The organism is Arthrobacter sp. Dra40, assembly GCF_059091905.1.
On sequence record NZ_JBNHHB010000014.1, the window covers coordinates 1 to 57,406 of the forward strand.

The following is a 57,406-nucleotide window of genomic DNA, read 5'->3' on the forward strand; positions in this document are numbered from 1 at the left end:
GGAAACGGGACGAGGTGTGTCCGTTTGCCGGCTGCCGCAAACACGGCACGGCCTGCCAGATCGACCACACCCAGGCGTTCCGCGCCGACGGCGCCAAAGGTGAAACGGACGCCGGGAACCTGGGCCCGCCGTGCGAGACCCACCACGGGCTGAAAACCCGGGCCGGCTGGAAGATGACACAGCCCTCACCCGGGGTGTTCGAAGTGACCACCCCGGCCGGCCGGACCTACACCGACCGGCCCGGCGTAGACGTCGACGCGCCCGGCCAACCGGCCTACCCGCCCGCCGTCGCCGCCGCCCTCCCGGAAGAGCACAGGCAACGAATCGAACCGCTGGTCGTACAACCACCGACCCGACCCGGGCCGGGGGACCGATCCACCGATGACAACTGGCTGCCGCCCTGGCACCCAGCCCGCAAGAACCATGCAACGGGTGACCAGCAGAAAGAAGCGCCGTCACCGAGCCAACGGCAGGACCCACCGCCCTTCTAGGAGGCAAGTCCGCGCAGCTGACCGAAGCAGCCGCGCATTGGGCACCTGGGTGTAACCGGTAGGTCGATTGGTGGGCCGCTGCCTGCTCGGCGTACAGCCGTTAGTCGTGCTTGGTGCCGAAGACGATTTCGTCCCAGCTGGGGACGCTGGACCGTTTGGGCTTGATGGTCCGCTTGGGCGGTTCCGGCGCCGAGTCCGCTTCATCGGCGTCGTCCGCAACGGTCGATGATGCGGATTCGGCCGCCTGGGACCCGACCCGTTCCGCCCGGTTCTTGTCCCAAATCGAGGTATTGTCCCGAGCCACTCTTTCTACCGGAGCAGTGGAAGGCCGCAGCTCTTCTGCGGGCCGGGCGGCGGGGGAGTGTGAGGCCTGCCCGACATCGCGCGCTTCGTCGTCGTCCTCTTCTGCACCGTGGCCGTACGATTCCTGACCGTCGCCGTCAGTCTCCTCGGCAGGTTCGTCCCTGAGGAATTCGGGCGCTCCGGAGAGCGTGATCTCATGCGTCAGCGTGCTGATGCCATGTTCCAACTCCAAGGAGGAAATGGAGCCGTCATCGTAGGCAGGGGCCAGCGTCAGCGGGAAACCTGCCCGCGGACGTCCGGCGGGCTCGTCGTCGTCGTGATCATCCGCATCATTAAACGAGTCGCGTTCAAACGAGTCGCGGGGATGAGCAGCAGGCACCGGGCCCTGGGTGAGCATCAGGGCCAGCGCGTCGTCGGCGTCCTCATCGACACCCAGTCGCTGTCCGCGGCGGGAGCGCAGCACTTCCAGCAGCTCTTCCGACTCGGCGGAGTGTTCGTCGTCCTGCGTGTCCTCGGGGGCGATGTCAGCCACGCTGTCGGCCTCAAAGTCGAAGACGTGGTCGGTAACGGCCTTCAGCCGGCGGCCGGGCACAGGACCCTCCACCGTTTCGAGCTCGCTCAACTGTTGCGCCCACCGGTTGGCGTTTTGGATGGTGCGGCGGGCAGCGTGGAAGATCCACCTGGCCGGCGGTTCTTCCCCGATCGACTCCGTGGCCGGTGCCGCCGGGACGGGGAACGAGGCCACGATCTCCCAGGTGCCATCGTTGCGCCGCCAGGAGTCCCAGTTCATTGAGTCCGGTTCGATGCCGAAGGCATGGATTCGGTGGTCCACCATCCCACCCAAGGTGGCCGGCTCATCGCCAAAGGCCGAACGGTATCCGTCGTGGCCGGGCAGCGGGCCGGCGACCTCTACACCGCGGGCCTGCTCAACGATGTAGTGCCGCTCTGCCAGCACAGGGCTTTCGTAACGCCGGATGCGTTCGAGGCTGAGCCCGGATTCGGCCGCAACCTCCTCGGCGGTAGCGCCTGCACGAATGCGCGCCTGGATCTCGCGCGGGGAGAGACCTGCTCCCGCGGGCTCACCGGCACCGGGAGCGCGTGTAGTTGTAGGGCGAAAAACCGCTGTTCGCAGGGCCTCGTCTATCGCCAGACGGTAGTCGTCTCCACCCGCGCTCAACAGCAGATGTTCGCCATCCTCATGGACACCCACCAGCCGTAGATCCTGCATGAAAACCCTCCACCAGACGACACGTTCTGCCTGAAACTCTGCCACCGATACAGTGCTTTTCCTATTGTTTTTGCAGGTGTGGCGTGGAGTTTGTGGCCAAGGTCGCCGTCTTCAGTTGGCGGGGTCCAGGCGGCGAGGAGCGCCCTGGCGGCCCAAGAGTTTGTCACCCGAACGGTATGTAGGCAAGAATCTTCGCGTCACGGGCACAAATCCGGCGGCGGATACGTTGATGTGTGAGCGGCTCGTCAGGCACGGGACACCAGTCCCGGGGCGGGGGGATCCTGCTTGATGAACCTGGACCTGAAGAAAGTGAACGAACAACAATGGCCACTGACTACGATGCCCCTCGGAAGCCGGACGAAGAGACCAGCGAGGAGTCCATTGAGGAGCTGAAGTCGCATCGGCGAACCGATAAGCAGTCTTCCGTCGTCGACGAGGACGAGGCCGAGGCAGCGGAAGGATTTGAACTGCCCGGTGCCGACTTGTCCGGCGAGGAGCTGCTGGTGCGCGTGCTGCCGGCGCAGCAGGACGAATTCACCTGCGCTTCCTGTTTCCTGGTACGCCACCGGTCACAGGTCGCCAAGGAGAAGGACGGACTGCTTTACTGCACGGACTGTGAGGGATAGCTGGGCGCTCTGCAGGCTAGCTGTACAGCGCCCGCTGTCTGCCTTCAGTTGCGCCGCTGCTCCTGGTGCAGCTGACCTGCCGTCAGGCTAGTCCTTGTTCTCCGCGGGACGGTTCAAGGCCGCGGCGAGTTGCTGCGGGCGGCGCGTCGAGGCAATCCAGTACGGTGTCAGGTCGGTTTCGTCGGTGATTTGGATGGTGACCACCGGATCAATCCAACCGCGCATGCACATGTAGGCGGTGCCGTTCAGCTTGGGACCGCGCTGTTCCGTGGCTGCCTCACCGGTGAATGCCTCCACCTGGCCCACATAGCGACGCTCGATCTGGGCGCGGCCTACGTGGAGCATGGTGTCGGTGACCAAGATCCGCGGTGTGGATGCGATCAGCAGGACAGCCAGCAGGATAGCGGCAACGACGGCGCCGATGATGCCGGCGGTCATGCTGATCGGTGCCAGCATCACGACGACGGCGGCGGCGGTACCGGCGGCGATCAGCCAGACCCAGAAGTTGGGCCAGAGCCGTTCATCGTACTGGGTCACGGGGGAAGGACCGCCGGCGGGACCGGAGCTGCCTGCAGGGGTCGCGGGTTGTGTCATGGACTCAGCTTTTCACCTTTTGGCAGCCATTTCACCTTGCCTCCGCAGCCGCTGCGGAACCAGTCCCGCCCGCGGGCGGGAGGGCTGAAAACGCGCTAGAGTGTTGTGCGGAATATCTCAGCGGGCGAGCCGTGGAACGCCGGCAAAAAGCCCGTCCCTTCGCCCCTCTCAAGGACAGACGATCACGAGTGCAGCAGACAATTGAAACACTGACCGTCCAGCTGAAAATGCTCGACGACGGACTTGAAGCGCCCTCCTACGCCCACCCGGGAGACGCCGGCGCCGACCTGCGCACCCGGATTGATTTCCGGATTGCCCCGGGGGAGCGAATCCTGGTGCCGACGGGCGTGGCGTTGGCGCTGCCGCACGGTTATGTGGCCCTGGTGCATCCTCGGTCCGGTCTGGCCACTAAGCATGGACTGACCATCGTCAATGCCCCGGGCACCGTTGACGCCGGTTACCGGGGCGAGATTGCTGTCACCCTGCTTAATACCGACCGCAGCGAGACGCTCACGTTCAAGCGGGGCGACAGGATCGCCCAACTGGTCATCCAGAAGGTGGAAACGGCCGCTTTCGAGCTCGTTGACGAGCTCCCCGACTCCGCCCGGGGCGCCGGCGGATTCGGCTCCACCGGCGGGTTCGGCGCACAGTAGAGACGCGGGCTCGTGCGGCGGCAAAGCCCGCCGGCACGGGCGGCGGCCACGCAGGCGCAGGCGCCGTCGGCACGGGCGGCCACGCAGCCGCAGGCGGCAGCAACGCCGCGCAGACTTCAGAGCAAGCCGGTCCAAACCGGAGGAAGAGGAAACTCAGGCTATGGCATTTGGGCGTTCCAAAAAGAAAAACCAGAACGACGGCGAAGAGCCTGTAACCGAGGCTGCCGTACTTGGTGACGATGCCAGGCGGCAGGCTCCGGAGAGCGGTCCCCGCCGCAATGGTCCCTTCGACGACTCCGAACAGGAGGCCGGGACCGACTATCTGGACCTGGGCGCCCTGAAGATCCGTCCCCGTGAGGGCCTGCAACTGCGGCTTGAGATCGAGGAGAAGTCGCAGCGAGTCGTCGCCGTGACGCTCGACTTTGGCGGATCGAACCTGCAGCTTCAGGCCTTTGCCGCGCCCAAGTCCGAGGGGTTGTGGGAGGAAATCCGTACCCAGATCGCCAGCTCCGTGGGGTCCCAGGGCGGCACCGTCCAGGAGGTGGAGGGCCCGATGGGTACCGAAGTCGTGGCGAAGCTGCCGGCGCAGAGTTCCGACGGCCAGAAGGGCTACCGGGTAGCCCGGTTCCTCGGTGTGGACGGGCCACGTTGGTTCTTGCGCGGCGTCATCGGCGGCCCGGCCGCGCTGGACCGCGCCAAAGCTGCCGACCTCGAGGAACTGTTCAGGGCCACCGTGGTGGTCCGCGGCACACAGCCGCTGCCGCCCAAGGACCTGCTGCAGCTGAAGATGCCCAAGGGTGCCGCCGAGCAACAGCAGGCCGCCGAGGCGCAGCGACCCGGCCTGGCCGCCCCGGAGCGGGGCCCGGAAATCACCGAGATTCGCTGACTTGCCTGAGCTTCCGTCCGGTTCCGCGGGCAGCCCCATGGCGCAACTGCCCGAGCGCGGGCATGTTGCTGGCAGCGGCCTCGTGGAGGCTATAACCATCGAGCCGCCCGGCCGGCCGCCGCGCTTTGCCGCCGTCGTGACCGACGCAGGCCAGCAGCAGCCCGGAAAAGCCCGGGACGGCGGGCACCCGCGGGTCAAGCTGGTCTGGCTGGGACAGCACCGTGTCCCCGGGATCGTGGCCGGTATCCGGTTGTCTTTCGAGGGCATGTTGTTCCGCGTGGACGGGCTGGCCACTATTTACAACCCGCGTTACGAGATCCTCAGTCCGTTGGAGAATTGACCTATGACAGATCAGCAGCCGGACTACGGTCAGCAGCACAGCGGGCGCCCGAACGATGCCGGGCAGCAGCCTGCGGCCAGCCCCGCCCCCGGCGAGGAACCAGCCAAGGAGAGGCCGGACCACGCCGAAGCCCTGGCCAGCAGCTATGCTGCGCGTGCCGGGGTCCAACGGAGCGCCGATGGGCAAATCGACGTTTTGAAGACAGTGGGCGGTGTCCGCGGGCTGGCCGAGAGCATCCTGCCCGGTGTGATCTTCCTGGTGGTCTTCACCATTGGCCAGGAACTCGGCCCCGCGCTGATCGGGGCCCTGGCGGCCGCGGCCATCTTCACCGTTCTGCGCTTGGTGCAACGGGGCACCGTCACGCAGGCATTCTCCGGCCTTGTGGGGGTTGCCATCTGTGCGTTTGTCGCCAACACCACGGGTCGCGCCGAGGACTTCTACGTCTGGGGCTTCTTCACCAATGCGGCCTACATTCTGGCCATGCTGGTGACGATTGCCGTCAAATGGCCGGCGCTGGGACTGATTTTCGGGCTGATCCGCAACGAGGGGACCGCATGGCGCAAGCAGCCGCAACGGCTCAAGGCTTATACCCTCGCCACGTGGATCCTCACGGCGGTGCTGTTCCTGCGGCTCGCGGTGCAGGTGCCGCTCTACCTGATGGGTGATGACGGACTGGTGGCGCTGGGCACCACCCGCCTGCTCATGGGCGTCCCGCTGTATGCACTGGGACTGTGGCTGGCCTGGCTGGTCTCCCGCCCGGCCGCGGTGGAGGCAAGCCGGGCCGACTGACTCAGTCTGCGGCGGTCGGCCGGCCGGTCAGCACCGCCCGCAGGCCGTCCTCCGCGGCGATGGTAGCGATGAAGAAGAGCTCGTCGCTGGCTTCGACCACGTCGTCAGGGCTGGGCGTAATCGGAATGTCGTCGCGCAGGATCGCCACCACCGTGGCGTCCTGCGGCCAGTCGATGGACCCAAGCCTGCGTCCGATCAACGCCGAATCGGTGGGAACAGTGAACTCGACCATCGAAGCGACACCGGTCTGAAGCGTCAGCAGGCGAACCAGATCGCCGATCTCCACCGCTTCCTCCACCAGCGCCGTCATCAGGCGCGGGGTGTTCACGGCTACATCCACGCCCCAGGAATCGTCGAACATCCAGTCGTTTTTCGGATTGTTCACCCGGCCCACCGTGCGGCCCACACCGAACTCGCTCTTGGCCAGCAGGGAGACCACCAGATTCACCTTGTCGTCGCCGGTAGCCGAGACCACCACATCGGCATCCTCGAGCCGGGCTTCGCGCAGCGTGGTGATCTCGCAGGCGTCGCCAATCAGCCAGCGTGCACCCTTCAGGCCGCTGCGGCCGATCACTTCGGGCTTCGGATCGATCAGCAGGATGTCGTGGTTGTTCGAGAGCAACTCGCGCGCAATCGAGGATCCAACGCTGCCCGCACCGGCAATCACGACTCTCATTCGGACTCCTCCACCGGCGGCTTGGACAGAATCCGGTCGATCTCGAACGTTGAATCTACGCTCATCATGGCGTGCACGATGTCGCCCTTCTGATAACGGGTGCCCGGGCCGGGCAGGATTCCTTCACCGAACCGCGTCAGGTAGGACACCCGGGCGCCGGATGCGGCTTCGATCTCGGTCAGTTCCCGGCCCACCCAGCCGTCGTCCAATTGCACTTCGCCCAAGATGAGGCGTCCGGACGCCTCACGGAAGTCGCCCTTGATGCTCTGCTCGGGCAGGATCCGCCGCAGCACCTGGTCCGCGCTCCAGCGCACCGCGGCCACCGTGGGGATGCCAAGCCGCTGGTAGATTTCCGCACGGCCGGGATCGTAGATCCGTGCCACGACGTGCGGCACGTGGAAGGTCTCGCGCGCCACGCGGGTGGCCAGGATGTTGGAGTTGTCGCCGCTGGAGACGGCCGCGAAGGCATAGGCGTTCTCGATGTCGGCCTGCCGCAGGGTGTCCCGGTCGAAGCCGACACCTGTCACTTTGCGTCCAGTGAAACCCGAACGCAGGCGGCGGAAGGCCCTGTCGTCTTGGTCGATGATGGCTACGCTGTGCCCGGAATCAACCAGGGTGTGGGCCAGCGTGACGCCCACGCGTCCGCAACCCATGATCACAAAATGCGCCATCAACGTCCTTCCGGCACCAGCCTGAAACAGCGGGATAGAAATCTACTGCAACCATAACGCCGAACAGGCCGCATCCCCGCCATGACAAGGCCGCAGCACCGATGAACGCACCTCGTCTGGCGGGCTCTGTGTCCGTCCACCGCACCACGTCGTCGCCGAGGAAGCTGCGCGGGCCGGGGCGGGAACTTGGGCGGGGGAGTTGGAGTTCGGCGGGTATGAGCTAGGCGGCGGGATCGTCGTCGTGCGTTGGCGGCCGATGGCCGGCGACGGCGGCTCGGGTGTCGCCCTCGTCATGCTCGCCCTTCTTCTTGCCGAACGGCAGCACTTTGAGCAGCGGGTGCAGGATGGCCATGACGACGAGGCCCCAGGCGAGTCCGAGGACGGCCGAGCACAGGGTGTTCACGAGCCAGGCCAGGAAGCCGCCGATCACCGCGATCCCGGCGAACGGGGCCTCGAGGACGTGAACCAAGTCATAGGGAGCGTGCCAACCGAGGTCGTGTGCCCCCTGGAGCATGATGTGACCACCAACCCAGAGCATCGCGATCGTGCCGACGAGGGTGATGGCGGCCAGCACGGCAGGCATGCCCTTGACGAGCAGTTGGCCGAACCGTTGCGAGCCCGCGGAGTCTTTGGTGGTCAGGTGCAGGCCGATGTCGTCCATCTTGACGATGAGCGCGACGGCGCCGTAGACCAGCACCGTGATTGCGATCGCCACGACGACCAGGATGATCGCGCGGACCCACAGGGATTGGTCGGCCACCTCGTTCATCGAGATGACCATGATCTCGCAGGACAGGATGAAGTCGGTGGTGATGGCGCCCTTGGTGACCTTGGCCTCCGCCTCCGGGCCGCGTTGGACTGCCGGTGCCTTTTCGGCCGTGTGGTGGCCGCGGAGCTTGTGCCAGACCTTCTCGGCACCTTCGTAGCAGAGGTAGGTGCCGCCCAGCATGAGGATGAACGGGATGACCGCCGGGATGAAGGCGCTGATGAGTAACAGCGCCGGCAGGATGATCAGGAGTTTGTTCCGGAGCGAGCCCCAAAAGATCCGCTTGATCATCGGTAGTTCGCGGGACGGGTCTGCCCCGGATACGTACTGCGGGGTGACGGCGGCATCGTCGATCACGACGCCGGCGGCCTTGGTGCCCGCTTTGGCGGCCCCGGCAGCGACGTCGTCCAGCGAGGCGGCCGCTATGCGGGCGAGGGCTGCGACGTCGTCGAGCAGGGCGACGAGACCGCCGCTCACTGATCGCCCCCGAGCTGTTCGACGGCGGGCTGCTGGGCATGAAGGCCACGGGTGAAGCGGGTGATCAGCATGCTTCGAGTATACGGGGCTGGATGTCCGCCGACCGGTGGGCGCCGTCACCCCGATGGCATTCCTTGTCCGGCCGGCCGCCGTGCTCCCCAGGCTCGACGTCGGTCCTGCGGGGTTAGGGGTGCCCTGTCAGTGCCCGTTGAGTCCGCGGCCGCGTTCCGGCACCAGCCGGCGGAGTATGCGGCCGGTAAGTCCAGACCGGTGACGCTCGTTAAAGCGGGGTGCCGGTTTCCTCGGCGAGCGCTTGGAGGAGTTGGTTTTGGAAGGCGTGGTCGTTGACCGCGCTGTGCGGTTGCTGCCGCTGCCGGTGGTACCAGTACCCGCCGCTGCTGAGCGCCTCGGGCTGATCGCTGGTTGCGAGCCACTCCTGGGTCTGATGGCCGAGGTCCAGGTCGTCGGGAGCGCCGGGGCCGCCCATCTTGGTCGGGACCCAGCCGGGGTCCACGGCGTTGCTGAGCAGTTCGGGATGCAGGCGGGCGAGCGCGGCCGCCAGTGTGGTGATGAACAGCTTGCTGTCGGAGTAAGAGCCCGGCGTCCGTCCCAGCCAGTCAACCCCGGCAAGCGACGGGCGCCCTGCGAAGTGCGAACCGCTGCTTACATACACATGTCGCTGTGGTCCATCGAGGAGCGCCGTGAGGAGGTAGGGGGCGATAACGTTCACCGGCATGACCGCCCGTCCCCTCCAGACGCCGGCATTGTGGATCACTGCATTAAGCGGGTCCCGGCCGTTCAGTTCAGTTGCGATGCGGCGCACCGCCTCGCGGTCGCTGAGATCGCCCACAACCAGGTCCGCACCGCGGTCGATGTGTGAGTCGAGGGCGGTTGCGCGGGCCTGGCTTCGGGCATGCACGACGACGTTGTGGCCGGCGGACAGCAAAGCATCCGCTGCGGCCCGTCCGAGGCCGTCCGCGGAACCGGTGACCAGGATTCTCATGCTGTTGCCGGCCCCTTACTCGTCCGCCGGTTCCTGCAAGGCGGCTAGCACGTGCATGTGCTCCCGGTTAGATGGGTACAGGAGCCCGTAGGTGCCGTAGAGCTTTTCGTAGAGTGGGGCGGTGGCAGGATCAGGCTTCACCGTCGCCGCAGTCCGGGCCCAGTCGGTAGCGGCGGGCACGGCACCGGTTCCGATGGCGGCGAGCAGCGCGTCCCCGTAGCTTGCGCCGATGGTCTGTTCCGGTACCAGCTGCTCGCGTCCGGTGATGTTGCTGACGATCTCTGTCCAGAGCCTGGCCTTGGTGCCGCCGCCGACGGCAGCAACGCGCCGGATCGGTTCGCCGGAGTTCTCGAGGTACTCCAGGATCTGCCGGATGCCGAAGCCGATGCCCTCGTACGCCGCACGGAAGAGGTGGCCGCGACCGTGGCGCAGCGACAGGCCGGTGATGAGGCCGCGGGCGTCGGGATCGAAGACGGGCGTCCGTTCACCGGCGAAGTAGGGCAGCAGCAACAGGCCGTCGGAGCCCGGGGGAGCGGCGGCGGCCTCAGCGACAAGCTGCTCGAAGGGGACGTCGCCGAACAGGCGCTGCAGCCAGGTGGTCAGGCTGCCGGATGTGGACATCCCGGCGGCCAGCGTGAGGGATCCCGGGTCCACCCCGGCCGTGGTCCAGAGCTTGGGTTCGGCGCGGAACTCGCCGAGGACCTGGACGAAGAACATGGTGGAGCCGTACATCAGCATGAGGTCGCCCGGCTGCCGGACGCCGGCGCTGAACGCCTCGGCCCAGGCGTCCACGGTGCCCGCGCAGACCGGCACGCCTTCCGGCAGCCCGGTCGCCTCGGCCGCCTGGCGATGAACCTGGCCGCTGATCTCGGCCGGCCACGCCAGCCGGGGCTGTGGCAGATGGCCGGCGACGGCGGCGTACCGTTCCGGATGCCACCGGTTGCCGCGGAGGTCGTAGAGCGGATCGCACTGGCTGGCGGTGTGGTGGTCCACTACCAGCTCGCCGGTCAGCTTGGCCAGGATGAAGGAGTTCAGGCTGTGCCAGTTCCGGGCGCGGGCAAAGATATCCGGTTCCCGGTTGCGCAGCCAGCGGAGCTTCGGTCCCACGGCCTGGGACGAGAGAACTTTCCCCGCATCCCGAAAGATCGCCTGGGCGCCGAACTCCTCGGTGAGTTCGCGGATTTCGACGACGGCGCGCGAGTCGATTCCGTAGAGGATCGCCGGACGCAGCGGGGTCAGGTTTTCGTCCGTGACGACCAGGCAGGGACCCATCGCGCTGACGCACACGCCGGCGAGCGCACCGGCGTCGTTCCTTAAGAAAAGCTCCCGGCAGAGCCGGACCACCTCCGCCCATGCCCCGCCCTCGGCGTCGAACTCCGCCCAGCCGGGACGCGGGTAGGCGACGTCGTGCATGACCGTGGCGCTGTCCAGCACGCCGCCCTCGGCGTCCGTCAGCACCGCCTTGCTGCTGCCGGTGCCGATATCGACGCCCAGGAACATGGTGCCCAAACGGCCGGCCACTAGGCGCGGCCGTGCGAGGTGCGGGACTTGCGCGATACGGCGTCGAGGATCACGGCCAGCAGCAGCACCACGCCGGTGATCATGTAACGGAACGAGGACTCAAGGTTGAGCAGTGTGAGGCCGCTGGAGATGGACTGGATGACCAGGATGCCCAGCAGGGCGGAGAACGCTGAGCCGCGGCCGCCGAACAGGCTGGTTCCGCCGATCACCGCGGCGGCAATGGCGTTCAGGTTCACGTCGCCGGTGCCGCTGCTTTGGGCTGAGGCGGCCAGTCGGCCGGCCGCCAGCATGCCGCCCACCGCCGCGAAGGTTGAGCACAACATGAAGATGGTCACGTAGATCCGGTTGACGCTGATGCCGGCCCGTCGCGCCGCTTCCCGGTTCCCACCGACGGCGTACACCGAGCGGCCCCACCGGGTGCGGGTGAAGGCATAGTGCATCACGAGCACCAGTGCGGCGAAGAAGACGAACATCCAGCCGACGCCGCGGGCCTGGTTCAGGTACCACACCGCGAAGAACAGGATGACCGCCAGTACCACCGTCTGGATCACCACCAGCCGCATCGGCCGCCCGGACAGGCCGTTCTTGACCCGCTGGCGGGAGAGTGTGAGCTGGCTGAGGAAGAATCCTGCCACGCCGAGCGCCGCCAGCACGTAGGACAGCCATGCCGGCACGAAAGCCTGCTGGCCGAACCAGACCAGGAAGGAGTCGAACGGCAGATTGATGGTGCCCTCGACGCCGAGCACCCACAGTTGCACGCCGAGGAAGCCGAGCAAGCCGGCCAGCGTGATCACGAAGGACGGCACGCCGAACTTGGTGTAGACCAGCGAATAGACCAGACCGATGACAGCGCCGGCGGCCAGCGCCGTCAGGACCGCCAGCCAGATCGGCCAGTCCAGCTTGATGAAGGTGACGCCGACGATCGCTGCCGACAGGCCGCTGACCGAGCCGACGGACAGATCGATCTCGCCGACCAGCAGGACGCAGACGATGCCCAGCGCGATGACGCCGACGGCGGCGCTTTCCAGCAACAGGTTGACCAGGTTGGCGCTGGAGAGGAAGAACGGGTTGAGGGCCTGGAAAATGGTCCAGATGATCAGCAGTCCGACGACGATGGGCAGCACGCCCAGATCGCCGCCGCGGACCCGGTTGACTCCGACTTTGACGGCGCCCTTGAAGCCTTCGGTCCGGATCAGCCGTTCGTCCTGCAGGTCGGTGGCCATCGGGACGGCCGGGCTGGCCTCATTCGTTGTCATGGTGCGGTCCCTTCTTCCGATGATGCCCCGGATCCCGGTTGATCCGCGTTTCCCGCCGCCTGACCGGGCGGCAGCGAGCCCCCGCCTGGTCCGCCTAGCCCGCCTGAGCTGTCGGCCCCAGTTGCCGTACCTTCTGCACTCGCCGAGGCCGCGGCATCGGTTTGCGCGGCACGCTGGGTCACCACGTTGTCGGTGGCGCCGGTGATGGCCGCGATCAGGTCGTCGGTAGACACGTCCTTCGTCCGGAACGTGCCGTTGTTCTTCCCCAGCCGCAGCACCGCAACGCGGTCGGCGACGGCTTGGACATCCTGCATGTTGTGGCTGACCATGATCACCGCGAGGCCGTTTTCGCGCACCCGCTCCACCAGATTCAGCACCTCGGCCGTCTGCGCCACGCCGAGGGCGGCCGTGGGTTCGTCGAGGATGATGAGCTTGGGGCTGCCGAGCAGCGACCGTGCGATGGCGACCGTCTGCCGCTGGCCACCGGAGAGGGAAGCGACGGCAATCCGGACCGAGGGGATCTTCGCCGAGAGCTGGCGTAGCAGCTTCCAGGACTGGACCTCCATCTCTACTTCGTTCAGCCGCCATGGCCCCAGCTCCCGGCCCAAAAAGAGGTTGTCCACGACGGTGAGGTTGTCGCAGAGCGCGAGGTCCTGGAACACCGTGGCGATGCCCAGCTGGATGGAATCCACCGGCGTGTGGATGGTCACGTCCTTGCCATCGAAGTTCACGGTGCCGGTGTCCTGCGGGTGCACGCCCGCAAGGATCTTGACCAGGGTCGACTTTCCGGCGCCGTTATCGCCGACGAGGGCAACGACTTCGCCGGCGTGGACGTCCAGGGCGATGTCCGTCAAGGCGGCGACGGCACCGAAGTGCTTGCTCACGCCTCGCATGGACAGCACCGGAGCTGCTGCCTCCGGCCGTTCCGCTGACACAGTGGACACTGTCTTCCCCTTCCCTTACGACGGCGGCACCGCGGTGGGCGCGGCACCGCCGGCCGTTGCGCTACTTGATGTCGAGTTCGTCGCAGCCCTTCTTGTATTCGCCCGTGCAGACCTCTTCCGGCTTGTAAATGCCGCTGTCGAAAATCACTTCCTTGACGTTGTCCTTGGTGACCACCGTCGGCACGAACAGCGCGGACGGGGTGTTGAAGAGCGTCGCGTCGGGCTTGGGGGTCTCGCCATTCAGCAACTGGACAGCCACCTCTGCCGACTTTTCTGCAACGATCTTGATCGGCTTGGAGATGGTGTTGTACTGGTCGCCGCTGATAATCCGCTGGATCGCGGCCACTTCGGCGTCGTTGCCGGTAACCGGCGGGAAGGGCGAGACGTCCGCAGCCTTCAGGGCAGCAATTGAGCCGCCGGCCGTGCCGTCGTTGGCGGCGACGATGCCGGTGATGTCCTTACCGAACTGGGTGATCTGGCCGGCCACCCAGTCCTGGGCCTTCGACGGCTGCCATTCCGGCGTGTCATAGGAGGCCAGCACCTTATGCTGGCTGGCATCCACGGCTTCCTTCGCGCCTTCCTTGATCAGCTGCGCTGCCCGGTCGGTCGGTGAGCCGTTGACCATCAGCACGCCGCCGGTTTCCTTGCCCTCGGAATCGAGTTTTTTGACCAGGTCCGTGGCGATGAGGTTGCCGATCTTCTTGTTGTCGAACGAGACGTAGAAGTCCGCCGGCGTGTCCGGGACCGGCCGGTCGTAGGTGACCACCTTGATGCCCTGGCCCTTCGCGGTGCTGACCAGCGAGGCGGCGGCCGTGCTGTCCACCGCGTCCAAAACCAGGACCTTGACGCCCTGGGTGATCATGGCGTTGGCCTGCTGCTGCTGCTTGTTCGCGTCGCCGTCGGCGTTCTGGTAGAGCACTTCACAGCCGCTGCACAACTCCATGACCTTGGCCTTGAACAGCGGGCTGTCCTGCTGCTCGTAGCGGGTCGAGGCCCGGTCCGGCATCAGGAACGCGATCTTCCCCTCGGCCTGGCCGCCGGTGCTGCCTCCGCTTGCTCCGCCGCCGCCGCCACCTCCTCCGCCGCCGCAAGCAGTCATGCCGGCTGCCAGAAACAGGGCAGTGGTGAGGCCCAGGATTCCCCGTGTGTACTTCTTCATCGGAACTCCTCTGTACTGGTGGTGTGCCGCATCGCCGTTCGTTGCGTTTCCGGCAGCCGCGATCAGAGCCGCTGGGGGTAGATCATCGCCTTGAGCGATTCGGGTTCGGTGGAGGTGTTTTCCAGTGCGGCCGCGGTCTGCGGCAGTGAAAAGCTGTGCGTCACCAGTCCCTCCAGATTGATCCGGCCAGAGGAAACCAAGGCGATGCCCAACGGCCAGGTGTCCTTGTACCGGTTCACCATCGAGATGGTGATCTCTTTCCAATTGAGCGTGGACAGAGGCAGCGGCACTTCTTCGGTTTTCGCCAAGCCGATGACGGCGGCCCGACCAGCCTCGTGCAACCGGCCGAGCCCGGAGGCGAGAACGCCGGTGGCGCCCGAACATTCCAGCAGCACGTCAAAGGTCCGTGAGGTCGGTGCATCGCTTTTCTCCACGGCGAATCCGTGGTCGCGGGCGACGCCGAGCCGGTAGTCGGAAATGTCCGTGAGCGTGACGCTCCCCGCGCCGAGGGCCCGCGCCGCTTCGGCGGCCAACAGGCCAACCGGCCCGGCACCGGTGATCAGCACATCGTCACCGGCCTGCAGGTTCGCCCGCTGGCAACCCCACAGCCCCACGGACAGCGGCTCGAGCAGCGCGCCGTCCTCGTAGCTCATCGAATCCGGTAGGGGGAAGTAGCAGCGGGCGTCCATGGCCAGATACTGCAGCAGTGCGCCGTCATAGGGCGGGGTGGCCAGAAACTCCAGGTTGGGGCAGAGATGGTAGCGGCCCGCCCGGCATTCTTCGCAGCTGCGGTCCGGGGTGCCCGGCTCGACGGCCACCCGATCGCCGACGTGGACATTGTCCACGCCTTCGCCGACGGCGGTGACCTCGCCGGAGACCTCGTGGCCCAGAATGAACGGGCCGTCAACCACGAACGGGCCGATCTTCCCGTAACGGAAATAAGCGACGTCAGAGCCGCAGACGCCCACCGCTTCTACCCGGATCACGGCCTGGCCCGGGCCAGGCTCGGGCATCGGGCGCTCCTGAATCTCGATGCTGTTCAGGCCGGTCATCACGGCGGCGGCGTTGCCCATCAAGACTCCTTTGCAAGCAGTCAAGGGTCAAACGGCCCCGGATGCTGGTGTGAGTCAGTGCACATTGACACGCACATGCTAACCCCGGCGGAGGTGCCGTGGCTATGAAATCGAGGGGCGGAGTTTCAGCACCCTCTTCAGACCAGCGGTCTGTCCTGCGGCGACGGCTGGCGTCCCCTCGCTGGCATAGACTCAGAGCCGTGAAGAATTGGCTCATGTTGTTGCCTGTCGCATCGAGCGAAGCGTGTTGACATTTTTCGACGCCCTCAAGCGGGTGTTGGTGGGCAAGCCATTCCGCACCGAGCGGCTGAAGCAGGACGCGCTGCCGCGCCGGTTCGCGGTGCCGGTCTTCTCCGCGAACGCGCTCTCCTCGGTGGCCTATGCCCCGGACGAAATCCTGCTCACACTGGCCTTGGCCGGAGTGGCCGCCATCACGATCGCGCCCTGGGTAGGACTGGCCGTCATGGTGGTGCTGCTGGTGCTGGTGGCCTCCTACCGCCAGAGCATCCACGCGTACCCGGTGGGCGGCGACTACGAGATAGCCACCAAGAACTTGGGCAAACCGGCGGGCATCACGGTGGGCTCCGCCTTGATGCTGGACTACGTGCTCACCGTGGCCGTGTCCATGTCCTCAGCGGCACACTACTTGGTGTCCGCCATCCCCGCGCTGAACGGCTGGCAGCCCGGGGTGGCCGTGGCCGGGATCGCGGTGCTGGCCCTGCTGCATCTGCGCGGGTTGGCCCGCGGGAGGCGTACCGTGGCGATTGCCACCTACGTTTTTGTGGGCACCGTGCTGCTGATGTGCCTGGTGGGGTTTGTCCGTGACCTCAATGGAAGCCTCGGTGAGGCACCCAGCGCCGCGTTCGACGTCGTTCCGGAACCCGGCATGGAGGCCGGTCTGATGGGTTTGGCCGGCGCACTGCTGGTCCTACGGGCCTTTTCCACCGGTGCCGCCGCGCTGACGGGTGTGGAGACGCCGGCCAGCAACGTGCCCGCCTTCGAGAAACCGCGGGCCAAGAATGCCGGTTTTGCGCTGCTGATGCTGGGCATTTCCGCGACTGTGATCACCATGGCGGTGATGTACCTGGCCCGCGCAACGCAGGTGCGGGTGGTCCAGGTTCCCGCCGAGCAACTGCGCCTAAACGGGGAGGCTCTGCCGGCCGGCTACTTCCAGTCCCCGGTGCTGAGCCAATTGGCGGAAACGGTCTTCGGCGGCGGCGCCCTGCTCTTTTACCTGATGGTGGCGGCCACCGCGGCCATCCTGGTGCTGGCCAGCCATTCGGCGTTCAACGCCTTCCCGCAGTTGGCCTCGATCCTCGCCACCGACGGCTTCCTGCCCCGACAGCTGCGCACCCGCGGAGACCGGCTCAGCTACAGCAACGGCGTGCTGGCGCTCGCCGCCGCGGCCGTGGTGCTGGTGCTGATCTTCAACGCGGACGTCACCCGGCTGATCCCGCTCTACGTGATCGGTGTCATCGTTTCCTTCACCTGCAGCCAGCTGGGCATGATCCGGCACTGGTCGCGCGAAATTCGGGCCACGCCGCACCGGCCGGTGCGCCGCCGGATGGTGCGCTCGCGGCTGATCAACCTGGTGGGCTTCATCCTGACCGTCACGGTGCTGGTGGTGGTGCTGGTCAGCAAGTTCATCTTCGGGGCCTGGCTGGCGGTGCTGGGCATCGTGGTGCTCTGGCTGATCATGCACAGTATTAACCGCCATTACGTCCAGGTGGCCCGCGAGCTCGCGCTCGATCCAGAGCAGCCGTCTACCGCCCTGCCGTCGCGGGTGCACGCAGTGATTCTGGTCTCGCATGTGCGCAAGCCGGTCCTCCGGGCGCTCGCCTTCGCCCGGGCGTCGCGGCCGTCGCGGCTCGATGCGGTGGTAGTGGATCTGGACCCCGAGCAGACCGAGCGAACCCTGAGCGACTGGGAGAAACTCAACATCCCGGTCCCGATCACCGTGCTGGCATCCCCGTACCGCGAGACCACCACGCCGATCATCGACTACATCAAAAGCATCCGGCGGGATTCCCCGCGCGACCTGGTGGTGGTCTACATCCCGGAGTACGTCGTGGGACGCTGGTGGGAACAGCTAGTGCACAACCAGACCGCGCTGAGGATCAAGACCCGCCTGCACTTCGAGCCGGGGGTCATGGTGGCCAGCGTGCCGTGGCAGTTGGCATCCTCCGATTCCGCCCGCCGATACCAGGAGCTTTCATGACCGAACCCGCGCCGCAGATGATCGAACTGAGTATCGGTGCTCCCGCGCACGGCGGGCACTTCGTCGCCCGGCATGAGGGCCGCGTAATTTTCGTCCGGCACGCGCTGCCGGGTGAACGGGTGCTGGCACGGGTGACCGACGGCGCAGTGGACGCAGGCTTCTGGCGCGCGGACACGGTGGAGGTGCTGGAGTCGTCCGCCGACCGGGTGGCGCATCCGTGGGCGCCGGCCGATGCGCTGGCCGCCGCGAAAGCCGGACGGCCGCCGGTGGGCGGCGCCGAATTCGGCCACATTGCGCTGGCCGCCCAGCGCCGGCTGAAAGGCCAGATCTTCGCGGAACAGCTGCAACGGCTGGCCAAGCTAGAACGCGAGGTGACCGTGGAAACTCCGGAGGGGGAGTACGACGACGGACTCGGCTGGCGCACGCGTGCCGCCTTTGGCGTGGGGCCGGATGGACGCCTGGCCATGCATGCGCACCGCTCCGACGAGCTGATTCCAGTCCAGGACATGCCGCTGGCCGTGGATGCCGTCAACGACCTGCGGCTCTGGGACCTGGACCTGACCGGGCTGGAGCGGGTGGAAGTCGCCGCCCCGGCCGACGGCAGCCCGCCGCTGGTGCTGCTGGTGCCCGCCGCCGGGACCACGCCGAAGCGGCTGGCGAAGCTTGCCGAACGGATCGAGCCCGGGGTATCGGTGGCGGCCTGGGAGCCGGAGCCGGGACGGCTCACCCGGTTGCGGGGACGGACCTGGGTGGCCGAAACCAGCGGCGCCCACCAGTACCGGGTGACCGGCGACGGCTTCTGGCAGATCCACCGGCTGGCGCCGGCCACCCTGACCTCAGCCGTGATGGACGGCGTGGCGCCGCGGGCGGGGGAGCGGGTGGCCGACCTGTACGCGGGGGCCGGACTGTTCACCGCGCCGCTGGCCGATGCCGTCGGCGTCACGGGCAACGTGCTCTCCGTGGAGGGGTCGCCAGCGGCCAGCAAGGACGCGCGGAAGAACCTGCACGGCTTCGGCCAGATCGAGATCGTCCAAGGCAAAGTGGAGCGGGTGCTGCACTCGCAGGCCCAGGTGCTGGACGCCGTCGTGCTCGATCCGCCGCGCGCCGGCGCCGGCAAGGCGGTGGTGCAGGCAGTGGCCTCCCGGAAGCCCCGCGTGGTCGGCTACGTTGCCTGTGATCCGGCCTCTTTCGCCCGCGACCTGGGCTACTTCCTGCAATTGGGCTGGAACCTCGATTCGCTGCGCGTCTTCGACCTGTACCCGCACACGCACCACATGGAGTCGTTCGCTGTGCTGACCCCGGGCGACAACTGACCCCGGCAGAGCTGTGCATTGGGGCGGACCGACGATTCCGAGTGTGATCCAGGCCTCAGGTGGCGTTCCGCTGGCTGCCAACCCGCCAGCGGCTAGGATGGAGGCAGCGGTTCCGGGCGAAGCATCCTGTCTCTGTCCTGTCGATTCTGCGGGCTTCGGCGTGCAAACGGCCCAGAGGCCGACCCGCAGCGGTCCCTTCACACTTAGGGACGCCTAACTAGCGGGTGGTTGCCGCCCGGACAAAGATAAAGTGTGGCGAGAGGAGTCCTGTTATGAGTAATGTGGACAGCTTCGGTTCCAAAGGCGTCTTGAACGTCGCCGGTGCCGAATACGAAATTTTCCGGCTGAGTTCAGTAGAAGGTGCCGAGAGCCTTCCGTTCAGCCTCAAGGTCCTGCTGGAGAACCTGCTCCGCACCGAAGATGGTGCGAACATCACCGCGGACCACGTCCGCGCCTTGGCCGGTTGGAATCCCGACGCGGAGCCAGACACCGAAATCCAGTTCACCCCCGCCCGCGTGATCATGCAGGACTTCACCGGTGTTCCCTGCGTCGTGGACCTGGCTACCATGCGCGAGGCCGTCAAGGACCTCGGCGGAGATCCGAAGCGCGTGAACCCGCTGGCTCCCGCCGAGCTGGTCATCGACCACTCGGTCCAGATCGATGTGTTCGGCAACGCCGGCGCGCTGGAACGCAACATGGAGATCGAATACCAGCGCAACGGTGAGCGCTACCAGTTCCTGCGCTGGGGCCAGACCGCGTTTGAGGACTTCAAGGTTGTCCCGCCGGGAACCGGCATCGTGCACCAGGTCAACATCGAGTACCTGGCCCGCACCATCATGACCCGCGAGGTCGACGGCAAGCTCCGCGCCTACCCGGACACCCTGGTGGGCACCGACTCGCACACCACCATGGTCAACGGCCTGGGCGTGCTCGGCTGGGGCGTCGGCGGCATCGAGGCCGAGGCAGCCATGCTGGGCCAGCCGGTCTCCATGCTGATCCCGCGCGTCGTCGGCTTCAAGCTGACCGGCTCCATTCCGGCCGGCGCCACCGCCACGGACGTGGTGCTGACCATCACCGAAATGCTGCGCAAGCACGGCGTGGTGGGCAAGTTCGTCGAATTCTACGGTGAAGGTGTGGCAGCGGTGCCGCTGGCCAACCGTGCCACCATCGGCAACATGAGCCCGGAATTCGGCTCCACCGCCGCCATGTTCCCGATCGACGACGTGACCCTCGATTACCTGCGCCTGACCGGCCGCTCGGAGGAAAACGTCGCCCTGGTCGAGGCCTACACCAAGGAGCAGGGCCTCTGGCACGACCCGTCCCACGAACTGAAGTTCTCCGAGTACCTCGAGCTGGACCTGTCCACCGTGGTGCCGTCCATCGCCGGACCGAAGCGCCCGCAGGACCGGATCGAACTGACCACGGCCAAGCACCAGTTCCGCAAGGACCTGCAGAACTACGTGGTTTCGGACAACGAAGACGCCCTGGACGAGGCGCTCGAGGAGTCCTTCCCGGCGTCGGACGTCCCGGCCATGACGTCCACGGTCCGCCACGCTGCTGCCCTGGCCGCCGCCGGGCAGGCTGGCGACCGTCCCTCCGGCGGTTCGGCTGCCCAGGGACGTCACGTTGCACTGCCCAGCGACGGCCGCCCCTCCAAGCGAGTGCACGTCACCATGGAAGACGGACGTGAGTTCGAGCTGGACCACGGTGCGGTCTCGATCGCATCGATCACTTCCTGCACGAACACCTCCAACCCCTCGGTGATGCTGGCTGCGGCCGTGCTGGCGCGCAACGCGGTGGAAAAGGGCCTGGCGTCCAAGCCGTGGGTCAAGACCTCCATTGCCCCCGGGTCCAAGGTCGTCACCGACTACTACGAACAGTCCGGCCTGATCCCGTACTTGGAGAAGCTCGGCTTCTTCGTGGTCGGCTACGGCTGCGCCACCTGCATCGGCAACTCCGGCCCGCTGGAGCCCGAAATCTCGCAGGCCATTCAGGACAATGACCTCTCCATCACCTCGGTGCTGTCCGGCAACCGCAACTTCGAAGGCCGGATCAACCCGGACGTCAAGATGAACTATTTGGCGTCCCCGCCGCTGGTCGTCGCTTACGCACTGGCCGGCACCATGGACTTCGACTTCGAGAAGCAGCCGCTGGGCCAGGACCCGGAGGGCAACGACGTGTTCCTGAAGGACATCTGGCCGAACCCGGTCGAGGTCCAGCAGGTGATCGACTCCTCGATCAACAAGGAAATGTTCACCAAGGGCTACGAAGGTGTGTTCGAGGGCGACGACCGCTGGAAGGCGCTGCAGACCCCCGAGGGCGACACCTTCGCCTGGGACCCGAACTCCACCTACGTGCGGAAGCCACCGTACTTCGAAGGCATGAGCGCGCAGCCGGAGCCGGTCCAGGACATCAGCGGTGCCCGCGTGCTGGCCAAGCTGGGCGACTCGGTCACCACCGACCACATCTCCCCGGCAGGTTCCTTCAAGTCGGACAGCCCGGCAGGTCGCTACCTGCTGGAGAACGGCGTGGAGCGCAAGGACTTCAACTCCTACGGTTCCCGCCGTGGCAACCACGAAGTGATGATCCGCGGCACCTTCGCCAACATCCGGCTGCGCAACCAGCTGCTGGACAACGTGGAGGGCGGCTTCACCCGCGACTTCAGCCAGACCGGTGGTCCGCAGGCGTACATCTACGACGCGGCGATGAACTACCAGGCCGCCGGCACTCCGCTGGTGGTGCTGGCAGGCAAGGAATACGGCTCCGGTTCGTCCCGCGACTGGGCTGCCAAGGGCACCGCGCTGCTGGGTGTCAAGGCGGTCATCGCCGAAAGCTTCGAGCGCATCCACCGCTCGAACCTGATTGGCATGGGCGTACTCCCGCTGCAGTTCCCGGCGGGCGAGTCCGCCGCATCGCTGGGCCTCACCGGAACGGAGACCTTCTCCATCTCGGGTGTTACCGCCCTGAACGAGGGCACCACGCCGAAGACGCTGAAGGTCACTGCCACCGCGGAGGACGGCTCCACCAAGAGCTTCGACGCCGTGGTGCGCATCGACACGCCAGGCGAAGCCGACTACTACCGCAATGGCGGCATTCTGCAGTACGTGCTGCGCCAGATTTCGGCCAGCTAATCACTGCATAGCGCGTCACAGGGGCGGGCGTCCGGGCAACCGGGTGCCCGCCCTTTGGCATGCACGGAAAGGCCCCTCGACGCCGGCGCCGTGGCAGATCTGCAGACCAGCGGGCAATCCAACCGTGGCGCAGCCCGGCATCCGTGTGTGCACCCTCGCACCGGCGGAACGCGAGGTGACGGATGGATGGCGGTAAGATAAACCGACGCTTTGTGAAGGAAAGGACCTGCTCTGTGGGATTGCTCGAGACCATCCGCGAGCCGCGCGACCTCCGCCGGATCGACTTGGTCCAGTTGCAGGACCTGGCCCAGGAGATCCGCCAGTTCCTGATCACCAACGTCGCACAGACCGGCGGGCATCTGGGCCCGAACCTTGGTGTGGTCGAGCTGACCCTGGGCATCCACCGGGTGTTTAACTCCCCGCACGACAGCATCGTTTTTGACACCGGCCACCAGTCCTACGTGCACAAGTTGGTCACCGGACGGCAGGACTTTGGGACGCTGCGGCAGCAGGACGGCCTCGCAGGCTACCCGGACCGCGCTGAGTCAGCCCATGACATCGTGGAAAGCTCGCACGCGTCGTCGTCGTTGTCTTGGGCAGACGGAATTTCCCGTGCCCGCCAGCTGACCGGCGAAGGTGACCGCTACGTCGTCGCCGTGGTGGGCGACGGCGCCCTGACCGGCGGCATGGCCTGGGAAGCCGTGAACAACATCGCCGCGGACCGGGACCGGCGCGTGGTGATCGTGGTCAATGACAACGGCCGCTCCTACGCGCCGACCATCGGGGGACTGGCCGACCAGCTGGCCGCCCTGCGCCGGACCACCATCGACAGGGTCCGCACCCACCGCGCCTACGAAGGCACGCTCAACTGGTGGAAACAGAAGCTGCAGTCGGGCGGGCCGGTGGGCCAGTTCGCGTACAAGAGCCTGCACGCCACCAAGAAGGGCATCAAGGACTGGTGGGCGCCGCAGGGCCTGTTCGAAGACCTCGGCATGAAGTACATCGGCCCCATCGACGGGCACGACCTGGAGGCCGTCGAGGCGGCACTGTCACAGGCCAAGAACTACAGCGGTCCGGTGATTGTCCACGCGATGACCGAGAAGGGCCGCGGCTATGCGCCAGCCCGCGCCCACGAGGCGGACCAGTTCCACGCCGTGGGCGTGATCGATCCGGAGACCGGCGAGCCGGTTGAATTCGGCGGCCGGAAGTCGTGGACCTCCGTCTTCGCGGACGAGATCGCCGACATTGCCGACGAACGCCGGGACATCGTCGGCATCACCGGAGCCATGCTGATTCCGGTGGGCCTGCAGAAGTTCGCGTCCAAGCATCCGGAGCGCGTCTTCGACGTCGGGATTGCGGAGCAGCATGCGCTGACCAGCGCCGCCGGAATGGCCTACGGCGGGCTGCATCCGGTGGTGGCCCTCTACGCCACCTTCCTGAACCGCGCCTTCGACCAGCTGCTGATGGACGTGGCGCTGCACAAGGCCGGCGTCACCGTGGTGCTGGACCGTGCCGGGGTCACCGGGCCGGACGGGCCCAGCCACCACGGCATGTGGGACATGGCGCTGCTGCAGATTGTGCCCGGCCTGCATCTGGCCGCGCCGCGGGACGCTGCCCGGCTGAAGGAAGAACTGCGCGAGGCGGTGGCCGTCAGCGACGCGCCCACGGTGGTCCGGTTCTCCAAGGGATCCGTGGGCCCGGACGTGGAGGCCATCGAGCGGCTCAAGGACGGCGTGGACGTCCTCGCCCGCCGGCCATCCGACGGCAGCCTGCCGATGGACAACGACGTGCTGATCGTTAGCGTGGGCGCCATGAGCGAACTGGCGCTGGATGTCTCCAATCGCCTGGGCGCTCAGGGCATCAGCTCCACCGTGGTGGACCCCCGCTGGGTGCTGCCGGTAGCGCCGTCTCTGATTGGACTTGCCGCCCGGCACCGGATCGTCGTCGTGATTGAAGACGGCGTGCGCGCCGGCGGGGTAGGTTCCCGGATCCGCCAGGAAATGCGGGCGGCCGGCGTGGACACGGCGCTGAACGAAGTGGGGCTGCCGGTCGAGTTCCTGGCCCACGGCACCCGCGCCGAGGTGCTGGAACGCGTCGGCCTGACCGCGCAGCAGGTTGCCCAGGACACCGTCGCGCAGGTGCTGGGTACCAAGGTGCCGTTCGCCCGCCCGCTGCCCGGTCAGGAATTGCCGACCGGCCAGATTCCCAAGATCCAGTGACCGGGCGCATCCCGGCCCAGGCTCAGCCTGGCGAGATGGTGGTGTTTCGCAACTGGAAGTACGACGGCGGTGCCCACTGGCTGGTGCCCGGCACCTACCTGGGGGCGGACAATTTCGGCGACTGGATCTTCCAGCCCGCCGGCTCCCTGGTGGCCCGGCCCGGAGTCGCCTTTTTCGCCGCCTCCGACGCCGTGCAGTTCCTGCCCCGCGAGGGCGACTACGTGGCAACGTTCTACGACGAGACCTACCCCGGCGACTTCCGCATCTACATTGACCTGGCCACCGGCATCCGGGTGGATCCGCTCCTTCCGGCCGGCTGGGAAGTCCAGCTCACGGACATGGACCTTGACGTGATCCGGACCGCCGGCGGCCGCGTGTACATCGACGACGAGGACGAATTCGCCGAACACCGCGTGACGATGGACTATCCGGAAGCGCTGGCCGCACGGATGCAGGCCAGCTGCCGCGCGCTCTACGAGCAAGTATTGGCACAAGCCGCGCCGTTCGACGGAACGGCCCTGACGTGGTTTAACAAAGGACGGACATGAGTTTCCTTCGGGTCTACAAGAAGAACGACGACGGCGGGCTGGTCTTCCGGGAGGCCTGGTTCGACGAAGACTACGGCCAGTTCGTGGTCAACCACGGGACGGTCGGGCACCAGAGCACCGCACAGGACACCAAGAACGTCACGGCGGAGGCCGCCGAATCACTGATGGACGCCTTTGCCGCCCAATGTGCCGAGGACGGTTACGCAGAGCTTGCGCCGGGGGAGCAGTCTTGGGTGGTGGCTCAGTACGCTCTGAAGACCGCAGCCGGCGGCGACCGCGATCGCTACCTGGAGGACAAGGCCAAGCGCACCATCACGGAGTACTTCGCTTGGCGCGGGCTCGGCACCGTGGAAAAGACCGAGTTCGTCCCGCACAAGCTCAACATCTATGTCATGGCCCCCGACGCGGCCAAGGCCGTGGCGGGCCTCAAAGTCTGCCTCCGTGAAGCCAAGCTGGACTACACCAAGCTCTGCATCGGCGTCGCGCCCCACGACAACCTGGCGGCCGTGAAGCAAAAGCATCCGCTGCCGGCCAAGACAGCCTTCAGCCTGGACTGACGCGGGCTGCTGGCGCCTAGCCGGGCTGACGCGGGCACTGGCCAACTTGCCGGGCGGCGCTATTTCGGATCTGCCGGAACAATGCCGGCGGCCAGCGCCACCTGGCGGTAGGCCGCGGCCAGACTGGCGACGTTATGGTGGGCATTGAGGCCACTGGGGTTCGGCACCGCCCAGAGCTCGGCTCCGCCAATGCTTTCCGGCTGGCGGCCCAGCTGGGCCTTCGGCCGCCCAAAGCCCACCCGGTAGGCACTGATCCCTGCCACCGCCACCACCCGCGGGCCGAGCGCTTCGATCAACTCCTCGAGCCGCAGTGCACCCGCCCGCAGTTCGTCGGGCCCCAATTCGTCCGCCCTAGCCGTGGCCCGCGGGACAATATTGGTGATGCCCACGCCGCGGGCGATCAGATGCTCGCGGTCCTCCTCCGTCATCCCGTCGCCGGCGCGGATCAGGTGGTCGGTGATGCCGGCGGCGGCGAGGGCAGGATAGAACCGGTTGCCGGGCCGGGCGAAGTGCGAGCCGGTGGCGGCCGACCACAGGCCGGGGTTGATGCCCACGAACAGCAGGCGCAGCCCGGGGCCTAGGAGATCGGGGACGAGTGCGTCCTGGAACGTGAGCAGTTCAGTCCTGGTGAAGGCCATCCAATCACTCTTTCACACGGGCGGGCCAAGGCGCCCAGTCCTAGCGGCCGGCTGCGTTGCTGTGGCTGGTGTAAAGCGTCCGGCGACGAAGCCGCCAAGGAAACTCGGGGTCATGTAGGAGGCGAACACGGCGGCTGCGATCAGGGGGCTGCGCGAGCCGAGATTGTCGGCGGCAATGGAGGGGCCGAGAGTCCCTGCAAGTACACCTATGGGCAGGGACTCCCACACTGAAGAAGATGCACGTTAACTGGTGGTATGACCAATTGGACTCCCGAGGAGCTGCGGAGTATCGGCTCCACCGACGAATTTCATCTCCCCGTTCCGCGCGGACGGAACCACGTACGGCACCCCGACCTGGATCTGGTCAGTCGTCGTCGATGGCTCTGTGTACGTCCGCGCCTACAACGGCACCTCATCCCGCTGGTACGGCTCGGCCGCGTCGCTGCGCGCCGGCCGCATCATGGCCGGCGGCATCCGACGTGACGTCGCGTTCATCCCCACCGATGAGGACCAAGCGCTGAACGATCGGATCGATGACGCCTACCGGGCTAAGTAGGCGGACAGCCCATATCTGCCGCCCATGCTCACTGACCGGGTCCGTGCCGCCACCCTGCGCATCGACCCCCGCTGAGGTAGGTAAGCCAAAGGCCCGGCACCCCACGAAGAGGGGCACCGGGCCTCGGCTGCGGTCCTACAGTCAGGACCAGCTGGGTTAGTCGGTTCCGGCGTCGAACGCTGCGCGGTCCAGCGCCTCGTCGGCTGCACGGCCGGCCGCGTCCAGCGCGGCGGTGTCCGCGATCTCGCTGGCCCCACCGGCCTCCAGCGCGCCGACCAGTTCGGCGGTCGGTCCGCCCACCAGCCCCAGCGCGGCGTACTGCTCCAGCCGGGAACGGGAATCGGCGATGTCCAAGTTGCGCATGGTCAGCTGGCCGATGCGGTCCAGCGGGCCGAAGGCGGCGTCGCCGACGCGCTCCATGGACAGCTTGTCCGGGTGGTAGCTGAGCGAAGGCCCGGTGGTGTCCAGAATGGTGTAGTCCTCGCCGCGGCGCAGGCGCAGGGTGACCTCGCCGGTGACCGCGGAGCCCACCCACTTCTGCAGTGATTCGCGCAGCATCAGCGCCTGCGGGTCCAGCCAGCGGCCCTCGTACATCAGGCGGCCCAGGCGGCGGCCTTCCGCGTGATAGTTCGCCACGGTGTCTTCGTTGTGGATGGCATTGAGCAGCCGCTCGTAGGCGATGTGCAGCAGCGCCATGCCCGGCGCTTCGTAGATGCCGCGAGACTTGGCCTCGATGATCCGGTTCTCGATCTGGTCGGACATGCCCAGGCCGTGCCGGCCGCCGATGAGGTTGGCCTCGTTGACCAGGGCGACGGCGTCGGCGAACTCGGTGCCGTTGATGGCCACCGGGCGGCCAGCCTCGAAGCGAATGGAAACGTCTTCAGTGGCGATCTCGACGTCTTCGCGCCAGAATGCCACGCCCATGATTGGCTCGACTGCTTCCAGGCTGGTGCCCAAATGCTCCAAGGTCTTGGCCTCGTGCGTGGCGCCCCAGATGTTGGCGTCGGTGCTGTACGCCTTTTCGGCGGAGTCGCGGTACGGGAAGTTGTGCGCGGTCAGCCACTCGGACATCTCCTGGCGGCCGCCCAGTTCGGAGACGAAGTGCGGGTCCAACCACGGCTTGTAGATGCGCAGCCGCGGGTGGGCCAGCAGGCCGTAGCGGTAGAAGCGCTCGATGTCGTTGCCCTTGTAGGTGGAGCCGTCGCCCCAGATATCCACGCCGTCTTCACGCATCGCGCGCACCAGCAGCGTGCCGGTCACGGCACGGCCCAGCGGGGTGGTGTTGAAGTAGGAGCGTCCGCCGCTGCGGATGTGGAAGGCGCCGCAGGCCAACGCGGCCAAGCCTTCCTCAACCAACGCCGGCTTGCAATCCACCAAGCGGGAGATATCGGCACCGTACTCGGCGGCGCGGCCGGGCACCGCGTCAATGTCGGGCTCGTCGTACTGGCCGAGGTCGGCCGTGTAGGTGCAGGGCACGGCTCCGCCGTCGCGCATCCACGCAACCGCAACGGACGTATCAAGTCCACCAGAGAAGGCGATGCCGACGCGTTCGCCGACGGGAAGGGAAGTCAGAACTTTGGCCATGGTTTCGATCATATGTGCAGCGGTACCTAAAGGCAGAAGCGGCAACGCCGACGGCGCCTGCGTGACGTGCCGGAAATCACTGGCACGCGCTCCCCGGGTAGGATTTGAGGCGGGCCATAAACCTCAAGGGAGAAGGATGTATCGATGGAATACCGCCGTCTTGGCAAGTCCGGACTGACCGTCTCCGCCGTGGGGCTCGGCTGCAACAACCTGGGCCGCTCGAACACTCCCACCGAGACCCAAGAGGGCACGGACGCCGTGGTCAACGCCGCGCTCGACGCCGGTGTGACCCTTTTCGATGTCGCCGACACCTATGGGAAGACCCCCGGTCTGAGCGAGGAATTCTTGGGCAAGGCGCTAGGCGCCCGCCGCGACGACGTGGTGGTGGCCACCAAGTTCGGAATGGACATGCGCGGTGCCAACGGCGAGGACTTCGGCGCACGCGGCTCTCGGCGCTACATCGTCAAGGCCGCCGAAGCGTCCCTGCGCCGGCTGGGCACGGACTGGATCGACCTCTACCAGTTCCATACGCCGGACCCGCTGACGCCGATCGAGGAGACCTTGTCCGCCTTGGATGACCTGGTCCGCGCCGGCAAGGTGCGCTACATCGGCCATTCCAACCGCGCCGGCTGGCAGATCGCCGAGGCCGAGTTCACGGCCCGGATGGGTGGCTACACGCCGTTTGTCTCCAGCCAGAACCATTACAACCTGCTGGACCGCCGGGCGGAACTCGAAGTCACGCCCGCTGCCGAAGCGTACGGACTGGGCGTGCTGCCGTACTTCCCGCTGGCCAACGGTCTGCTGACGGGCAAGTACAAGGACGGGAAGGCGCCGGAGGGCAGCCGGCTGACGCACTCGCGCACCAACCTGCTCAAGGATGCCGACTGGGAGCAGCTGGGCGCGTTCTCACGCTTTGCCGCCGACCGCGGGCTGCAGGAGATCGAGGTGGCGTTCTCTTGGCTGGCCTCCCGTCCCTCCGTGGCGTCGGTCATCGCCGGTGCCACCAAACCGGAGCAGATCCGGCAGAACGCCGAATCGGCAGGCTGGCAGCCCACGGACGAAGACCTCGCCGAGCTGGACGGGATTTTCCCCACCGTGCCCAAGGCCGCCCTGTTCTAACAGCCGCTGCCGCTGGAGCGGCAGGAGCGGCTGGAGCGGGTCGGCACCAAACTTACTGATGCCTCCTTGTGTTACGCCACCCGCAGCATGACGGGCGTAACACAAGCACCGGCCGCCCGGGCAGGGCAAGATGGGTCCAACGGCGGCCGCAAAGTCGCGGGCGCCGACCTACCGTTGCATGACCGACCGTTCAACGCACTCAGCAGCGCGTGCGTCGTCCAAGGGTGTCTGCCGTGACGAAAGTGAAGTCCATGAGCCAACTGACCGACCTGCTCGCTTCCCTGTCCACCGGACGTATCGAGCTGATCGACCTGACCAACAAGCTCTCCGCCCAGACGCCCACGCTGCGGCTGCCGGACCCGTTCGCCAACCTGATTGACTTCAGCCTCGAGGAGATCGCGGCGTATGACGACCGCGGCCCCATGTGGAAGCACCAGAACATTCACACCGGCGAGCACATCGGCACGCACATCGATGCGCCCATCCACTGGGCCACCGGCCGCGAGGGCGACGACGTGGCCCAGTTGCCGTTGCCACGGCTGGTGGGCCCCGCCGTCGTGCTTGATTTCTCCGCCGAAGCCGCCGCGGACCCGGACTTCCTGCTGGACGTCCACCACGTCCAGGCGTGGGAAGAGCAGCACGGCGCCATCCCGGATAACGCGTGGGTACTCTTCCGCACCGGCTGGGATGCCTATGCCCAGGACCAGGAGCAGTTCCTCAACACGGACGACGCCGGTTCCCACACCCCGGGGTTCACCGTTGAGTGCGCGCGGTGGCTGGCCGAGGAGACGAAGATTTCCGGTGTTGGCGTGGAGACGGTCGGCATCGATGCCGGCAATGCCGGTGCGCTGGATCCGATCTTCCCAATGCACCACTACCTGATGGGCAACAACAAGTACGGCATCACCTCGTTGCAGAACCTGGCGCAGCTGCCCACCACCGGCGCCGTGATCGTGGTGGCGCCGCTGCCGATCGTCGGCGGCACGGGCAGTCCCGCCCGCATCTTCGCCATGGTCGAGCGTTAAGGGCAGGCAGTTCCGCCTTTCGCCCAACCCACGTTCCGCCTTCAGCTTCACGTATCCCGAAAGAGAGTGCCCGCATGCACGCGCCCCCCACTATCGCCGAGCTAATCGGCCAGACCTTGGCCGGGATCGGCGCCGGACACGCCTTCGGCGTGGTGGGGAGCGGCAATTTCGCGGTCACTAATGCGCTCAAGGCCGCCGGCGTGCCGTTCACCGCCAGCCGGCATGAAGGCGGGGCCGCCTCCATGGCGGACGCGTACTCCAGAATGTCCGGCAGGCTCGGCATCGTTTCCGTGCACCAAGGCTGCGGGTTGACCAACGCCGCCACCGGCATCGGCGAGGCGGCTAAGTCCCGCACCCCGATGCTGGTGTTGGCCGCCGAAACCGCCGGTTCAGCGGTCCGCTCCAACTTCGCCATGGACCAGCCGGGCTTTGCCCGCAGCGTGGGCGCGGTATCCGAGCGGGTACACTCAGCGGCCAGCGCCGTCGCGGACACTGTCCGGGCCTACCGCACGGCCGTGAATGAACGCCGCACCGTGGTGCTGAACCTGCCGCTGGACGTGCAGGCCCAGCCGGCACCTGCAGCCGCGGAGGCCGTCCCGGCCGGCACCGTCCCCGCCCTGCAACCGGTTCGGCCGGCGCCTGCCGCCGCCGAAGCCCTCGCCGACCTGGTCGCCGCCGCGGAACGGCCGGTCTTCGTGGCTGGTCGCGGTGCGCGCGAGGCTGGCGACCAGCTGCGGGCACTGGCGGCCCATGCCGGCGCGCTGCTGGCGACGTCTGCCGTGGCCAAGGGATTGTTCAACTGCGAGGCGTTCTCGCTGGGCATCTCCGGCGGCTTCTCCTCCCCGGTGGCCGCGGAGCTGATTTCGGACGCCGACCTGATTGTTGGTTTCGGCTGCACGCTGAACATGTGGACCATGCGCCAGGGCGCCTTGATCGGTCCCGGCGCCAGGGTGGCTCAGGTGGACGTGGAGGACTCCGCGCTCGGTGCCAACCGGCCGGTGGATCTCGGCGTCCTGGGGGACAGCGGGCAGACGGCCGATGCCGTGCTGGGCATCCTTCGCGGACGGGGCCCCGCTGCCGCCAAGTACCGGACCGGGCCGGTCCGGGAGCGCATCCGCGCCGGCGTCCGCTGGCAGGATGTTCCCGTCGCGGACCTGTCGACCGAGGACCGGATCGACCCGCGGCTGCTGACCGCCCGGCTGGACCAACTGCTGCCGGCCGACCGCATCGTTTCCATCGATTCCGGCAACTTCATGGGCTATCCCAGCCAGTACCTGGACGTGCCCGACGAGTTCGGCTTCTGCTTCACCCAGGCGTTCCAGTCCATCGGCCTAGGCCTGGCCACCTCGATTGGCGCCGCGCTGGCCCGGCCGGACAGGCTGCCCGTCCTCGGCACCGGCGACGGCGGCTTCCTGATGTCCATTGCGGAGCTGGAGACCGCCGTGCGGCTCGGCCTGCCGCTGGTGGTGATCGTCTATAACGACGCCGCCTACAGCGCCGAAGTGCACCACTTCGGCAACAACGACGACGGCGGTGCCCCCGTCGACCTGTCAACGGTCACCTTCCCCGACACGGACATCGCCGCGATTGCCCGCGGCTTCGGCGCCGACGGAATTACCGTGCGGACACTGGATGACCTCGCCGGTGTGTCCGGCTGGCTGGCGTCCTCGTCCGCCCGTCCCTTGGTCATCGACGCCAAGATCGCCTCCGACGGCGGCTCCTGGTGGCTGGCCGAGGCGTTCAAGGGGCACTGACGGATTCAGACGGTGACGGTGATCCAGTCGCCGTCGATGGCGGCCGAGTACCGGGGGAGCGGCGCTGGTGCAGGACCGCCGGTAACCGTGCCGTCGTCGAGCGCGAAGGTGGAGTTGTGGCACGGACAGACGAATTCGCTGTCCGTGGCGTTCACGGCGCAGCCTTGGTGGGTGCACGCCGCGCTGTACGCAAGCACCGTCGTCTCATCGGGACGGTAGACGAGGATCTTCTGCCCATTAGCTTCACCGCTGGCGCTTCCGCCAACCGGTACGTCGCTGAGCTTGCCGACGCGGGTCGGTGTGCCATCGGTGGCGACAGGCGCAGCGGGAGCGCCTTGCGCGCCGGTGAAGTCCTGAAAAGGGGAGCAAGCCGTCAGCGCGCCCACGGAACCAGCGGCGGTAGTGACGGTCAGTATGGCTCGGCGCGACGGCAGGGAAGAAGTCATGTCCGTTATTGTTCCGGATGTTCCTTGGATCTTTCTAACCGAACCGCAGGAGCCGCTGGAACAGCACAGCATTCACACGGTGACGGTGATCCAGTTGCCGTCGATGGCGGCGGCAAAGCGTTGCAGCGGTCTCGTTGCTGGCCCGTCCATCACCGAGCCGTCCTGAGCACTGTACACAGAGCCATGGCAGGGGCAATGGAATTCGGCAGCGGCCGGCGCCACCGTGCAGCCTTGATGCGTGCAGGTGGCGCTGAATGCCTCCACCGTTTTCTCATCCAGGCGGTAGACCAGCACTTTGTTTCCGTTGGCCTCGCCACTGGCGCTGTCGCCGACAGCAACATCCGCTAGCTTCAGGACCTGCACGGGTGTGCCGCCGGAAGCAACCGGCGCCTGCCCTCCGGATTGGCCGCTGTCCCCTGTAGCGGATTGACCGCTGCCGCCTGTCGATGGGGCGCAGGCAGCCAGGACACAGGCAGAGCAGGCCGCCGCGGAAACGCCGAGCAGCGAGCGTCTGCTTGGACTGGCATCAAGACTCATGGGCCGACCTTCCCAAACGGAGCTTGCCGAAACCTGACTAGTGACGGCGGGATGTTCCGTGGAGAGTGGGCTGCTGCCCGTGAAGAGGGCAGTATGTGAAGGCGCCTCGGCCCCGGCGTACCCCGCCGTCATCCATAAAGACGCGTTTGTCGGTCGGGAAGTTCAATGCCGGTGCCTTGCTCAATCGGCATGCATCGCCGAAAGGAGTACTACTGTTCCTAATTGGAGTCTTCGTACCGGTACACATACGGCAATCTCCTGATCTCCCTTATGCCCATGGCGACCCCGATGGGCATAGAACGATTGCCGCTACAGATATTAGGACATGGTCTTGAGTTGGATTCGGCAGCAAGAGAACGGGTATTAGGATCATTGCGGCCGTACCCACAACTATCTGAATGGACCAATAGATTCTGCTTCGCCTCACCTGCGGATGAACCCAGGGCTTCATGAGTACCCGTTACCTTCCAGCTGTCCTCATTTGGAGACTTGAGGCAGAGTATAGCGGCTGGTCCTTGTGCCGCTCCGCTGGTGCTCCGCGGACTTCTAGGGAGTCCGCGGATTAGGGACGTACCAGCAGGTTCTTGGGAGGCTGGCGCCATCCGTCGGCTAGATCTTCACTCGCGTCATAACCATCGGTGGTCAGCTTAGCCTTTACACCCATGCTTCCCGCTTCGACAGGGCTTAGGGCGACGTTGCCGCTGCAACTGGAGGACCTCTGCTCTCCCTCCAGTTAATGGACAACAACCAAACACACCCCGTCGGCCGGCAGTTTCTTTGAACGCACTGGGGAATCGGCCGGCTTATCTGACCGTGCTGCATAGAGCGCGTAGTCGCTCTGCGTGGTGTCTCGTGCTATGCCCAGGGCTTCGGCGTCACCGGGGAAGGCATCAGCCGAACCTGCCGGAGCTTTCAGAGCAGATACCCCATACTTCGGCTCACTGCTGCAGCCAGCCAAATGCCAGGAGTACGACAACACCAGCTGTGAGTTTGGCCAAAGTGCGCATGATGTCCTTGTCTTGCCATCTGTAATGACGTTTGTCTCACGCTAACCTTGGGACTGAACGCATTGGAGGACTGCGACGTTGCGAAGCAATAACTTCTGAACCCCATGGCGATGAAACCACCCAACCGTGGCGCCGCTGCGCTGGCGCTATGCGACCCCCGCTGAGTGGGATTACTACAGTCCCCGCACCAGCAGGTTCTTGTGCAAGTAGCGCCAGCCTTCGATTAGGTCCTTGCTTGCGTTGTAGCCGTTGTGTGCGAGCTTTGCCTCCAGAAGATCGTCAGGTCCATCAAGTTCTGTGGCTACGTAAGGGGTGGGGGCGCTGCATCCCCTGGCTTCTGTACCTATTTCAGACGTAGAGGCGATGATTACGCACAGGCGGCCGTCCTCGGGGTTGACGGGCACCAAAGAATAGAATTTGTACTCGCCTTCTTCCGCGAGCAACTGCTTGTTTGATGATTGGACCGGCACGTTCTTGGAATCGCTGGCACCGGCCTGAGTCGAACCTGCGGAAACAGCCGGCCCGGTGCTCGGTCCATTGGTGCAGCCAGCCAGCGCCAGCTGTCAGTTTGGTCAGTGTCCGCATCATGCCCCTGTCTCCGGTGTAGCAACGTTTGTCCCACGCTAACGGTGGTCCCACAGGAATGAGGCAGGTCGAACGTTGCGAAGCAATAACTTCCTAGACCGCAGCTGCTTAGCCATGGCCGCGTCGCTGGAGCTACACGGCCCCTTATTCAGACCTCTGGTTCTGTCTCTTCTCGAGCCGTGACCGTACGGCTTGCACGAATGCGGCGGCCGCCAGCGCGGCCACGCCGGCACCCATCAGCGGGCGGGCAAGCCAATCCTGGTAAACGAATCCATCCTCGATTGCCACGACATGGCCCACGGCTGCGCTGACCACCGCTGCCGGGTACCACGAGGCCAGCGCCGTAGCGCCGAACGCAGCCAGGGCCCTTGTGGTTCGGGAAGCATGCCGCGGCCTGCCGAGCAGCCACACTAGACCCACCGTCAGGGACGTCCAGACAACAAACGAAACGACGATGCCCATGATCGAACCGGATTGGAGGGACCGGTAGGAATCCAGGACCCCGAACCCGGTGTTCGTTACGGCCACCAGGTGGTTCGAGACGGCGCCGATGCACCACGCGGCGCCGGCCGCACAACCAGCCCAGCGCCAGGCCGACACGCCGGATTCGCTGGACGGTGCTGTCACTCCATCCAGTCGCACTTGAACCGGCTGTCGCCGGTACTTGTCGTGGCTGGCCATAGACGTATCTTCGCCCAAGCCACACACAGGCCCAAACATGGCCGCTCCGCTGGAGCCGCCCGGTTTGAACACTGGTGTACTTCGCATGGCTCTCGGATACTCCGCTGAGGCGCGAGACTTCCTTCGTTATGCGAGTCCGGCGGGCCAGAAACGCCATTAATCCAGACGACAGCACCAGCGGCGAACAGAATGTGTCATATCAAGCTTGACGGGGTCGCGTAGCGCCAGCAGAGCGGCCCGCTGATGATCTACGCATTCCAAACGGGGCGGGCGCCACCGCCACTCCTCGTTTACTTCTTCCTCTTACGATCTGCCTGAGGCCAAAGCCGCCAAAGAGATCAGCAAAAGGACCATACCTAACGCGGTGGCCCATGACCCGACGTTGCCCTGGGCTGCGAGGACCAGGGTCCACACAAGCAAGACTCCGACGGTTGGGGCGTAAATCCAACGGAAAGATGCGCACTGTTCCCTCTGCTTTCATGAGGGTATGGACTGCTTGGCGCTAGGCTACCCGCATGGGAACGAGCCGATCGGTAGGTTCGGCGCTTTGACGCAAAAACAAGCGCTGCTCTTGGCTGTTGTTTGGATGGTCGGCGGTATTGCTACCGCTGTGCTGCGCCTGGCGAACGGTGAGCCCCTTCTCGTCAGCCTGCTCATTTCTTCAGGATTTTTTGTCGCCGGCGGACTCATGTTGGTGGCGTGGCGCATTGCCAAGAGCCGCGCCGAAAGAAACCGGCCCTAATTTCTTACCAAGAGACGGCGATCAAGAATTGGTCAACGATCAACAGCGACGAAACGACCAGCCGCACAGACGATGCAGAGCACACCGACCAAACCCAGGGAAAGCAGCGCTTTCCGCTGGGGCCGTAACGGTTCCCCTTCCCGCCGTGGCCGCGCAATGTTGTAAACGGCTGAGCCCATGTTCAGAGCCACACCGATGATGAGGAGCATCATTGCCTGCTGCTTGCATGGACTCATCCTCGCAGCGCAAGCTTGGGGAGACCGTATCGTGGGCTCATGGATGGCACGCTCGCGGCAGGACTACGCCCACCAGTGAAGGTCGCCTTGGCCCGCGCAGTGGAAAAATGCCCGGCCCCAACGCGATGCCCGGCGGGACCTGGTACGAGCCCAAATGGGACGGGTATCGCGCGGTCGTCAGCCGTGACGGGGATGAGACGTCCATCTGGTCCCGGCAAGGCAAGAACCTCTCCCGGTACTTCCCGGACCTGGTCGAGGCGACGGGGGAGCAGTTGCCGCCCGGCTGCCTGCTCGATGGGGAGGCCGTGATCTGGTCGGGGGAGCGGCTGGACTTCTCTGCCCTGCAGCAACGTCTGAGCACCTCAGCGAAAGCGATGCCCGGACTGGTGCGCCGGGTGCCGGCCCACTTCGTGGCCTTCGACCTGCTCGCCGTCGCCGGGCACGACATCCGCAACGAGCCGTTGCGGGTCCGGCGACAACTGCTCGAAGCTCGCCAAAGACTGGGACGAAACCCTCGAATTATCCCCAGGCACCGCCGACCCGGACACCGCCGCCACCTGGTTCGTAGAACTGCCCGCCACCGGCATTGAAGGGCTCGTCATTAAAGGTTCCGACCAACCTTACGAGGGAGGACAGCGGCAGTGGCAAAAAATCAAGCACCGCGACACTGTTGACGTTGTTTGTGCGGCAGTCATCGGTCCGCTTACGCGGCCCGAGGCCATCGTCGCCGGGCTGCCTATCGAAGGGGAACTGCGCATCGTCGGACGCTCTGCGCCGTTGAAACCGGCGGCCGCGGAACTGTTGGGATCCCAGTTGAAGGCAGCCGGCCCGGATCATCCCTGACCCACCGGGTGAAATCCACGACCATGGACCGGTTCAATGCCGACGCCGGCGAAACCGAGCTGACCCTCGTGGAGCCGCTCGTCGTCGAAGTATCAGCCGACACCGCGATCACCGGAATATCCTTCCGGCACGCCGTACGCTTTCTCCGGGCCAGACCGGAACTGGACCCGGAATCTGTGACCCCGCAGGTAGGCTGAAGAAAACCGGTAGATAACGACTCCCATGACACTCTGGTCCCGGCCAAAAGGAACTCCTAGATCATCGGTCCGTTCGGAGTATTAGCTCTCCTGCTGCCGCCACAGGAGGCATGCCTCAGGCACAGTAAAACCCTCTGGAACAAATAAACCGGCCATCACGCACCGGTTTGAAGGGGAAGGCCCTGGCCGCGTGGAGCATCGTTGGGGGAACGTGTGCGGGCGGCCAGAGCCTTCCAAGGTTCCGGGCCGGACCAAGACAGGTTTGGGGGAAACCATCATCAACAGCTCCGGAACTACAAAGGACCCTACACGAGACAGATGAAACCTTCATCCCCTTGCCGCCGGTCTCGGGTCATGAGTCATCGACGCGGACCCCGTACGGTCCGAAGCGGTCATCTACGAGCGGGCTGTGGGGCACCCGTACCGGGGCCACACCCACAGGTTACTTGGCTTGGTCCCCATCTCGGGCGTCCCTCTGACGCTCCTCGTATGCTTTGAACCCGACCCCTGCAGCAAAGTAGGTCACGATAAGCGTAGGCACTCCGATAACGAGCAGGGTCCTCACACATTGTCGGTCAGGATCGCAATAATCGTGGCCACCGCGTACAGAACAGCCAGGACTATCCGGATCTGGGTCTTCTTCATCGGCGGTTTCCCCGTTCATCTCCCCACTTGAACTGCTCTTTGAAACACTAAGGCTCCGGCAATGTCGTACATAAGGTCAGCTGCCGCGCCAGTGCGGACACGGCAGTGGATCCGGGGGGCTGTTACGGCGGCCTTGGCAAGTAGCTATGGTTAGGCCATGACAGGCAACGGTCCGCGCAACGCTTGGTTGCGGATGACAGACCGGATGGGCCTGACCGAACCTGGGGTCAAACCGGCGAGGCCCAGCCCGCGCGTCCTGCTGTTCTCAGTCGTCCTGTGGTTCGTGTCGGCTCTGGCCTGGTTCGTGATGGTCATGCAAACGGAGGGCGGAATCCAGGTTTTGTACGTAGTCCTGGTTTTGACTTCACTCACATCGAGCGTGGCCAACTTCGTGATGCTGCGCCAGTCCGGGAAGAACGGGGACGGCTCAAGGGCGGATCGGACGGGCCAATAGGCCCACATGATTGCGGGGCCGGCGATGTATGCCATGTCGCACCCGAGGGAGGAAGGCGAGCCTCTCGGCCCTGAACGAAAGGCCTTGATCGGCCTGGGTGCGGTTGGAGGGCTCTGCACCGTAGCGGCAGCCAGCCTTTTCGTGACGGGCTCTCGTTGAGCGGTGGGCTACTTCCGGCCAACTTTGTACATGGCCTCCCCAAAGTATCTGGAAGCCGCCGGAATTCGGGCTCTCCGAATTTTGGTGGTTCCGGTATCCAGCTCGGTCAGACGTGCCATTGTAACGATATCCGGCGCTTGTAGTTATGGTGATTCACCTCTTGGTCCACCTGGCCACGCCAGCCGGACGATGCGCACGTATGCCTTGTTGAGAGCGTTGCGGGCGGACGATGCGTCCGCCGCGTTTACAACGCGAGAACTACCGGGTCGGCTTCTAAAGGCCCTCCGCAGCGTTCTGTCCCGCCGACACGGGTCCAATTCAACTCGACTTGTTCCTCTGCCAAAGACGCTCCCGTTGCTTGTGAGAGCACGGAGCGTAATGGTGTCGGGAGTTAACAGGGCGCTGATGGCCAAGGTGCGGTCATCGATGCGTGTGGAATGGTAGAGGGACGGCTCGAATGTAGCAGCAGGGACGGAACTCGAATGGGCCGGGCTATCGAGGTCAAAGGGCCTGCAGGAATCGATAGGGTCGCCTTGGAGTTCCGTCGGCGTGGAGCACTCGCCCTCAGGACAAGCCTGAACCTCACTGACCAGGCGCGTGTCCCCATCCAATGCAACTGAGAGGCTGCTTGACCACGCGCCTGACGGGGCGTTAGGAGACCTGAACGCCATCTAAAGAAGATGTCTAACGGCCCACGGCTTTATCTCCGCGCAGGATCATCACGCTGCTGGCAGCCGTCATCACCGTTTTGCCGTCTGACGCACGTCGGACCTGGCATTCATAGTGCACGACCGTCCGTCCCACATGTGTTGGGTATGCCGCGGCGATCAACTCTCCGGACCATGCTGGCCTCAGGAAGGTTGCATTGAGGTTCATGCTTGTGAAGGATTCCCCGGTTTGTATTGTGGTTGAGCACGCCGTGCCGATCGCGGCATCAGCCAGTTCAGTGAGGAACCCACCGTGGATGGTGCCCTGCTGATTGCCGTGCTTCTCTACATCTGCAACGGTGGCAAGTGTGGCAGTGCCTTCCCCGACCGAGAGGATCGTGAAGCCCAACAGCTCTGAAATTGCCGTCGGGTAGCGCAGGTGCGTTCTCTGCCCCGGTTGCAAGGTATCGCTGATGAAGTGCTTCAGGTAGTCGAGAACCGCCAGTTCCTCTACAGGTGAGCTTTCATGGTCTCGTGTTCCTGGCTCGCTGATCTGCATGCGTTCCTGGTCTGCTGTTTCTGTCATGGGTCGGACCTCTGGATCTTCGCTAGTAATTCTGGATAAGAGTTGTTGGGCGACAGACGGCGGCGCGAAGCTGCCGGTGCCGGCAAGTCAGGGTGCGGCCCTGGCCGAATAGCGTGGATTTACCCCGTAGTCGCCGCGGCCGGCTTCAGTGCTGATGCATAGCCGGTTGCCTTGGGCATCAGTGGCCACTACCCACATGGGCGCGTGTTCATCATCGAGTGTCGCACCAACGCATGCCAGAGCATCGAGAGTCGAGGCGCTTTCGCTGAAGGGGACTGTGACGTCCAGGTGAAAACGATTCACACTCGGACTCTGGGACTCTTGAAACCAGATGGCCGGCCCCCTGCCATAGGGGTCGGTCAGGCTTCCGTCTCCCTGCATCTTGTAGCCCAGTGCAGTTCGCCAGACTTCCGAAATGGCTTCCGGGGCATCGGTGTCGATGGCTATCTCCACTGTGCGCAAGAGTTCCGGGAGAGGCATGACATCGGTGGCTCGGGCCTGCTTCGATATCGAGCGCGCCAGCGTCACGTCACGCGCCGTCACCCTGTCTCCGGCGTCGTGCGAAGTGAGCGTGATGAACAATGTGTCGTACCGCCAGTCCACATCAGGGTGGTGGCCGGACTCCTGGGCCAGCCCACCAATGGTGGAAAGCAAGTCCAAGGCAGCTGCGGATGATCCACATCTAAATGCGGTCCGCAAAGCACCCAGACCGTAGCGCCATTCCGGCAACTGGATCAGATTTGCTTGGATTTGCTCCTGGTTCAGAACATCGGTTGCTGGCATAGTTTTCTCCTTCGCGTTTGGAGTTGTCGGCTGTGCTGCCGGGCTCTCCGAACTTAGGCAAGTTCCGGTATTCAGCTCGGTCAGGGCGTCCTTTTGTCACGATATCCGGAGCCTAGCCTGTAGTTATGGTGATTCACTCTTCTTGGTCCACCGGGCCATCGCTGGCTGGACGATGCGCACGTAGGCGTTGTTGAGGGGCGTCGAGGGCATTGAGGACACACGATGCGGTCCGATGCATCTACGACAAGAGAACTGCCGGTTCGGCTTGTAAGGGCTCTCCACGGTGCTCGGTCCCACCGACACGGGTCCACTTCAACTCGACGTGAGCGTTGAAACACTGACCCGCACAATCACCGCTGATCACCGGGAAGTCGTCGCTGTCCCCGGTCTTCCCGCCGATGACCTAACCGGCGACTGGTATCACTGGATGGAATCCCTCGAAGAGACCGTTTGGCCAGCAATGCCGAACTGGGGATCCACCGGCTTGGACGGCGTCCGTGGCCGCTGATCATCCTGGCCGTCGCCCGCGCCGGGGACGAAACCGGGGAACCGTGCCTGCTTCCGGAGGACGCTTGTATCGTGGGGTCATGGGACGCGAGGCTGCCGGCCGGTTTGCTCCCGCCGGTCAAGGTGGCGCTGGCCCGCGCAGTGGACAAGATGCCGGGCCCCGGCGCGCTGCCGGGAGGCGCGTGGTACGAGCCCAAATGGGACGGGTATCGCGCGGTCGTCAGCCGTGACGGGGATGAGACGTCCATCTGGTCCAGGCAAGGCAAGAACCTCTCCCGGTACTTCCCGGACCTGGTCGAGGCGACGGGGGAGCAGTTGCCGCCCGGCTGCCTGCTCGATGGGGAGGCAGTGATCTGGTCGGGGGAGCGGCTGGACTTCTCTGCCCTGCAGCAACGCCTGGGCGCGTCAGCGAAAGCGATGCCCGGGCTGGTGCGCCGGGTGCCGGCCCACTTCGTGGCCTTCGACCTGCTCGCCGTCGCCGGGCACGACATCCGCAACGAGCCGTTCCGGGTCCGGCGGGCACTGTTTGAAGAGCTCGCCAAAGACTGGGACGAAACCCTCGAACTGTCCCCGGGCACCAGCGACCCGGACACCGCAGCGACCTGGTTTGAAGAACTGCCCGCTACCGGCATCGAAGGACTCGTCATCAAAGGCGCCGGCCAACCGTACGTGGGAGGGCAGCGGCAATGGCTGAAAATCAAGCACCGCGACACCGTTGACGTTGTATGTGCGGCAGTCATCGGTCCCCTTGCCCGGCCCGAGGCCATCGTAGCCGGACTGCCCATTGACGGGGAACTGCGCATCGTCGGGCGCTCCGCGCCGCTGAAAACGGCGGCCGCGAAACTGCTGGGGTTTCAGTTGAAGGCAGCCGACCCGGGCCATCCCTGGCCGCACCGGGTGAAATCCACGGTCATGGACCGGTTTAACGCCGACGCCGGCGGAACCGAGCTGACCCTGGTGGAACCGCTCGTCGTCGAAGTGTCAGCCGACACCGCGATGTCCGGGGGGCATCCTTCCGGCACGCCGTGCGCTTCCTGCGGGCCAGGCCGGAGCTGGATCCGGAATCGGTCACCCCATACAAAATGCGGGAATGCCGGATAGAGAGTAATGGCCATGGCCAGCCGTGAGATTGACCTGCCCCGATGACTACCGAGATCTTTTACTTCGGCTCAACCGCTCCCGGAACCACCGAGCAAAGGGCAGATGTACCGGGCACTCATGCGGTTATCACCACAGCAGTAACGTCCCAGTCCCTGGCAGATCGGGCCGCGGCAGAGTTCAGCCGTCCGCAGGAGGCTCAGTCGTTTTTGAAACAGACGGGTGAGTGGTTGAGTCCGAATGCGTCGTCCTTAGTCGCCGACTAAGGACGACTGCGCTGTTATCGGCGTTTGTGGGGAGTCGAGGAAAACCAAGACGGTGAATCTCGCGGCAACACGCTCTAACTCTCGCCGGCCGGGCTCGGGCTGGGGAATGCACCGGGCCGGGCAATATGCCTTGGCTGTTCCGCGGTGTGGATTAACTAGATGCGGTCTCTAGGCGTTCGTCCCGTTGTTGTTGCGGATGGATGGCCGAGGGGTGTTTGTGATCATCTCGAGTCTTCGGCTTTGATCGCCGGTCAGGGTTACTCCACGAGCTTGCCGGCTACCGAGTCGTCGGCGTCGCTCTCGGCTAGGGACCGGAAGGAGTCCGGGGCAGGGGTTAGGGCTTCGAAGCTGACTCCGTCAGCTGGCGACCAGACGAAGTTGCCTTGCAGCGCCGGATCCTTGTGAGGGAAGTCCGCACGGTTGTGGCACCCGCGCGTTTCACGGCGCTCGAGTGCGCATTCGAGTGTTGCGCGGGTCGCGAGGAGCGAGCCCAGCAGGTCGTAGGCATGGGCGAGGTCGTCGAACCCGGCGATGTCGGGGTGTGCGGTGATGTGTTGGGCGCGTTCTTCCAGGGTGGCCAGTTTGCGTAGGCCTTCCTGCAGGCCCTGTTCGGTGCGCACGACTCCGGCGTGCTCGGTCATCAGGTTGCGCACTTCACGCTGCAGCCGCCGGGCTGATTCGGTTCCGCGGTCACTGAGCAGTGACTGCATTTCGGTGCGGGCCAGGCCGACGGCGGAGGGGTCCCGGTGGACAGTGGTGCGGGAGGTGACGTACTCGGCGGCGTGCTCTCCGGTGATGCGTCCGTAGACGAGCAGCTCTATGAGCGAGTTTCCGCCCAGGCGGTTGGCGCCGTGCAGGCCTGAGGAGGCTTCGCCGATCGCGTACAGCCCGTCCACGCCCGTGCTGTGGTCTTCCGGGGCTACCCACACTCCGCCCATGGAGTAGTGGGCGGTCGGAGCGATCTCCATCTTCGTTGTGGTGATGTCCAGCATCTGCAGGTCGATCAGGGTGCGGTAGACGCGCGGCAGCTTCTGCAGGATGACTTCCCTTGGTAGATGGGAGACGTCCAGGTAGACGCCGCCCTTCTCGGTTCCCCGGCCCGCGGCGATCTCGGTGTACCCGGCCAGGGCAACCCGGTCGCGGGTGGAGAGCTCCATGCGCTCGGGGTCGTAGCGCTCCATGTAGCGCTCACCCAGCGCGTTCGTGAGGATGCCGCCCTCGCCGCGCGCTGCCTCGGAGACGAGGGTGCCGGCGGCGTCGTCTGGCTCCAGCAGTCCGGAGGGGTGGAACTGGACGAGTTCGGCGTCCCGGATCCGGGCGCCGGCCAGAGCGGCCAGGCGGAAGGAGTCCCCGGTGTTCTCATCCCGCCGGGAAGAGGTATGGCGCCAGATGCGGGTGTGCCCGCCGGCGGCCAGGATCACCGCATCGGCATGGATCTGCACGGGCGTGCCGTCCACAATGTCGAATCCGTAGGCGCCGAAGATCGTGCCGTCGGCCACCAGGAGGCGGGTGATGTAAATGCTGTCGATGATCTGCACGTCCAGCTCGGCCGCGCGGCGGATCAGGGTGCGCTGGATTTCCAATCCGGTGTAGTCGCCGGCGTAGGCGGTGCGGCGGTACTTATGGGCGCCGAAGAAGCGCTGGGAAATCCGCCCGTCTTCCTCCCGTGCGAAGGGCATCCCCCACTTCTCCAAGTCCTTAATACCACCGGCGGCGTTGCGCGCCACGGTCTCCACGATGGCCGGGTCGGCGAGGAAATAGGACTCGCGCAGGGTGTCGGCGGCGTGCTGCTGCCAGCTGTCCTCGGGGTCCATTGTGCCCAGAGCGGCGTTGATCCCGCCGGCCGCCAAGGTGGTGTGCGCGTCGTGCTTGCGCCGCTTGCCCACCGCCAGCACCTGGACGCCGCGCTGGGCCAGTTCGATCGAGGCCCGCAATCCGGCACCGCCGGTGCCGATGACGAGGACCGAGGTGGACATCAGTCGTTCAGAGGGGTGCTGTGTGCTCATATCCACCATGCTAGGAAGGCGGCTAAGATGAGTCCAATGCATTGTTCAACTCAAGCTGATGCAGAAAGGCTATGATGAAATTCGATCAGCTATCTTCCTTTGAGGCCGTCGCCCGGATAGGCCACTTCACCCGGGCTGCCGAAGAACTCTTCCTTGCCCAGCCCTCGCTGAGCCGACAAATCGCCGCACTGGAGGCTGACCTGGGCACGAAACTGTTCCGTCGTGGACCGACCGGGGTGACGTTGACTGACGCAGGCGAAGTGCTGTTGCCCATCGCCCGGCGAATGCTCGCGGACGCGCGCTCAGCCCGCGAGCAGATGGGCGAACTGGCTGGGCTGCGCCGCGGCCACGTCCGGCTCGGTGCCCCGCCGACCCTCTGCGTCTCACTGGTCGCCGACGTACTCGCGGCTTTCCGGACTGCGCACCCCGGAGTGGACCTGCACATCACCGAGGCAGGCTCACGCTCCCTGGTCGACGCGCTGAACGAGAACGCACTAGACCTGGCCTTGATGGTCACCCGCGGGCCCGAACCATCCGTACCGGGCACTGAACTGATCCCTCTGCTTTCCGAGGAACTGGTCGTGATCTTCGCCGCAGGCTCACCCCTGCCAAAACCCGTGCGGCAGAAACGCGGCGAAAGCCCGACACCGACTGAGATCACACTGGCGGAGCTGGCACAGATCCCGCAGGTCGCGTTCAACCGCAGCTACGACCTGCGCCTGGCCACAGATGCCGCATTCTCCGCCAGCGGACTAACCCCGACGATCGCCGTCGAGGGCGCCGAGATGGACGCCGTGCTCCGATTCGCGGAACGGGGACTAGGAGTGGCTGTGGTCCCCGCGATGGTAGTTATCGACCGTCCTGCGCTGCAAAGCACGCGCCTGGTGAGTCCCCAACTGACCCGAACCGTCAATCTGGCCCGACGCGCCGATGTCGAACCCTCAGCTGCGGCCGCGGCCATGCAACAGTTCGTCTTCGACACCGTGGACCGGCTCACCGCTCCCGGCACGGACCTTGCGCGCCTGGTCACAGCCGCACCGCGAAACCGGTAAGGGCCTCCCCGTCGGAAGCGGGCTACATATGCGCTGTTATCGGCCTTTGTCATGGGATCTTTGGTGGTGGTCGTCAATGCCGGTGGTGGGGGACATTGGACCGGGGGTCGCGGTTGAGCCGACGCTGATCGACGGCGAGGGTAGTGCTGGAGCAGTTGGATGAACGGGGCTCTCAGCGAGCCGAGCAGTGAGCCCTCCCGATACGCGGCCCAGCCGATCCTGGCTCCGTGATGGCATTACGGGTCACCGCCGCGCTGCTGCCTCATTTGTCGCCGATACACATGATTGACATGCATTGATACGGGGACCTGTCCTTGGACGGTGTGTTTATTACGCGACAAGTTTTGTTCGCAAATCGCTTCTAGAAGCCTGAATACTTCCCGATTCACACTTAGAGCCAGAGGCGAACCGAGGCCACATTCAAGATGGTAAGTCTGCTGAATAGTTGAAACTTGTAGTAACCACTTCATGGGTTTATGATTTGGCGGGGTTCTTGATGAAACCTTTACCAAAAATTTCCGAAGGCTGCCATGCATTCTGTATCCCCATTGATCAGCAGAAGCGACGATCTGCCGGCGCGGGGTCCAGATGGGCTTTGCAGTCCCGACGTCGAGTTCCTTTCTGATGGCGTCATATTCGTTCGTTGGCCATCGCACGCAACGATCGAAGAGCCTGATGCTTTGGCGACGATATCTCTCATCGAAGAGCTGGGCGGCGACGAGCCTAGACCGATGCTGGTCGACATGCACGGAATGCGTTCGGTCAGTTCGGCAGCACTAACAAAATTTGCCCAGCACCTTCCCGCGACCAGGATGGCGTTGATCGGAACCTCCCCGGTCGAGCAAACGATTGTGCAGTTCTTCCGCACGTTTCATCGGCCCGGTTACCCGGCTACATATTTCACCAAAGACGCCGAAGCTTGGCAGTGGCTCACAGACGGGCGGTACAAGAGTGCCCCGGATGTACTTCCGCAGACTCACCAGAAGGGGGATTCCGACTTCGACGCAGTCGTGGACACGATCAGCCCTGCACGACGGTTCCGCCTAGGCACAGCGTTGGCCAGGCTGGTTCCTTCCGCAATGGAGATACAGCCTGAGCTCCCATCGTCGCTCATCCCGAGGCCTGCCGTCGATGAGTTGAAGCCGGAACGACCTCCGCAAGTATCAGCGGAAACGCTGGACCTCATCACAAAGGCCTTCCGCGGCAAGACCCAGCCCAGGGCTTTCTCAATGGCACTCGGTGCCGCCGAAATCCTAGACGCCGGCGGCGTTGCCGCCTTCGCAGATCTAATCGGCAGATGTGCAGCCGCCGAACGCTCCTTGATCGCGAGCCACCTCTACCGGCACTACCATCGTTCTCCGGCCAAACTGGCGCTTTGGATCGACACGGCCCAACATACCTACTTCCACGCACGATGGCGCGTCGCCAACAGCGGCATCAGGCGTGCCCGGCTAAACCCAGGAAAGATCACAACCGCGCGCCTCATCGACCGCGACAGTGCAGGACACAACGTCCGCCAAGAAATCCGTGACGCCATCAGCCTGGTGAGCGGCCTCGTGTACTCTCCCTGGCCCGGACAAATCGGCATCGGCGCGCAAAGAAACATCATCAGTGTCGGGGCATCGCTGGCACGGGTGCTGGTCACTGAGGGCGACCACCACGGGCTGGCCGTCTGTTACCGCGAATACACAGACATCTACGATGCCCGGTACAGCCTCGTAGAAGAGGGCACCGGAATCATCGACTTCATCCTGAAGCACCCCGAAAAAACGGAACTACTTTGCGAATACATCCAGGGCGGGAAATACGACACGCCCGAAACCCTCCTGCGCTCCGTGACTTCATCCCCCAGGTTCCTCCGGTATCTGGATAGGACCAGAACAGCCAACAAAACTAGCCAGAGCATTGGCGCGACTAGCCCATAAATGGTTTTCTTCGCATCTTAACTATGCGGTCCGAAGTGCGAGCACAATGCCGTCTTGAATGTCAGTCGGCAAACGAGCACAACCGCTCCTGTACCCCCAGATCGACTTAAGGCGCAAGATTGCGGACGTATGCGCCGTTATCGGCTTTTCGGCCTAGCTGTTGATTGTCAAGGGCGTTGTGAAGCCATTGGCGACGAGTTGGCAGGGGACGCAGGTCGTAAACGGTTCTTCCCGAGGAGTGTGCTTTGCCCCTGCCATCGCCGAGAGGGACGGTGGCACTGGATGCAGTGCCACCGGTTTCCCAGGTGGCGCTTAGAGCGGCTGCAAGAGTTCAGCCTCCTCAACGCTTTGGGGCAGCCGGGAGTTGGTTTCGGGCCAGCCCGTGTAGGACTCGGCAAAGTAGGCGGCCCCGCGCTCGGAACCGGTGATCGCCTTGAATTCGCCGAAGCGGCGCTTCTGATTGAAAGGGTTTTCTCCTGGCTGGGTGTGCATGAGATTGGTGGCCCAGTAGGAGAAGTTCTGGGCTTTCCATACCCGCTCCAGCGCCGTGGCTGAGTACCCTGCCAGCCCGGAGTCGTCGCCAGTGTTGAAGTAGTCGACCAGCGCCGGGGCTAGGACGCGGACGTCGCAGAACGCGAGGTTCAGTCCCTTGGTCCCGGTAGGGGGCAGGGTGTATGCCCGGCGTCTCCGACGAGGAACAGGTTGCCATAGCGCAGTGGCTCACACACGTAGGAGCGGAACTTCAGCACGGTCTTCTCAAAAATCGGGCCGCGCACAAGCTGGAACCCGTCCGGACCGTCGACCCTGCGCTGTAGTTCGGCTTAGATGCGCTCCTCGTCCCAGTTATCAACGTTCTCCTCCGGGTCGCACTGGAAGTACATCCGCTGCACGTTCTCGCTGCGCTGGGAGAGTCCCGGCAGGGCAAGAATCTCACCCGATACTTCCCGGACCTGGTCAAGGCAGCAGCAGAACAGCTGCCGCCCTGTTGCCTGGGGCCCCTTATCGTGAGTCAGCTCAAGCAGACAAGGGAAGAACAACCAATCAACAGGGCCGTTGGACTGCTGCACGATGCTCTCAGCAAAGGGGCAGACCCACGTTTAGTCAAGAAGCTGGCAAAACAACTGCGCTACCTCGCAGCCGTCTATTAAGACTAGGTACCCTCGCCACTGCGTCGTCGAACGTCACGCCGGAGCGGGAAGAGTAACCGGCCAATCCCCGGCACCACTTGTCCGGAATCTTGAGTGATGCCGGGGGACCGTGGGCGCAAGGCTACTAGCCGGCGATCGAGTGGTACAAGGGTAGGGGCCCCCTCGCCGTCCCCCCAGCTGGACTGGAACGGCGAGAGGGCCGCCTGGCCGATCCCCGGCACCCAATAGGAACTTGCCGGACCTGAATGATGCCGGAGACCGCGGCCGCAACGTTACCCGCCGGCGCTCGAGCGGCACAAGGGGGAGTCGACAGCAGCGATACAGACTGAGGGGAGCCCGGAAAGCCGCACCGGTACACCTGTGGGTGCTTGTATCGTGGGTTCATGGATGCCAGGCTGCCGGCAGAGTTGCGCCTGCCGGTCAAGGTGGCCTTGGCCCGAGCAGTGGAAAAGATGCCGGCCCCGGCGCGCGGCCCGGCGGCGCCTTGTACGAACCCAAATGGGACGGCTACCGCGCGGTCATCAGCCGCGACCGGGATGAGACATCCATCTGGTCCCGGCAGGGTAAGAACCTGTCCCGGTCCAGGTGGCGGGAAGCGCGGAGAGCTTTGCACGGTGCGGCCGCGGGGCGGTGTGGCAACTGAAGGTCCATCGGCTAGTGTGATCCGCAATATTCCACGGATGCGGGGGACTGATGATTTTGGCCAGCAAAAAGGTGGGCGGGGCTGACGGGAAGCGCGTGCCCGGGAACCGTCGGGCACGGACACTGCCTGAGCTTCATGGCGACGCTGATCTGGCGGCGAAGCTCCGGGCCCGGCTGGGGCGTCTCCACCGGGAAACCGCTGTAGCCGCGGTGTGCCGGGGCGAGATGACGTGGGCGGGTTTTGGGGCCCCATTGGATGCGGACTTCGAAATCGGTTCCGTATCCAAGGGCATTACCGGGCTGCTGTACGCCGATGCGCTGGGACGGGGCGAGCTGGCTCCGACGACGACGCTGGGCGAGCTGCTGCCGCTGGGAGCATGTGGAGCGGCAGATGTCACGGTCCAATCCCTGAGCACCCACTCATCGGGTCTGCCGCGCCTGCCCGGGTCTGCCCGGCCCCTCCGGGGCACGCTTTCGCTGTGGCTGCAGGGTGCAAATCCGTACGGGGAAAACCTTGACCAGCTGATGGCCCAGGCTCGGGCAGTAAGGATTTCCGCACCCCGGCCGCGGTACTCCAACCTGGGATTCGAACTCCTCGGCCACACCATCGCCAGTGCGGCAGGGTTGACGTATGCGGACCTGCTTCGGAACCGGCTGGCCCACCCGCTCGGACTCGGGTCCGTCTATGCCCCGGCCGCTGCGGACCAGCTCCGGCCCGCAGCCTTGGTCGGCAGGAGCAGTTCCGGAAAGGCCCGCGAACCCTGGACGGGTGAGGCGCTGGCTCCGGCCGGCGGCATCCGGGCATCGATCGGGGACATGGCCCGGCTCGTCGCGGCGTTGCTGGACGGTTCGGCGCCCGGCATCTCCGCCCTCGACCCGGTGGCAAGGTTCGCTGGAGCGGCCCAGAGCGGGGCCGGATGGCTCACCCTGGAGATCAAAGGTCGCCGGATCACCTGGCACAACGGGGCAACCGGCGGTTTCCGCACCTGGGTCGGACTCGACCGTTCAAAGCACACCGGTGTCGCGGTCATGTCCGCTTCATCGGTTCCGGTAGACCGGCACGGATTGACCATGCTGCAGGAGTTGGCCGACACCAGCCTGTGATGCAACCGTCGGGAAGTAAGGCCATAGTGGTTAACCGCTAAATAGCAGAGGGACGACGGTTGGTCTAAGTTAGACCTGCCCCGAGCAGGTCCACACCTGCTAAATCACGCGCAGATCAGCCGCAATCAAGATAGGCGCCTCTAAGGTCCGCACCGGACAGGCGCCGGAACCCGAGATTTCTGCCCATCAAGGCCCGTACTTCTTCGCTGACGTCCATCAGCGTTGACCTTACTTGGGAGTGAAGATCAGGAAGGTCCGGTGAAAGCAGTCCCGGCAGCTCGCCGCCGAGTGCCTGTTCGATCGTGTTTCTTAGCCGGGCCGCACGGCTTGAGGGAGTCCGGGTCGAATGTTCGTGTCTGTGCCTCCGCTAGATGCCAGAGCTTCTCATGTAGCTGTCGGGCGGCTTTGAACGCCGAGAACATCGCGTCTCTGCTGTCAGGGTGCTCGCGCCAGCTCTTTCCGGCGAACTACCTTTGCGACACGTTTTGGCCGGCGCCGAAGCACATCAAAGACCGTGCAGCCGCTGAATCCTGTGGGGCCGAGGCTGTTGTGGATAGTACAGGAGAAGTCAGGTGCGAGGTTTTGGCATGGAGAGCCTGGGGGCCTGTCGAGGGCAAAGTCTGCCGAACGTGAGAATCCGAAGGCTGTACAGCAGAGGGCAAAGCATGAGCCGCAGTCGGGGCGCAGTGATTGCCGTATGAGGGCAGGTGAAGAAGGCTCGGGGGAGTACCCGGGTGTCGTCTGCATATGATCTTCCAGTGGTGGGTTCTGTCGGTCCGATGAGCAAGGGAACTCCATATGGAATTCCCTTCTCGGGCCCTCCCGGCCGGCGGTCGGGGGCACGTGGAGGATGGCATAGAGATCCAGCTCTTTCATGGCAACCTCACTGCAGCCGCGGGCCGGCGGCCCCGCTCTTTCGCGGGAGCCGCCGGCTTGTGCGTGCAATGCGCAGATCAGGCGTTGATCTGCTGCTTGGTGTCGCTGCTGTTGATTTCGATCTTGCGTGGCTTGGCCTGCTCCCGGATCGGGATGTGCAGGGGGTGTCTCCGAGCATCAGCTGACGGCTGAAGGGGCCCGCGGGACGTCCACCGTTGCCTGTCCCTGATGGACCCTGTAATTTCCGCTCTCTTCATCGCAGCCTCATAAGGCACCCGCTCGCCGTGCCGGCCGTCCCACGAATTTTTGCGGATTCTTAACGCTTCCGAAGGGCAAAAACCGCTGAATTGCGCGTCCCGTAGGCGTACGCTTTCTCATCGGATTCAAAGGCCGCTGCCCTTGGCCCAGCGCGGGGCATCGTCGGCCTGAAGCGTGCGGCAGCGAGAGGACAGGAACAGCACCGGTGAGTTCATCTGCCAGGTTCACGGTCCCAGAAAGCGTATCCAGACCCGCACCCCCGGCGCCTGCCGGCGTCCTGCGGCGGTGGCTGCTGGAAAAGCGCGTCCACCAGCCGGTCGGTCCGGAAACGGATGAGGCGCATGCCCCGCAGCAGGCCTGGTGGAAGGTGATGTGCCTGACCGGGGTGGACTACTTCTCCACCCTGTCCTATCTGCCTGCGATCGCCGCACTCGCCGCCGGCGCCCTCTCCCCGCTGGCCACCCTGCTGATCGTGGCGCTGACCCTGCTGGGCATGCTGCCGATGTACCGGCGGGTCGCGCACGAAAGCCCGCACGGGCAGGGCTCGGTGGCCATGCTCGAGCATCTGCTGCCCTTCTGGCGCGGTAAGCTCTTCGTGCTGATCCTGCTCGGCTTCGTCGCCACCTCCTGGATTATCACCATCACCCTGTCCTCGGCGGACGCGACCGTGCACCTGCTGGAGAACCCCTACGCCCCCGGCTTTCTGCACGGGCAGGAAGTACCCGTCACGGTCGTGCTGCTGCTGATCCTGGGCGGGGTGTTCCTGCTCGGCTTCACCGAGGCCGTCGCCGTGGCCATCCCGCTGGTGGCGGTGTTCCTGCTGCTCAACGCGGCCGTGATCGGAGTCGGCCTCTACGAGGTGTTCACCGCGCCCGGGGCCTTGGCGTCCTGGACCGGGGCGCTGACCGAGGCAGGTGCCGGCCCCGGCGGCCTGATCGGCCCCGCCGTCCTGGCCTTCCCGCTGCTGGTGCTGGGCCTGTCCGGGTTCGAAACGGGCGTGAGCATGATGCCCCTGGTCGCCGCGGAGGGCGCCAACCCGAAGGAGCGCCTGGCCTCGCGCGTCCGCAACACCCGCAAACTGCTCACCGTGGCCGCCGTCATCATGAGCGTGTACCTGATCGGCAGCAGCATCGTCACCACAGTGCTGATTCCGGCCGGGGCCTTCGCCGAGGGCGGGCCGGCCGCCGGACGCGCGTTGGCCTACCTGGCCCACGGGTATCTGGGCAACACCTTCGGCACCGTTTACGACATCAGCAGCATCCTGATCCTCTGGTTCGCCGGCGCCTCCGCGATGGCCGGGCTGATCAACATCGTCCCGCGCTACCTGCCCTCCTACGGCATGGCCCCGGAGTGGAGCCGGGCGGTGCGCCCGGTGGTCCTGGTCTACACGGCCGTGAGCATCCTGATTACCATCGCCTTCCGGGCCGACGTGAACGCCCAGGCCGGGGCCTACGCCACCGGCATCCTGGCGATGATGGTCTCGGCCGCCGTGGCGGTGGCCATTTCGGCGGCACGGCGGAAGCAGGGGATGGCCGCCGCCGGCTTCACCGTGCTGACCCTGATCCTGGCCTATGCCCTGATCGAGAACATCATCGAAAAGCCCGACGGGCTGATGATCTCGGTGTTCTTCATCGCCGGCATCATCGCCGTCTCCCTGATCTCCCGCATCACCCGGACGACGGAACTGCGCGCGGACCGGATCGTGTTTGATGACACCGCCCGCCGCTTCATTGCCGACACCCTGGCCTACGACGGCCGGATCACCCTGATCGCCAACCGGCCCCAGCAAAGGGACGCGGCCGAATACGCGGACAAGGAAGCCGCCCAGCGCGGCATGAATCCGGTCCCCGGCACCGCCGATATCATCTTCCTCGAAATCGACATCACCGACCCCTCCGGCTTCAGCGGCACCCTTTCTGTCCGGGGCGTCGAGGTCGGCGGGTACCGGGTGCTCAGGGCCGAAAGCCCCGCCGCGCCCAACGCCATCGCCGCGATCCTGCTCGCCCTCCGCGATGCCACCGGGGTGCGCCCGCACGCCTACTTCGAATGGTCCGAAGGCAATCCGCTGGCCCACCTGATGCGCTACCTGCTGCTGGGCCGCGGCGACACCCCGCCGGTCGTCCGGGAAATCATCCGCGAACACGAGCCCGACCCCGCCCGCCGGCCCAGCATCCACGTCGGCGGCTAAGCCGGCGCTGCGGCGTGGGACGGAAGCCATGACGACGTTAAGCTGGCCGCCGGCCGATCCCTCGGCCCCGCGGCCCGGCCGCAGGGAAGCATTGAGGAACTGGCTGCTGTTTGGCCTGCAGGACAGTAGAGGCACGCATCTGGGGCCCGGCAAGGTGGTCGGCCCGGATGAGAAGAAGCATACGTGGTGGCGGGTAATGTGCCTCACGGGCGTCGATTACTTCTCCACGCTGGGTTACCAGCCTGCGATCGCTGCGCTGGCCGCAGGCGTACTCTCCCCGGTGGCCACCGTGGTGCTCATCGCCGTGACCCTGTTCGGGGCGCTGCCGGTCTACCGACGAGTTGCCCGGGAAAGCCCTCACGGTGAAGGCTCCATCGCCATGTTTGAGCGGCTGCTGCCGGGCTGGGGCGGCAAACTTTTGGTCCTGGTCCTGCTCGGTTTCGCCGCGACCGACTTCATGATCACCATGACGCTTTCCGCCGCCGACGCCACCGCGCACGCCATCGCGAACCCGGCCGCGCCCGGGTGGCTGCAGGGCCAGAACGTCCCGGTGACCCTTTTCCTGCTGGCGTCACTGGGCGCGGTGTTCCTGCGCGGCTTCAGGGAAGCGATCGGCGTCGCCGTCGGCCTCGTCGCCCTCTACCTCGGCCTCAACGCCGTGGTCGTAACCACCGCGCTGCTGGAGGTATTCACCCATCCGCTGGCTCTGCACCAGTGGTGGACCGCCCTGTGGGCAGCGCACGGGAACCCGCTGATGGCGGCGGGAATAGCCGTGCTCGTCTTCCCAAAGCTTGCCCTGGGCTTGTCCGGTTTCGAAACCGGGGTAGCTGTCATGCCCCAGGTCCGGGGAGCCGAAGGGGACACCGAGGACAGTCCTGAAGGCCGAATCCGGGGAACACGGCGTCTGTTGACCAGCGCGGCCCTGATCATGAGCGTCTTCCTGGTTAGCAGCAGCTTCGTCACCGTCCTCCTCGTCCCCGAACAGGAATTCCAGCCCGGCGGGAAGGCAAACGGCCGCGCCTTGGCGTACCTGGCCCACGAGCACCTCGGGGCCGGTTTCGGCAGCCTCTACGACCTCAGCACGATCGCCATCCTTTGGTTCGCCGGAGCCTCCGCCATGGCGGGCCTGCTGAACCTGGTCCCGCGGTATCTGCCCCGCTACGGGATGGCCCCGCCATGGACCAGAGCAGTCCGTCCCCTGGTGCTGGTGTTGAGCCTGGTAGGTTTCCTCATCACTTACCTCTTCGAGGCCGACGTGGACGCCCAAGGCGGGGCATACGCTACCGGGGTCCTGGTCCTGATGACCTCGGCAGCGGTCGCCGCCGCCATCTCCGCCCGCCGCCGGAAGCAGCACAAACACACGATCGGCTACGGCACGATCTCCGTGGTCTTTATCTACACCACGGCCGCGAACATCTTCGAACGCCCCGAGGGCATCCGGATCGCCGCCGTTTTCATCCTGGGCATCATCGTCATCTCCCTGCTCTCGCGGGTAGGCCGCTCCTTTGAACTGCACGCCACCCGCGTCCACCTCGATCAGCAGGCTTTGGAATTCATGGCCCCGATCCTCGACGGGCCCATTGCCTTGATCGCGCATGAACCACAGCACAACAGCGCCGATGCGTACAGGGACAAACTGGCCTCGGCCATCGAAGTCAGCCACCTGCCCCTCGACGATGAACCGCTGTTCCTCGAAGTGAGCATCGATGACTCCTCGGAATTCGAAACCGAACTGCAGGTCAGAGGAGTGACCCGACACGGATACCGCATCCTGGAAGTCCACGGCCCGGTTGTTCCGAACACCATCGCATCCGTCCTGCTCCATATCCGCGACGTAACCGGACTGATGCCCCACATTTACTTCCGCTGGACCGAAGGAAATCCCTTTACCAACCTCCTGCGCTTCCTATTCTTGGGCGAAGGCGAGATCGCGCCCGTCACCCGCGAAATACTTCGAGAGGCAGAGCCCGACGTCGCCCAGCGTCCCTGGGTCCACGTAGGCTGACCAGGGGGCCGAATCACCCTCGGCTGCCACCGCTGCCAGGACACTGCGGCAAAAACAGCCCCCGCATCTGTCGAACTGCAGGACACCGCTGACGCCGCGCCGCATCCGACACGGCACCGCTCACCCGTGCTGGCCCGATCACAGGCAGCGCCGGGACCGCTGGCGGAGCGGTGTTGTGGTTCCTGATCCGTTCGCGGACAGGCTAGGTTCGAGACACCGCTGCAGCTCCCAGCTTCGACTCGTGATGGCTGCCTTCGTCAGTGCAGCTGGCTGAACTGTTCGGCGTCGGTGGTGCTGCCGGCGACCAGGATGGTGTCGGTTTCCTCGATAACGGTGTCCATGACCGGGTAGGTCCAGTCGTGGTTCCGGGGCTTGTAGGCGACGACCGCGACCCCGTATCTGTCGCGGATTTTGGTGTTGGCCAGCGGCACGCCGATGATTTCCCGCGGCGGGGTGGTCTTGATCATGACGAAGCCAGGCTCGACTTCGACGTAGTCCTCCATGGCCCCACGGACGAGGTGGGCGACCCGCCGGCCCATGTCGTGTTCCGGGTAGACCACGTGCTTGACGCCGAGCTGTTCGAGGATCTGACCGTGCGCGGCGCTGATCGCCTTGGCCCAAACGTGGGCGACGTTCAGCCGCAGCAGCAGCGAGGTGGTCAGGATGCTCGCCTCCAAGTCGGTGCCGATCGCGACCACGGCGCGGTCGAATTCATGGACGGACAGCTGCCGGAGCACGTCCTCGTTGGTGGTGTCGGCGCGGACCACGTGGGTGAGCTTGCCGTTGAGGGACTGGACGATGTCCTCGCGCGAATCTATGCCCAGGACCTCGGTGCCGGTGGCCATCAGTTCCAGGGCCAGGGAACTGCCGAACCGGCCCAGACCGATCACGACGACGGAGTCGGCCTCGGCCAGGCTCTCGTTGGGGGAGGTGAAGGCGGTAAACAGTGATCTAGCCAATCAGGGGTCGCTCCTTGGGTAGTTCGTACTGGCGCCGGCGCTGCCGCAGCGCCAGCGCGGTGGCAAAGGTGACCGGCCCGATCCGGCCGATGAACATGACCGCGATGAGCAGCAGCTGACCGGCCGCAGGCAGCTGCGCGGTGATGCCGGTGGACAGGCCCACGGTCGCGAAGGCCGAAATCACCTCGAACAGCAGCCGGTCGAGGCCGAAGTCGGTGATGAGCATCAGGATCACGGTGGGAACAACGACGATCGCGATGGCCAGCAGGACCAGAGTGATGGCCTGCCGGTGCACCGAGCGGGAGAGCCGCTTGCCGAAGACGTTCACGGCCACCTCGCCGCGCATCTCGGTGTACATGATGAAGAACAGCACGGCGAAGGTGGTGACCTTCAGCCCGCCGCCGGTGCCGGCCGGCCCGGCGCCGATGAACATCAGCACGTCGGTGCCGAGCCAGGTGACCGGATCCATGGCCGCGTAGTCGAGGGAATTGAATCCGGCGGTGCGGGGGACCACGGCCTGGAAGAAACCGGCCAGCAGCTTCCCCCCGAGCCCCAGGGGGCCCAGGGTGGCGGGGTTGGACCATTCCACGGCCAGGAAGAACACCGTTCCGGCCACCAGCAGCACCACGGTGCCGGCGAGGACGAGTTTGGTGTTCATGGTCCACAGCAGGGGATTGCGCAGCTCCCGGCGCAGCTGCATCAGCAC

At 65.4% G+C, this 57,406-nt stretch carries 52 protein-coding genes and 1 pseudogene (1 of these 53 cut by a window edge); 27 read left to right on the top strand and 26 right to left on the bottom strand.

Annotated features, from left to right (window positions below; genetic code table 11):
• The coding region (locus tag AC5RWT_RS09140; protein WP_494079986.1) for an HNH endonuclease signature motif containing protein at positions 1-491 on the top strand (491 nt) is incomplete at its 5' end.
• Positions 492-591: 100 nt separating this feature from the next.
• Here AC5RWT_RS09140 and sepH read toward each other — a convergent pair.
• Entirely contained in the window at positions 592-2,022 is a 1,431-nt protein-coding gene (gene sepH / locus AC5RWT_RS09145; protein WP_494079987.1) for a septation protein SepH, read from the bottom strand.
• A 323-nt stretch (positions 2,023-2,345) separates the two neighbouring features.
• Here sepH and AC5RWT_RS09150 point away from each other — a divergent pair, with 323 nt between their 5' ends.
• Complete coding sequence (locus AC5RWT_RS09150) at positions 2,346-2,648, top strand: DUF4193 domain-containing protein (RefSeq protein WP_127515375.1); 303 nt, start codon at positions 2,346-2,348, stop codon at positions 2,646-2,648.
• Positions 2,649-2,735: 87 nt separating this feature from the next.
• On the opposite strand, the gene AC5RWT_RS09155 is transcribed toward AC5RWT_RS09150, so the two are convergent.
• A complete protein-coding gene (locus AC5RWT_RS09155; RefSeq protein ID WP_494044068.1) occupies positions 2,736-3,242 on the bottom strand; it encodes a DUF3093 domain-containing protein in 507 nt (168 codons plus the stop codon).
• 188 nt (positions 3,243-3,430) lie between these two features.
• Here AC5RWT_RS09155 and dut point away from each other — a divergent pair, with 188 nt between their 5' ends.
• The 4 genes from dut (at position 3,431) to AC5RWT_RS09175 (ending at position 5,910) form a co-directional block, all read left to right on the top strand.
• Positions 3,431-3,895, top strand: coding sequence for a dUTP diphosphatase (gene dut / locus AC5RWT_RS09160; protein ID WP_494079988.1), 465 nt, complete (start codon positions 3,431-3,433; stop codon positions 3,893-3,895).
• Positions 3,896-4,055: 160 nt separating this feature from the next.
• On the top strand, positions 4,056-4,781 hold the full coding sequence (locus AC5RWT_RS09165) for a DUF3710 domain-containing protein (protein ID WP_494079989.1): 726 nt from the start codon (positions 4,056-4,058) through the stop codon (positions 4,779-4,781).
• 1 nt (position 4,782) lies between these two features.
• The gene (locus AC5RWT_RS09170; protein ID WP_494044065.1) at positions 4,783-5,121 is read left to right on the top strand and encodes a hypothetical protein; all 339 of its coding nucleotides are present in this window, start codon (positions 4,783-4,785) and stop codon (positions 5,119-5,121) included.
• Between the two features lie 3 nt (positions 5,122-5,124).
• Complete coding sequence (locus tag AC5RWT_RS09175; RefSeq protein ID WP_494079990.1) at positions 5,125-5,910, top strand: DUF3159 domain-containing protein; 786 nt, start codon at positions 5,125-5,127, stop codon at positions 5,908-5,910.
• A 1-nt stretch (position 5,911) separates the two neighbouring features.
• On the opposite strand, the gene AC5RWT_RS09180 is transcribed toward AC5RWT_RS09175, so the two are convergent.
• From AC5RWT_RS09180 to AC5RWT_RS09220, 9 genes are all read right to left on the bottom strand, one after another.
• Entirely contained in the window at positions 5,912-6,586 is a 675-nt protein-coding gene (locus AC5RWT_RS09180; RefSeq protein WP_494079991.1) for a potassium channel family protein, read from the bottom strand.
• Positions 6,583-7,257: a potassium channel family protein gene (locus tag AC5RWT_RS09185; protein ID WP_494044062.1), complete on the bottom strand. Its 675-nt coding sequence runs from the start codon at positions 7,255-7,257 to the stop codon at positions 6,583-6,585. Before AC5RWT_RS09185 ends, AC5RWT_RS09180 begins: the two co-directional genes overlap by 4 nt.
• Positions 7,258-7,477: 220 nt before the next feature.
• Complete coding sequence (locus AC5RWT_RS09190; RefSeq protein WP_494079992.1) at positions 7,478-8,500, bottom strand: DUF808 domain-containing protein; 1,023 nt, start codon at positions 8,498-8,500, stop codon at positions 7,478-7,480.
• 280 nt (positions 8,501-8,780) lie between these two features.
• Positions 8,781-9,503 carry an SDR family NAD(P)-dependent oxidoreductase gene (locus AC5RWT_RS09195; RefSeq protein WP_494079993.1) on the bottom strand — a complete coding sequence of 241 codons (723 nt, stop codon included), beginning with the start codon at positions 9,501-9,503 and terminating at the stop codon, positions 8,781-8,783.
• 15 nt (positions 9,504-9,518) lie between these two features.
• Positions 9,519-11,003 carry an FGGY-family carbohydrate kinase gene (locus tag AC5RWT_RS09200; RefSeq protein WP_494080046.1) on the bottom strand — a complete coding sequence of 495 codons (1,485 nt, stop codon included), beginning with the start codon at positions 11,001-11,003 and terminating at the stop codon, positions 9,519-9,521.
• A gap of 20 nt (positions 11,004-11,023) precedes the next feature.
• Complete coding sequence (locus AC5RWT_RS09205; protein WP_494079994.1) at positions 11,024-12,280, bottom strand: sugar ABC transporter permease; 1,257 nt, start codon at positions 12,278-12,280, stop codon at positions 11,024-11,026.
• Positions 12,277-13,215, bottom strand: coding sequence for an ATP-binding cassette domain-containing protein (locus AC5RWT_RS09210; protein WP_494080047.1), 939 nt, complete (start codon positions 13,213-13,215; stop codon positions 12,277-12,279). Before AC5RWT_RS09210 ends, AC5RWT_RS09205 begins: the two co-directional genes overlap by 4 nt.
• 70 nt (positions 13,216-13,285) lie before the next feature.
• Positions 13,286-14,383 (bottom strand): ABC transporter substrate-binding protein, encoded by a 1,098-nt coding sequence (locus tag AC5RWT_RS09215; protein WP_494079995.1) that lies wholly within the window; start codon positions 14,381-14,383, stop codon positions 13,286-13,288.
• Positions 14,384-14,445: 62 nt separating this feature from the next.
• Positions 14,446-15,456, bottom strand: a complete 1,011-nt coding sequence (locus AC5RWT_RS09220; protein WP_494044056.1) for an NAD(P)-dependent alcohol dehydrogenase — start codon at positions 15,454-15,456, stop codon at positions 14,446-14,448.
• Between the two features lie 244 nt (positions 15,457-15,700).
• Between AC5RWT_RS09220 and AC5RWT_RS09225 the strand changes: the two genes are divergently transcribed.
• The 6 genes from AC5RWT_RS09225 (at position 15,701) to AC5RWT_RS09250 (ending at position 25,442) form a co-directional block, all read left to right on the top strand.
• On the top strand, positions 15,701-17,674 hold the full coding sequence (locus tag AC5RWT_RS09225; RefSeq protein WP_494079996.1) for an APC family permease: 1,974 nt from the start codon (positions 15,701-15,703) through the stop codon (positions 17,672-17,674).
• Positions 17,671-18,987, top strand: coding sequence for a class I SAM-dependent RNA methyltransferase (locus tag AC5RWT_RS09230; RefSeq protein WP_494079997.1), 1,317 nt, complete (start codon positions 17,671-17,673; stop codon positions 18,985-18,987). Before AC5RWT_RS09225 ends, AC5RWT_RS09230 begins: the two co-directional genes overlap by 4 nt.
• A 272-nt stretch (positions 18,988-19,259) precedes the next feature.
• A complete protein-coding gene (locus AC5RWT_RS09235; RefSeq protein WP_494079998.1) occupies positions 19,260-22,118 on the top strand; it encodes an aconitate hydratase in 2,859 nt (952 codons plus the stop codon).
• Positions 22,119-22,351: 233 nt separating this feature from the next.
• Positions 22,352-24,337, top strand: a complete 1,986-nt coding sequence (gene dxs / locus AC5RWT_RS09240) for a 1-deoxy-D-xylulose-5-phosphate synthase (protein WP_494079999.1) — start codon at positions 22,352-22,354, stop codon at positions 24,335-24,337.
• A gap of 35 nt (positions 24,338-24,372) precedes the next feature.
• On the top strand, positions 24,373-24,885 hold the full coding sequence (locus AC5RWT_RS09245; protein ID WP_494080000.1) for a DUF402 domain-containing protein: 513 nt from the start codon (positions 24,373-24,375) through the stop codon (positions 24,883-24,885).
• Positions 24,882-25,442, top strand: coding sequence for a hypothetical protein (locus tag AC5RWT_RS09250; RefSeq protein ID WP_494080001.1), 561 nt, complete (start codon positions 24,882-24,884; stop codon positions 25,440-25,442). Before AC5RWT_RS09245 ends, AC5RWT_RS09250 begins: the two co-directional genes overlap by 4 nt.
• Positions 25,443-25,501: 59 nt before the next feature.
• Here AC5RWT_RS09250 and AC5RWT_RS09255 read toward each other — a convergent pair whose 3' ends face one another.
• Entirely contained in the window at positions 25,502-26,080 is a 579-nt protein-coding gene (locus AC5RWT_RS09255) for a mismatch-specific DNA-glycosylase (protein ID WP_494080002.1), read from the bottom strand.
• A 358-nt stretch (positions 26,081-26,438) separates the two neighbouring features.
• Between AC5RWT_RS09255 and AC5RWT_RS09260 the strand changes: the two genes are divergently transcribed.
• The gene (locus tag AC5RWT_RS09260) at positions 26,439-26,636 is read left to right on the top strand and encodes a DUF2255 family protein (protein ID WP_494080048.1); all 198 of its coding nucleotides are present in this window, start codon (positions 26,439-26,441) and stop codon (positions 26,634-26,636) included.
• Positions 26,637-26,792: 156 nt separating this feature from the next.
• Here the strand turns inward: AC5RWT_RS09260 and argG are convergent, their stop codons facing one another.
• The gene (gene argG, locus AC5RWT_RS09265; RefSeq protein WP_494080003.1) at positions 26,793-28,220 is read right to left on the bottom strand and encodes an argininosuccinate synthase; all 1,428 of its coding nucleotides are present in this window, start codon (positions 28,218-28,220) and stop codon (positions 26,793-26,795) included.
• A 144-nt stretch (positions 28,221-28,364) separates the two neighbouring features.
• Here argG and AC5RWT_RS09270 point away from each other — a divergent pair, with 144 nt between their 5' ends.
• From AC5RWT_RS09270 to AC5RWT_RS09280, 3 genes are all read left to right on the top strand, one after another.
• Positions 28,365-29,339, top strand: coding sequence for an aldo/keto reductase (locus tag AC5RWT_RS09270; protein WP_494080004.1), 975 nt, complete (start codon positions 28,365-28,367; stop codon positions 29,337-29,339).
• A gap of 251 nt (positions 29,340-29,590) precedes the next feature.
• Positions 29,591-30,364 (top strand): cyclase family protein, encoded by a 774-nt coding sequence (locus tag AC5RWT_RS09275; protein ID WP_494080005.1) that lies wholly within the window; start codon positions 29,591-29,593, stop codon positions 30,362-30,364.
• 74 nt (positions 30,365-30,438) lie between these two features.
• Positions 30,439-32,118, top strand: a complete 1,680-nt coding sequence (locus AC5RWT_RS09280) for a thiamine pyrophosphate-binding protein (protein ID WP_494080006.1) — start codon at positions 30,439-30,441, stop codon at positions 32,116-32,118.
• Between the two features lie 5 nt (positions 32,119-32,123).
• Here the strand turns inward: AC5RWT_RS09280 and AC5RWT_RS09285 are convergent, their stop codons facing one another.
• The 4 genes from AC5RWT_RS09285 to AC5RWT_RS09300 form a co-directional block, all read right to left on the bottom strand.
• On the bottom strand, positions 32,124-32,564 hold the full coding sequence (locus AC5RWT_RS09285) for a Rieske (2Fe-2S) protein (protein WP_494080007.1): 441 nt from the start codon (positions 32,562-32,564) through the stop codon (positions 32,124-32,126).
• A 72-nt stretch (positions 32,565-32,636) separates the two neighbouring features.
• Entirely contained in the window at positions 32,637-32,927 is a 291-nt protein-coding gene (locus tag AC5RWT_RS09290; RefSeq protein WP_494080008.1) for a QcrA and Rieske domain-containing protein, read from the bottom strand.
• A gap of 1,354 nt (positions 32,928-34,281) precedes the next feature.
• On the bottom strand, positions 34,282-34,578 hold the full coding sequence (locus AC5RWT_RS09295; protein ID WP_494080009.1) for a hypothetical protein: 297 nt from the start codon (positions 34,576-34,578) through the stop codon (positions 34,282-34,284).
• A gap of 259 nt (positions 34,579-34,837) precedes the next feature.
• On the bottom strand, positions 34,838-35,374 hold the full coding sequence (locus AC5RWT_RS09300) for a hypothetical protein (protein ID WP_494080010.1): 537 nt from the start codon (positions 35,372-35,374) through the stop codon (positions 34,838-34,840).
• Positions 35,375-35,921: 547 nt separating this feature from the next.
• On the opposite strand from AC5RWT_RS09300, the gene AC5RWT_RS09305 reads away from it, so the two are divergent.
• The 4 genes from AC5RWT_RS09305 (at position 35,922) to AC5RWT_RS09320 (ending at position 38,491) form a co-directional block, all read left to right on the top strand.
• Positions 35,922-36,116: a hypothetical protein gene (locus AC5RWT_RS09305; RefSeq protein WP_494080011.1), complete on the top strand. Its 195-nt coding sequence runs from the start codon at positions 35,922-35,924 to the stop codon at positions 36,114-36,116.
• Positions 36,117-36,459: 343 nt separating this feature from the next.
• Positions 36,460-36,942 (top strand): ATP-dependent DNA ligase, encoded by a 483-nt coding sequence (locus AC5RWT_RS09310; protein ID WP_494080012.1) that lies wholly within the window; start codon positions 36,460-36,462, stop codon positions 36,940-36,942.
• A 276-nt stretch (positions 36,943-37,218) separates the two neighbouring features.
• On the top strand, positions 37,219-37,392 hold the full coding sequence (locus AC5RWT_RS09315) for a hypothetical protein (RefSeq protein WP_494080013.1): 174 nt from the start codon (positions 37,219-37,221) through the stop codon (positions 37,390-37,392).
• Positions 37,393-38,194: 802 nt separating this feature from the next.
• Positions 38,195-38,491, top strand: a complete 297-nt coding sequence (locus AC5RWT_RS09320) for a hypothetical protein (protein WP_494080014.1) — start codon at positions 38,195-38,197, stop codon at positions 38,489-38,491.
• Between the two features lie 843 nt (positions 38,492-39,334).
• Here AC5RWT_RS09320 and AC5RWT_RS09325 read toward each other — a convergent pair.
• Entirely contained in the window at positions 39,335-39,883 is a 549-nt protein-coding gene (locus AC5RWT_RS09325; protein ID WP_494080015.1) for a PaaI family thioesterase, read from the bottom strand.
• An 87-nt stretch (positions 39,884-39,970) separates the two neighbouring features.
• The gene (locus AC5RWT_RS09330; RefSeq protein WP_494080016.1) at positions 39,971-40,666 is read right to left on the bottom strand and encodes a 4a-hydroxytetrahydrobiopterin dehydratase; all 696 of its coding nucleotides are present in this window, start codon (positions 40,664-40,666) and stop codon (positions 39,971-39,973) included.
• 450 nt (positions 40,667-41,116) lie between these two features.
• Between AC5RWT_RS09330 and AC5RWT_RS09335 the strand changes: the two genes are divergently transcribed.
• Positions 41,117-42,274, top strand: coding sequence for an ATP-dependent DNA ligase (locus tag AC5RWT_RS09335; protein ID WP_494080017.1), 1,158 nt, complete (start codon positions 41,117-41,119; stop codon positions 42,272-42,274).
• A gap of 520 nt (positions 42,275-42,794) precedes the next feature.
• Here the strand turns inward: AC5RWT_RS09335 and AC5RWT_RS09340 are convergent.
• On the bottom strand, positions 42,795-44,543 hold the full coding sequence (locus tag AC5RWT_RS09340) for an L-aspartate oxidase (RefSeq protein WP_494044031.1): 1,749 nt from the start codon (positions 44,541-44,543) through the stop codon (positions 42,795-42,797).
• 74 nt (positions 44,544-44,617) lie between these two features.
• On the opposite strand from AC5RWT_RS09340, the gene AC5RWT_RS09345 reads away from it, so the two are divergent.
• Together AC5RWT_RS09345 and AC5RWT_RS09350 are read left to right on the top strand one after the other, a co-directional pair.
• On the top strand, positions 44,618-45,595 hold the full coding sequence (locus AC5RWT_RS09345) for a LysR family transcriptional regulator (protein ID WP_494080018.1): 978 nt from the start codon (positions 44,618-44,620) through the stop codon (positions 45,593-45,595).
• A gap of 530 nt (positions 45,596-46,125) precedes the next feature.
• On the top strand, positions 46,126-47,520 hold the full coding sequence (locus tag AC5RWT_RS09350) for a DUF7793 family protein (protein ID WP_494044030.1): 1,395 nt from the start codon (positions 46,126-46,128) through the stop codon (positions 47,518-47,520).
• 312 nt (positions 47,521-47,832) lie between these two features.
• Here AC5RWT_RS09350 and AC5RWT_RS09355 read toward each other — a convergent pair whose 3' ends face one another.
• The 4 genes and pseudogenes from AC5RWT_RS09355 to AC5RWT_RS09370 all read right to left on the bottom strand — a co-directional run bounded on the left by AC5RWT_RS09355 (position 47,833) and on the right by AC5RWT_RS09370 (position 48,587).
• Positions 47,833-48,012 carry a hypothetical protein gene (locus AC5RWT_RS09355; RefSeq protein ID WP_494080019.1) on the bottom strand — a complete coding sequence of 60 codons (180 nt, stop codon included), beginning with the start codon at positions 48,010-48,012 and terminating at the stop codon, positions 47,833-47,835.
• 81 nt (positions 48,013-48,093) lie between these two features.
• Positions 48,094-48,189 (bottom strand): annotated as a pseudogene (locus AC5RWT_RS09360) (hypothetical protein); the annotation flags it as partial.
• Complete coding sequence (locus tag AC5RWT_RS09365) at positions 48,162-48,296, bottom strand: FAD-dependent monooxygenase (RefSeq protein ID WP_494080020.1); 135 nt, start codon at positions 48,294-48,296, stop codon at positions 48,162-48,164. The pseudogene AC5RWT_RS09360 and the gene AC5RWT_RS09365, both read right to left, overlap by 28 nt.
• A 45-nt stretch (positions 48,297-48,341) precedes the next feature.
• On the bottom strand, positions 48,342-48,587 hold the full coding sequence (locus tag AC5RWT_RS09370) for a hypothetical protein (protein WP_494044029.1): 246 nt from the start codon (positions 48,585-48,587) through the stop codon (positions 48,342-48,344).
• Between the two features lie 445 nt (positions 48,588-49,032).
• Here AC5RWT_RS09370 and AC5RWT_RS09375 point away from each other — a divergent pair, with 445 nt between their 5' ends.
• From AC5RWT_RS09375 to AC5RWT_RS09390, 4 genes are all read left to right on the top strand, one after another.
• A complete protein-coding gene (locus AC5RWT_RS09375; protein ID WP_494080021.1) occupies positions 49,033-49,311 on the top strand; it encodes an ATP-dependent DNA ligase in 279 nt (92 codons plus the stop codon).
• Positions 49,312-49,361: 50 nt separating this feature from the next.
• Positions 49,362-50,414, top strand: a complete 1,053-nt coding sequence (locus AC5RWT_RS09380) for a serine hydrolase domain-containing protein (protein ID WP_494080022.1) — start codon at positions 49,362-49,364, stop codon at positions 50,412-50,414.
• Between the two features lie 1,339 nt (positions 50,415-51,753).
• Positions 51,754-53,736, top strand: a complete 1,983-nt coding sequence (locus AC5RWT_RS09385) for an APC family permease (RefSeq protein ID WP_494044026.1) — start codon at positions 51,754-51,756, stop codon at positions 53,734-53,736.
• 28 nt (positions 53,737-53,764) lie between these two features.
• Positions 53,765-55,741: an APC family permease gene (locus AC5RWT_RS09390; RefSeq protein ID WP_494080023.1), complete on the top strand. Its 1,977-nt coding sequence runs from the start codon at positions 53,765-53,767 to the stop codon at positions 55,739-55,741.
• A 257-nt stretch (positions 55,742-55,998) separates the two neighbouring features.
• Here the strand turns inward: AC5RWT_RS09390 and AC5RWT_RS09395 are convergent, their stop codons facing one another.
• Positions 55,999-56,700: a potassium channel family protein gene (locus AC5RWT_RS09395; protein WP_494080024.1), complete on the bottom strand. Its 702-nt coding sequence runs from the start codon at positions 56,698-56,700 to the stop codon at positions 55,999-56,001.
• Positions 56,693-57,406, bottom strand: the 3' portion of a protein-coding gene (locus AC5RWT_RS09400; protein WP_494080025.1) for a TrkH family potassium uptake protein. Its footprint extends 651 nt past the window's final position; the window shows 714 of its 1,365 coding nt (coding positions 652-1,365); the start codon falls outside the window, past its right edge — the gene reads right to left on this strand; the stop codon is at positions 56,693-56,695. Before AC5RWT_RS09400 ends, AC5RWT_RS09395 begins: the two co-directional genes overlap by 8 nt.

Bases quoted from the DNA above. Each gene is read 5' to 3' on its own strand.
- AC5RWT_RS09345 (WP_494080018.1), top strand. From the start codon at position 44,618: ATGAAATTCGATCAGCTATCTTCCTTTGAGGCCGTCGCCCGGATAGGC.
- AC5RWT_RS09165 (WP_494079989.1), top strand. From the start codon at position 4,056: ATGGCATTTGGGCGTTCCAAAAAGAAAAACCAGAACGACGGCGAAGAG.
- AC5RWT_RS09215 (WP_494079995.1), bottom strand. From the start codon at position 14,383: ATGAAGAAGTACACACGGGGAATCCTGGGCCTCACCACTGCCCTGTTT.
- AC5RWT_RS09390 (WP_494080023.1), top strand. From the start codon at position 53,765: ATGACGACGTTAAGCTGGCCGCCGGCCGATCCCTCGGCCCCGCGGCCC.
- AC5RWT_RS09175 (WP_494079990.1), top strand. From the start codon at position 5,125: ATGACAGATCAGCAGCCGGACTACGGTCAGCAGCACAGCGGGCGCCCG.
- sepH (WP_494079987.1), bottom strand. From the start codon at position 2,022: ATGCAGGATCTACGGCTGGTGGGTGTCCATGAGGATGGCGAACATCTG.
- AC5RWT_RS09380 (WP_494080022.1), top strand. From the start codon at position 49,362: ATGATTTTGGCCAGCAAAAAGGTGGGCGGGGCTGACGGGAAGCGCGTG.
- AC5RWT_RS09270 (WP_494080004.1), top strand. From the start codon at position 28,365: ATGGAATACCGCCGTCTTGGCAAGTCCGGACTGACCGTCTCCGCCGTG.
- AC5RWT_RS09185 (WP_494044062.1), bottom strand. From the start codon at position 7,257: ATGGCGCATTTTGTGATCATGGGTTGCGGACGCGTGGGCGTCACGCTG.
- AC5RWT_RS09280 (WP_494080006.1), top strand. From the start codon at position 30,439: ATGCACGCGCCCCCCACTATCGCCGAGCTAATCGGCCAGACCTTGGCC.
- AC5RWT_RS09350 (WP_494044030.1), top strand. From the start codon at position 46,126: ATGCATTCTGTATCCCCATTGATCAGCAGAAGCGACGATCTGCCGGCG.
- AC5RWT_RS09235 (WP_494079998.1), top strand. From the start codon at position 19,260: ATGAGTAATGTGGACAGCTTCGGTTCCAAAGGCGTCTTGAACGTCGCC.
- AC5RWT_RS09205 (WP_494079994.1), bottom strand. From the start codon at position 12,280: ATGACAACGAATGAGGCCAGCCCGGCCGTCCCGATGGCCACCGACCTG.
- AC5RWT_RS09310 (WP_494080012.1), top strand. From the start codon at position 36,460: ATGCCCGGCCCCAACGCGATGCCCGGCGGGACCTGGTACGAGCCCAAA.
- AC5RWT_RS09250 (WP_494080001.1), top strand. From the start codon at position 24,882: ATGAGTTTCCTTCGGGTCTACAAGAAGAACGACGACGGCGGGCTGGTC.
- AC5RWT_RS09180 (WP_494079991.1), bottom strand. From the start codon at position 6,586: ATGAGAGTCGTGATTGCCGGTGCGGGCAGCGTTGGATCCTCGATTGCG.
- AC5RWT_RS09230 (WP_494079997.1), top strand. From the start codon at position 17,671: ATGACCGAACCCGCGCCGCAGATGATCGAACTGAGTATCGGTGCTCCC.
- AC5RWT_RS09355 (WP_494080019.1), bottom strand. From the start codon at position 48,012: ATGCACACCCAGCCAGGAGAAAACCCTTTCAATCAGAAGCGCCGCTTC.
- AC5RWT_RS09275 (WP_494080005.1), top strand. From the start codon at position 29,591: ATGAGCCAACTGACCGACCTGCTCGCTTCCCTGTCCACCGGACGTATC.
- AC5RWT_RS09200 (WP_494080046.1), bottom strand. From the start codon at position 11,003: ATGTTCCTGGGCGTCGATATCGGCACCGGCAGCAGCAAGGCGGTGCTG.
- AC5RWT_RS09245 (WP_494080000.1), top strand. From the start codon at position 24,373: ATGGTGGTGTTTCGCAACTGGAAGTACGACGGCGGTGCCCACTGGCTG.
- AC5RWT_RS09320 (WP_494080014.1), top strand. From the start codon at position 38,195: ATGACAGGCAACGGTCCGCGCAACGCTTGGTTGCGGATGACAGACCGG.
- AC5RWT_RS09330 (WP_494080016.1), bottom strand. From the start codon at position 40,666: ATGCCAGCAACCGATGTTCTGAACCAGGAGCAAATCCAAGCAAATCTG.
- AC5RWT_RS09155 (WP_494044068.1), bottom strand. From the start codon at position 3,242: ATGACACAACCCGCGACCCCTGCAGGCAGCTCCGGTCCCGCCGGCGGT.
- AC5RWT_RS09220 (WP_494044056.1), bottom strand. From the start codon at position 15,456: ATGGGCAACGCCGCCGCCGTGATGACCGGCCTGAACAGCATCGAGATT.
- argG (WP_494080003.1), bottom strand. From the start codon at position 28,220: ATGGCCAAAGTTCTGACTTCCCTTCCCGTCGGCGAACGCGTCGGCATC.
- AC5RWT_RS09325 (WP_494080015.1), bottom strand. From the start codon at position 39,883: ATGACAGAAACAGCAGACCAGGAACGCATGCAGATCAGCGAGCCAGGA.
- AC5RWT_RS09340 (WP_494044031.1), bottom strand. From the start codon at position 44,543: ATGAGCACACAGCACCCCTCTGAACGACTGATGTCCACCTCGGTCCTC.
- AC5RWT_RS09315 (WP_494080013.1), top strand. From the start codon at position 37,219: ATGGACCGGTTCAATGCCGACGCCGGCGAAACCGAGCTGACCCTCGTG.
- AC5RWT_RS09300 (WP_494080010.1), bottom strand. From the start codon at position 35,374: ATGGCCAGCCACGACAAGTACCGGCGACAGCCGGTTCAAGTGCGACTG.
- AC5RWT_RS09255 (WP_494080002.1), bottom strand. From the start codon at position 26,080: ATGGCCTTCACCAGGACTGAACTGCTCACGTTCCAGGACGCACTCGTC.
- AC5RWT_RS09150 (WP_127515375.1), top strand. From the start codon at position 2,346: ATGGCCACTGACTACGATGCCCCTCGGAAGCCGGACGAAGAGACCAGC.
- AC5RWT_RS09195 (WP_494079993.1), bottom strand. From the start codon at position 9,503: ATGAGAATCCTGGTCACCGGTTCCGCGGACGGCCTCGGACGGGCCGCA.
- AC5RWT_RS09285 (WP_494080007.1), bottom strand. From the start codon at position 32,564: ATGACTTCTTCCCTGCCGTCGCGCCGAGCCATACTGACCGTCACTACC.